54 protein-coding genes (2 of these 54 running past the window's edge) are annotated in these 57,671 nt (G+C 36.7%); 28 read left to right on the top strand and 26 right to left on the bottom strand.

Annotation, left to right across the window (positions count from 1 at the left end; all coding sequences use genetic code 11):
* Nucleotides 1-1,350: the 3' portion of an anti-sigma factor antagonist gene (locus tag EHQ31_RS13705; protein WP_167481664.1), read on the top strand. Its footprint begins 303 nt before the window's first position; only the last 1,350 of its 1,653 coding nucleotides appear in the window; its start codon lies beyond the left edge, outside the window; the stop codon is at nt 1,348-1,350.
* Nucleotides 1,351-1,354: 4 nt separating this feature from the next.
* Here the strand turns inward: EHQ31_RS13705 and EHQ31_RS13700 are convergent, their stop codons facing one another.
* Together EHQ31_RS13700 and EHQ31_RS13695 are read right to left on the bottom strand one after the other, a co-directional pair.
* The gene (locus EHQ31_RS13700; RefSeq protein ID WP_135572794.1) at nt 1,355-1,576 is read right to left on the bottom strand and encodes a transcriptional coactivator p15/PC4 family protein; all 222 of its coding nucleotides are present in this window, start codon (nt 1,574-1,576) and stop codon (nt 1,355-1,357) included.
* A gap of 1 nt (nt 1,577) precedes the next feature.
* Entirely contained in the window at nt 1,578-2,501 is a 924-nt protein-coding gene (locus EHQ31_RS13695) for an FAD-binding oxidoreductase (protein ID WP_135572796.1), read from the bottom strand.
* Nucleotides 2,502-2,689: 188 nt separating this feature from the next.
* On the opposite strand from EHQ31_RS13695, the gene EHQ31_RS13685 reads away from it, so the two are divergent.
* Together EHQ31_RS13685 and EHQ31_RS13680 are read left to right on the top strand one after the other, a co-directional pair.
* Nucleotides 2,690-2,911 carry a hypothetical protein gene (locus tag EHQ31_RS13685; protein ID WP_135572798.1) on the top strand — a complete coding sequence of 74 codons (222 nt, stop codon included), beginning with the start codon at nt 2,690-2,692 and terminating at the stop codon, nt 2,909-2,911.
* Between the two features lie 13 nt (nt 2,912-2,924).
* Nucleotides 2,925-3,452 carry a DUF3015 domain-containing protein gene (locus EHQ31_RS13680; protein ID WP_135572800.1) on the top strand — a complete coding sequence of 176 codons (528 nt, stop codon included), beginning with the start codon at nt 2,925-2,927 and terminating at the stop codon, nt 3,450-3,452.
* Here EHQ31_RS13680 and EHQ31_RS13675 read toward each other — a convergent pair.
* From EHQ31_RS13675 to EHQ31_RS13660, 4 genes are all read right to left on the bottom strand, one after another.
* The gene (locus EHQ31_RS13675; RefSeq protein WP_135572802.1) at nt 3,449-4,093 is read right to left on the bottom strand and encodes a hypothetical protein; all 645 of its coding nucleotides are present in this window, start codon (nt 4,091-4,093) and stop codon (nt 3,449-3,451) included. The two genes, EHQ31_RS13680 and EHQ31_RS13675, sit on opposite strands and share 4 nt — an antisense overlap.
* Complete coding sequence (locus EHQ31_RS13670; RefSeq protein WP_135574057.1) at nt 4,068-6,254, bottom strand: TonB-dependent receptor plug domain-containing protein; 2,187 nt, start codon at nt 6,252-6,254, stop codon at nt 4,068-4,070. Before EHQ31_RS13670 ends, EHQ31_RS13675 begins: the two co-directional genes overlap by 26 nt.
* On the bottom strand, nt 6,254-6,817 hold the full coding sequence (locus EHQ31_RS13665) for an HmuY family protein (protein ID WP_244247389.1): 564 nt from the start codon (nt 6,815-6,817) through the stop codon (nt 6,254-6,256). The genes EHQ31_RS13670 and EHQ31_RS13665 overlap by 1 nt, the downstream gene beginning before the upstream one ends.
* A gap of 108 nt (nt 6,818-6,925) precedes the next feature.
* A complete protein-coding gene (locus tag EHQ31_RS13660) occupies nt 6,926-7,480 on the bottom strand; it encodes a hypothetical protein (protein ID WP_135572804.1) in 555 nt (184 codons plus the stop codon).
* Nucleotides 7,481-7,717: 237 nt separating this feature from the next.
* Here EHQ31_RS13660 and EHQ31_RS13655 point away from each other — a divergent pair, with 237 nt between their 5' ends.
* The gene (locus EHQ31_RS13655; RefSeq protein ID WP_135572806.1) at nt 7,718-10,174 is read left to right on the top strand and encodes a sensor domain-containing protein; all 2,457 of its coding nucleotides are present in this window, start codon (nt 7,718-7,720) and stop codon (nt 10,172-10,174) included.
* 15 nt (nt 10,175-10,189) lie between these two features.
* A complete protein-coding gene (locus EHQ31_RS13650; protein ID WP_135572808.1) occupies nt 10,190-11,158 on the top strand; it encodes a M23 family metallopeptidase in 969 nt (322 codons plus the stop codon).
* Here the strand turns inward: EHQ31_RS13650 and EHQ31_RS13645 are convergent.
* Entirely contained in the window at nt 11,123-12,178 is a 1,056-nt protein-coding gene (locus EHQ31_RS13645) for a hypothetical protein (RefSeq protein WP_135572810.1), read from the bottom strand. The genes EHQ31_RS13650 and EHQ31_RS13645 overlap by 36 nt on opposite strands.
* On the opposite strand from EHQ31_RS13645, the gene EHQ31_RS13640 reads away from it, so the two are divergent.
* Nucleotides 12,177-12,791: a hypothetical protein gene (locus EHQ31_RS13640; RefSeq protein WP_135572812.1), complete on the top strand. Its 615-nt coding sequence runs from the start codon at nt 12,177-12,179 to the stop codon at nt 12,789-12,791. The two genes, EHQ31_RS13645 and EHQ31_RS13640, sit on opposite strands and share 2 nt — an antisense overlap.
* 20 nt (nt 12,792-12,811) lie before the next feature.
* Here the strand turns inward: EHQ31_RS13640 and EHQ31_RS13635 are convergent, their stop codons facing one another.
* Complete coding sequence (locus tag EHQ31_RS13635; protein ID WP_135572814.1) at nt 12,812-13,780, bottom strand: MBL fold metallo-hydrolase; 969 nt, start codon at nt 13,778-13,780, stop codon at nt 12,812-12,814.
* Nucleotides 13,781-13,802: 22 nt separating this feature from the next.
* The gene (locus EHQ31_RS13630) at nt 13,803-14,417 is read right to left on the bottom strand and encodes a TetR/AcrR family transcriptional regulator (protein WP_244247387.1); all 615 of its coding nucleotides are present in this window, start codon (nt 14,415-14,417) and stop codon (nt 13,803-13,805) included.
* 213 nt (nt 14,418-14,630) lie between these two features.
* On the opposite strand from EHQ31_RS13630, the gene fliG reads away from it, so the two are divergent.
* Complete coding sequence (fliG, locus tag EHQ31_RS13625) at nt 14,631-15,644, top strand: flagellar motor switch protein FliG (RefSeq protein ID WP_004785217.1); 1,014 nt, start codon at nt 14,631-14,633, stop codon at nt 15,642-15,644.
* 50 nt (nt 15,645-15,694) lie between these two features.
* Here the strand turns inward: fliG and EHQ31_RS13620 are convergent, their stop codons facing one another.
* Nucleotides 15,695-16,189 carry a helix-turn-helix domain-containing protein gene (locus tag EHQ31_RS13620; protein ID WP_135572816.1) on the bottom strand — a complete coding sequence of 165 codons (495 nt, stop codon included), beginning with the start codon at nt 16,187-16,189 and terminating at the stop codon, nt 15,695-15,697.
* A gap of 391 nt (nt 16,190-16,580) precedes the next feature.
* Here EHQ31_RS13620 and EHQ31_RS13615 point away from each other — a divergent pair, with 391 nt between their 5' ends.
* On the top strand, nt 16,581-17,534 hold the full coding sequence (locus EHQ31_RS13615) for a glycerophosphodiester phosphodiesterase (RefSeq protein ID WP_135572818.1): 954 nt from the start codon (nt 16,581-16,583) through the stop codon (nt 17,532-17,534).
* Here EHQ31_RS13615 and EHQ31_RS13610 read toward each other — a convergent pair.
* Genes EHQ31_RS13610 through EHQ31_RS13595 form a run of 4 tightly spaced genes read right to left on the bottom strand, consistent with a single transcriptional unit; the run spans nt 17,531 to nt 22,304 of the window.
* On the bottom strand, nt 17,531-17,884 hold the full coding sequence (locus EHQ31_RS13610) for a TRL domain-containing protein (protein WP_135572820.1): 354 nt from the start codon (nt 17,882-17,884) through the stop codon (nt 17,531-17,533). The genes EHQ31_RS13615 and EHQ31_RS13610 overlap by 4 nt on opposite strands.
* A complete protein-coding gene (locus tag EHQ31_RS13605) occupies nt 17,881-18,204 on the bottom strand; it encodes a TRL-like family protein (protein WP_135572822.1) in 324 nt (107 codons plus the stop codon). Before EHQ31_RS13605 ends, EHQ31_RS13610 begins: the two co-directional genes overlap by 4 nt.
* 9 nt (nt 18,205-18,213) lie before the next feature.
* Nucleotides 18,214-20,856 carry an aminopeptidase N gene (gene pepN, locus EHQ31_RS13600; protein ID WP_135572824.1) on the bottom strand — a complete coding sequence of 881 codons (2,643 nt, stop codon included), beginning with the start codon at nt 20,854-20,856 and terminating at the stop codon, nt 18,214-18,216.
* Nucleotides 20,857-20,879: 23 nt separating this feature from the next.
* The gene (locus tag EHQ31_RS13595; protein ID WP_135572826.1) at nt 20,880-22,304 is read right to left on the bottom strand and encodes a peptidoglycan recognition protein family protein; all 1,425 of its coding nucleotides are present in this window, start codon (nt 22,302-22,304) and stop codon (nt 20,880-20,882) included.
* On the opposite strand from EHQ31_RS13595, the gene EHQ31_RS13590 reads away from it, so the two are divergent.
* Genes EHQ31_RS13590 through EHQ31_RS13580 form a run of 3 tightly spaced genes read left to right on the top strand, consistent with a single transcriptional unit; the run spans nt 22,246 to nt 25,992 of the window.
* Nucleotides 22,246-22,752, top strand: coding sequence for a hypothetical protein (locus EHQ31_RS13590; protein ID WP_208652774.1), 507 nt, complete (start codon nt 22,246-22,248; stop codon nt 22,750-22,752). The genes EHQ31_RS13595 and EHQ31_RS13590 overlap by 59 nt on opposite strands.
* 10 nt (nt 22,753-22,762) lie before the next feature.
* A complete protein-coding gene (locus EHQ31_RS13585; RefSeq protein WP_135572830.1) occupies nt 22,763-24,370 on the top strand; it encodes an FAD-dependent oxidoreductase in 1,608 nt (535 codons plus the stop codon).
* Between the two features lie 44 nt (nt 24,371-24,414).
* Nucleotides 24,415-25,992, top strand: coding sequence for a tetratricopeptide repeat protein (locus EHQ31_RS13580; protein WP_135572832.1), 1,578 nt, complete (start codon nt 24,415-24,417; stop codon nt 25,990-25,992).
* Nucleotides 25,993-25,994: 2 nt separating this feature from the next.
* Here EHQ31_RS13580 and EHQ31_RS13575 read toward each other — a convergent pair whose 3' ends face one another.
* From EHQ31_RS13575 to EHQ31_RS13560, 4 genes are read right to left on the bottom strand one after another with little or no spacing between them, the layout of a single operon-like run.
* Nucleotides 25,995-26,711, bottom strand: a complete 717-nt coding sequence (locus EHQ31_RS13575) for a type I 3-dehydroquinate dehydratase (protein WP_135572834.1) — start codon at nt 26,709-26,711, stop codon at nt 25,995-25,997.
* 6 nt (nt 26,712-26,717) lie between these two features.
* Nucleotides 26,718-27,692 carry a KpsF/GutQ family sugar-phosphate isomerase gene (locus EHQ31_RS13570; RefSeq protein WP_135572836.1) on the bottom strand — a complete coding sequence of 325 codons (975 nt, stop codon included), beginning with the start codon at nt 27,690-27,692 and terminating at the stop codon, nt 26,718-26,720.
* Entirely contained in the window at nt 27,689-28,228 is a 540-nt protein-coding gene (locus EHQ31_RS13565) for a UpxY family transcription antiterminator (RefSeq protein WP_135572838.1), read from the bottom strand. Before EHQ31_RS13565 ends, EHQ31_RS13570 begins: the two co-directional genes overlap by 4 nt.
* On the bottom strand, nt 28,215-28,781 hold the full coding sequence (locus tag EHQ31_RS13560) for an LIC_10042 family TonB-like protein (RefSeq protein WP_135572840.1): 567 nt from the start codon (nt 28,779-28,781) through the stop codon (nt 28,215-28,217). The genes EHQ31_RS13565 and EHQ31_RS13560 overlap by 14 nt, the downstream gene beginning before the upstream one ends.
* Here EHQ31_RS13560 and aroC point away from each other — a divergent pair.
* From aroC to EHQ31_RS13520, 8 genes are all read left to right on the top strand, one after another.
* Complete coding sequence (aroC, locus tag EHQ31_RS13555; protein ID WP_135572842.1) at nt 28,772-29,908, top strand: chorismate synthase; 1,137 nt, start codon at nt 28,772-28,774, stop codon at nt 29,906-29,908. The two genes, EHQ31_RS13560 and aroC, sit on opposite strands and share 10 nt — an antisense overlap.
* Nucleotides 29,909-29,924: 16 nt before the next feature.
* Entirely contained in the window at nt 29,925-30,665 is a 741-nt protein-coding gene (locus tag EHQ31_RS13550; protein WP_135572844.1) for a response regulator, read from the top strand.
* A 53-nt stretch (nt 30,666-30,718) separates the two neighbouring features.
* Nucleotides 30,719-32,167 carry an NADH-quinone oxidoreductase subunit G gene (locus EHQ31_RS13545; protein WP_135572846.1) on the top strand — a complete coding sequence of 483 codons (1,449 nt, stop codon included), beginning with the start codon at nt 30,719-30,721 and terminating at the stop codon, nt 32,165-32,167.
* A complete protein-coding gene (locus EHQ31_RS13540) occupies nt 32,154-32,681 on the top strand; it encodes a NuoI/complex I 23 kDa subunit family protein (protein ID WP_135572848.1) in 528 nt (175 codons plus the stop codon). Before EHQ31_RS13545 ends, EHQ31_RS13540 begins: the two co-directional genes overlap by 14 nt.
* A gap of 208 nt (nt 32,682-32,889) precedes the next feature.
* Complete coding sequence (locus EHQ31_RS13535) at nt 32,890-33,861, top strand: hypothetical protein (RefSeq protein ID WP_135572850.1); 972 nt, start codon at nt 32,890-32,892, stop codon at nt 33,859-33,861.
* A gap of 71 nt (nt 33,862-33,932) precedes the next feature.
* Entirely contained in the window at nt 33,933-35,147 is a 1,215-nt protein-coding gene (locus tag EHQ31_RS13530; RefSeq protein ID WP_135572852.1) for an acetyl-CoA C-acetyltransferase, read from the top strand.
* 267 nt (nt 35,148-35,414) lie between these two features.
* Nucleotides 35,415-36,179 (top strand): Lp29 family lipoprotein, encoded by a 765-nt coding sequence (locus tag EHQ31_RS13525; protein ID WP_135572853.1) that lies wholly within the window; start codon nt 35,415-35,417, stop codon nt 36,177-36,179.
* 38 nt (nt 36,180-36,217) lie between these two features.
* Nucleotides 36,218-36,724: a hypothetical protein gene (locus EHQ31_RS13520; RefSeq protein WP_244247384.1), complete on the top strand. Its 507-nt coding sequence runs from the start codon at nt 36,218-36,220 to the stop codon at nt 36,722-36,724.
* 243 nt (nt 36,725-36,967) lie between these two features.
* On the opposite strand, the gene EHQ31_RS13515 is transcribed toward EHQ31_RS13520, so the two are convergent.
* Nucleotides 36,968-37,396: a winged helix-turn-helix transcriptional regulator gene (locus EHQ31_RS13515; RefSeq protein ID WP_135572855.1), complete on the bottom strand. Its 429-nt coding sequence runs from the start codon at nt 37,394-37,396 to the stop codon at nt 36,968-36,970.
* Between the two features lie 119 nt (nt 37,397-37,515).
* On the opposite strand from EHQ31_RS13515, the gene EHQ31_RS13510 reads away from it, so the two are divergent.
* From EHQ31_RS13510 to EHQ31_RS13495, 4 genes are all read left to right on the top strand, one after another.
* Nucleotides 37,516-38,316 carry an SDR family NAD(P)-dependent oxidoreductase gene (locus EHQ31_RS13510; protein ID WP_135572857.1) on the top strand — a complete coding sequence of 267 codons (801 nt, stop codon included), beginning with the start codon at nt 37,516-37,518 and terminating at the stop codon, nt 38,314-38,316.
* Nucleotides 38,317-38,320: 4 nt separating this feature from the next.
* Entirely contained in the window at nt 38,321-39,328 is a 1,008-nt protein-coding gene (locus EHQ31_RS13505; protein ID WP_135572859.1) for an NADP-dependent oxidoreductase, read from the top strand.
* Between the two features lie 100 nt (nt 39,329-39,428).
* A complete protein-coding gene (locus EHQ31_RS13500) occupies nt 39,429-39,764 on the top strand; it encodes a Zn-ribbon domain-containing OB-fold protein (protein WP_135572861.1) in 336 nt (111 codons plus the stop codon).
* Nucleotides 39,765-39,853: 89 nt separating this feature from the next.
* Entirely contained in the window at nt 39,854-40,285 is a 432-nt protein-coding gene (locus EHQ31_RS13495; protein ID WP_135572863.1) for a hypothetical protein, read from the top strand.
* 42 nt (nt 40,286-40,327) lie between these two features.
* Here the strand turns inward: EHQ31_RS13495 and EHQ31_RS13490 are convergent, their stop codons facing one another.
* The 7 genes from EHQ31_RS13490 to EHQ31_RS13460 form a co-directional block, all read right to left on the bottom strand.
* Nucleotides 40,328-42,670 carry an ATP-binding protein gene (locus EHQ31_RS13490; protein ID WP_135582932.1) on the bottom strand — a complete coding sequence of 781 codons (2,343 nt, stop codon included), beginning with the start codon at nt 42,668-42,670 and terminating at the stop codon, nt 40,328-40,330.
* Between the two features lie 231 nt (nt 42,671-42,901).
* The gene (locus EHQ31_RS13485) at nt 42,902-44,329 is read right to left on the bottom strand and encodes a TolC family protein (protein ID WP_135572867.1); all 1,428 of its coding nucleotides are present in this window, start codon (nt 44,327-44,329) and stop codon (nt 42,902-42,904) included.
* A gap of 1 nt (nt 44,330) precedes the next feature.
* Nucleotides 44,331-47,531, bottom strand: coding sequence for an efflux RND transporter permease subunit (locus tag EHQ31_RS13480; protein ID WP_135572869.1), 3,201 nt, complete (start codon nt 47,529-47,531; stop codon nt 44,331-44,333).
* A gap of 11 nt (nt 47,532-47,542) precedes the next feature.
* Complete coding sequence (locus EHQ31_RS13475; protein ID WP_244247383.1) at nt 47,543-48,718, bottom strand: efflux RND transporter periplasmic adaptor subunit; 1,176 nt, start codon at nt 48,716-48,718, stop codon at nt 47,543-47,545.
* A 46-nt stretch (nt 48,719-48,764) separates the two neighbouring features.
* A complete protein-coding gene (locus tag EHQ31_RS13470) occupies nt 48,765-49,109 on the bottom strand; it encodes a hypothetical protein (protein ID WP_135572871.1) in 345 nt (114 codons plus the stop codon).
* Nucleotides 49,110-49,234: 125 nt separating this feature from the next.
* Entirely contained in the window at nt 49,235-50,863 is a 1,629-nt protein-coding gene (locus EHQ31_RS13465; protein ID WP_135572873.1) for a glycoside hydrolase family 13 protein, read from the bottom strand.
* A gap of 1 nt (nt 50,864) precedes the next feature.
* A complete protein-coding gene (locus tag EHQ31_RS13460; protein WP_135572875.1) occupies nt 50,865-53,417 on the bottom strand; it encodes a [protein-PII] uridylyltransferase family protein in 2,553 nt (850 codons plus the stop codon).
* 38 nt (nt 53,418-53,455) lie between these two features.
* Here EHQ31_RS13460 and EHQ31_RS13455 point away from each other — a divergent pair, with 38 nt between their 5' ends.
* From EHQ31_RS13455 to grpE, 5 genes are all read left to right on the top strand, one after another.
* On the top strand, nt 53,456-53,947 hold the full coding sequence (locus EHQ31_RS13455) for a hypothetical protein (RefSeq protein ID WP_135572877.1): 492 nt from the start codon (nt 53,456-53,458) through the stop codon (nt 53,945-53,947).
* 69 nt (nt 53,948-54,016) lie between these two features.
* Nucleotides 54,017-55,252, top strand: a complete 1,236-nt coding sequence (locus EHQ31_RS13450; RefSeq protein ID WP_244247382.1) for a glycoside hydrolase family 172 protein — start codon at nt 54,017-54,019, stop codon at nt 55,250-55,252.
* Nucleotides 55,245-56,162, top strand: a complete 918-nt coding sequence (locus EHQ31_RS13445) for a sensor domain-containing diguanylate cyclase (protein ID WP_135572879.1) — start codon at nt 55,245-55,247, stop codon at nt 56,160-56,162. Before EHQ31_RS13450 ends, EHQ31_RS13445 begins: the two co-directional genes overlap by 8 nt.
* Nucleotides 56,163-56,309: 147 nt before the next feature.
* Complete coding sequence (hrcA, locus tag EHQ31_RS13440) at nt 56,310-57,341, top strand: heat-inducible transcriptional repressor HrcA (RefSeq protein WP_135572881.1); 1,032 nt, start codon at nt 56,310-56,312, stop codon at nt 57,339-57,341.
* Nucleotides 57,342-57,352: 11 nt separating this feature from the next.
* Nucleotides 57,353-57,671: the 5' portion of a nucleotide exchange factor GrpE gene (gene grpE / locus EHQ31_RS13435; protein WP_135572884.1), read on the top strand. The gene runs 254 nt beyond the window's last position; 319 of the gene's 573 nt are visible here — the first part of the coding sequence; the start codon lies at nt 57,353-57,355; its stop codon lies beyond the right edge, outside the window.

Genomic DNA, 57,671 nt, shown 5'->3' with positions numbered 1-57,671 from the left:
TCTGTAACAGATAAAATTCGAAATATCCAAGTAGCCACGTCTACAAATTTAAGTGGCGGATGGTTGTCCGCTTTAAAAAGTCTCAGTTTGTCCAAAATCCCGAACTCCTATAAACGAGTTTTATTACTCACCGATGGAAATCCAACTTCAGGAATCAAAGAAAGAGATGCATTGGTAAAAATTGCAGCGGATCATTTGGCGATGGGTATCTCCACAACAACCATTGGTGTGGGAAATGATTTTAATGAAGAGATGTTGGTGGAAATAGCAAAGGCCGGAGGTGGAAATTTTCATTACATCGATAATCCAGAAAAAGCCTCGGATATATTTTTCGATGAATTTGGTGACATTGGGGCCCTATATGCACAAGCCATTGATGTAGAGTTACAACTAGCTCCTGGTGTTCGATTGAAACAGGTGTTGTCAGAAACATCTCACCAGATATTGGAAGAATTCGATGAATTTCTTGGTGATTCCAAAACCATTTCCAGACAAAAAATCAATCTCCAATTAGGTGATCTCAGAGCCGATGATATCCGCAACTTAGTGTTACGATTGGAAATAGATGATCGATTAAACCAAACAGATTCCCCTTTATGTGAAGTAAACGTATCTTATTATAATTTGTTACAACAAAATGCCTTAGAATCTGTAAAAGAAAACTTTGAGTTTCCCAAAGGAAACAACAAAGGAAAACAAGACCCTGATGTATTAGTTGAGATTTTGATTGCCAATGCAACTACAGGGATCAAAGAAATTACCGATTTTATCAAACGTGGTCATGTAGAAGACGCCAAAGCATTGTTATTTGGTCTTATTCAGGACATTAAAAATAATTTACACTTTGCTCCGAATGCACTGGGTTCAGTCCTTGGTCGTCTCCAGGTTTTAGAAACAAAAATTACAACAAAATCAGATGATTTGAACAAACATTTATTTATGAATTCACAGATCATGATGAAAGGTCCAGAAAAGTTGGATTTAAAAGATGTGTTAGTTCATGATGAAATTTTGGAATACAGAGTCACTGGTGATATTGATTTGTACAAATGCCCCGAGATAAAACTTTTTATGGAACAAAAGATTTCTGAAGGTTTTCGGTATGTAATATTTGATTTTTCCAATACATCTCATATTGATTCTTCTGCGATTGGAATGGTGATTCAGATTGTGGGTTGGCTCAGGAGACGGGGTGGAGAACTTGTGGTTGCCAACATCCATGATTCAGTAAAAAAAATTTTTGAAATCACTAGGTTGTACAACCACATTCGCGTGGCTGAAAATGTTTCCTCTGCCAATGAAATTTTACAGAGGATTATTTATGCAAACGAAGGAGATAAAAACAGTTAGTTGGTTATGCCAACCAACGTTCTGCTTCTTCGATCGCTTCTTTTAAATCACCAACTAAACCTGGCGCGATTGCGATTCCTTTTTGAGTGGGTTTTAGTTCTCCGTTGGGATCGGTATACCAAACTCGAATGTTAAAAAAAGTTTGGCCTTTGTATTCGGAGATTTCCACGCGGATGACTTCTCCTCGCCCTTTGTCAATGTCTCGAATGATTCCTGTTTTTGCCATTTTAGTACGTCTCTACAAAAAGTTGTTCTTTTTCCTCTAGGTGTTTTTTGAAATCATCATACGAAAGATCAGTTCCGCAAGCAGATATGATTTCTTGTATGACTCCTTTTTCCATTCCCTTAGGACCGCCACAAATATAAAACTTACCGTTTCCATTGACAGCATTTTTAATGGATTCGGCATTTTCTTTTGCGCGGTGAGTGATGTACATCTTTCCGCCATCAAAGGAATTTTTATCTTCTCGGCTAATCGCTGTTACGAAATGGAAGTTGGAATGGTTTTTGGACATATCTTCAAAATAATCGCGAAGTACGATTTCATCTGAATATGGTGCTCCGTAGATTAACCATACATTTCCCTGAAAGTTAATTAGTTTTTGAACCAGAAGTTCTTCCACCATTCCAAAAAAAGGACTAATTCCAGTTCCTGTAGCAAAAAAGAAAATATCACCAGAAAAGTCAGTTTGTGGAAGTAGGAATTTTTTTCCAGCGGGACCAGTCATCGTGACTGTGTCACCTGGTTTTAAGTCACAAAGATAATTGGAACAAACTCCTTTATGGAGAAGATTTCCATTTTCATCGTACACATTGTCTCTTTTGACCACAAATTCAATATTGTCCTTGGTTTGCCCAAAACTAAAAGATGGGGAAGCAATAGAATACAGCCGGATGGTATACGATGGGTCGGCCGAACCCTTAGCTTCTTTTTCCGGATCTACACCTGGAGGAATGATTCCGGCACTTTGCCCGATCATATAAGGATAAGTATTATGGTCGATAGCAATCGTGATCCGATGTACCGCAGAATCGCCTTCTTTTGATGGGCGCTTTCCTTTTCCTGGTTCGGGAGTCAAACGGGTATTTGCCAAAACTTGGGCTTGAAGGGGATTTGATTTTTTGAACAGATTGATCTGAGGGGTAAGCAAAGTCGTCCTCGTAACAGGTGGTTTTTGGTCAAGTTTGGCATTCCGATCGTTCGGGAAAAGGAGAACTTAGAGTTTTCATTTTTCCTCTTCAGAATTATGTCTCTTCTTGACTCCTTTTTTGGAGTTTTTAAACTTTAGTCATTCCGGCCCTCCCGCCGATCTTAAAGACAACCGGGAAAACAATTTGCATGAGATCAACTGAAGCACAAGAAAAGAAACCGTCACCAGTTCCCAATACCGTTCTTCATCAAAAATTGGAGTCTTTCACCAATACAATGCTCCAATCAATGCAAACCAAAACCAAAGAGGAAAAAACCTGGGCAGTTCTCTCCATGAAGGGAGAAATTTTGGCTTATGGAAATCGCCTTCCTCAAATCGAACGTAATTCCGATTCTTTATTTTCTATTTAATTTTTGAGGTTTTATGTTTAGTCTTAACAAAACTTACTTTTTAAATTATCAACTAGCAATTGTTAGCTTATCATTATTTATATTTCCTAATTTTGTCTCAGCAGAACCGTATGGAATGGCAGGTTGTGGTCTTGGGTCTATGGTTCCCGCATGGAAAAATGATATCGGGCAAGTGTTAGCTGCGACAACGAATGTAAGTTTATCCTCTCAAACATTTGGAATCACTTCTGGAACTTCTAATTGCACCACTGATGGAATTGTCCGTGCCGACCGAGCCCAAGAAGTATTTGTGGCCTATAATGAAGAACCTTTGGAATTAGAAACTGCTAAAGGCTCAGGCGAAAGAATTCGAGCCATAGCTTCTTTGTTAGGTTGTCCTACTCATAGCAATGAGTTAGGAAAACTAATGAAGGAAAAACATTCTTTTATTTTTGAACCTACAAAAGGGGAAGAATCTAAAATTAGATCGAAAATTATCTTATCTCGGCTAAAAACGAAAATTGCGGAAAATCCAGAACTGAAACAAGCCTGTGTATATTAGTCTCGAATGACACGAGAGATTTCAGAATTAAAGCGATGTGCGGCTTCTGTTTGGTTGAGGTACCCGTAAGCACCTAATTCAAATAAAAAGGCTGCAGTGATTCCATAACTTCCATCCGGCACGGAGTCACACCCTTTTTTCCCCGCAGGATGGATCTTCCAATCGCGTGGATTAAGGAATTGAAAGTTTTCGGGACACACCACGTGGCCATAATTTTTTCCGTCTGCATGTCTTGCTTCGTGTAAAAGCACTAAAACCCGATCCAAACGATTTAAACTAAAAAAGGCTCGCCCAAGTAATACATCGCCGTCTTGGTACATGGCTATGAATTCTCCTGTGGAACCGTATGAATATTTGTTAATCCGAGACTGGATCCAACGAGAAAGTTTTTTCCCAGAAAAAGCAAATTTAAAAATAGATTCGAATTGAGTGAGGCGATTGTAAGTAGGTTTGTCGATTTTGATTCGTTTCGGTTCTAAAGTTTCCAAATAGGAAAAAGATTCTTTTAAAACTTTGGTTTGTTTTGCGTTTAACTTAGATTCATCGGAGTACAGTTCTAGTCCTGAAAAACAATAAAGAACAAAAACAACAAAACTTGTCTTAAGCGAATTATGTTCAAAAAGTGGCTTGGAGTCCACCATAGTAAAACCTGGGACGAATAGGATTGTAAGTAAGCTCGTATTGGTCTAGGACGTTGTCCACTCCTAAAAACAGAGACATCCTTCCTTCGAAGAATTTTTTCTCCATTCTAACGTTGAGTAAGGTGAAGGGTTTCCCATAGACAACTTTGTTATTCTCTTCTACACTTTTCGTTTGTTGGTCGATCAGAGCTGTACTGGATCCAGATGTGAAGTCGTTGGTTGTACTATAAAACGGCCGTTTGTCTAAACGTTTGGCACGGAGAGCAAATTCCCAACCGCCAGGAGCATTTACAAAAAAGTTCATCGTTCCTTGGTGAAGTGCCCTTCCTTCTAAGGGTCTATCTGTCGTTAGGTCCCTTGTGTCGGTTTGGTTGTAACCTAATTCCAAAGCAAAGTATTTGAGAAAACGAACGCGGGAGCCTGCTTCCACACCTCTTGTATAAGCACGTTGTATGTTCTTTAATTGGAAATTAGCAAACTCACTAGTTCTTGTTCCAAAACTATATTGAATGAGATCGGTTATGTCATTTCGAAAGATACTGAGAGAAAGTGTCCAAAATTTAAAAGGCGTATATTCGATATCTGCGTTGACAGTGGTTGATTTTTCAGGACGCAGTTTATCATTTCCATCAACAACGTATCCAACACCAGGATTTTCAAATCGTAAGTACAACTCTCTAAAGGAAGGCGGGCGAAAACCTTTTCCGTAACTCGCACGAAAGACTAAATCACTAGTGATATCAACTTTGGTTGCGATTTTGGGAGTGGTTTGACCGCCAAACTGTGAATCCACGTCGTGACGAACTCCGGGAACTAGTCGCCAAACAAAACCTTGACGCCAAATAATCCATTCATCTTGAATAAATGCAGCCCTTCTTGTTCGATAGGCATTTCTTCTTTGTAATCGGTCAGATTGTAATTCTTCAGAGTATGATTCTACTCCGGCAGTAACCATGTGGTCTTTATTGATTTCGTGATCAATTTGAGCGACACCTTGCGAGGAAAATTCGTTGGTAAATTCTTTAACGTCCAACTCATTCGAATTTCTTTGGTCCAACTTATAATGATTTTCCCAACGAGAAAAATTTCCACGTAAGGAAACCATATTACGTTTTCCGTATGTGTATTCTAATGCACCTAATCCAAGAAAATCGTTTGTTAAGTTAGTTCTATCAAAAACTCCACCATTGGATCTAGAATCAATCCCAGCCTGGTTACGATTGAGATAATTAATTCCAGTTTTAACTTTAAATTGACCATCAGGATTGAAAGTCATGTTTCCACCTACGTTGGCATCTTGGAAGGCGTTTCCTGTAGTTGCAGGAGTTTTGGGATCTAAATCATAAGCAGCAGATTGGTTGAAGCCACCAAAAAAATTAGAAGCAACAAAATCATTTTTGAAACCTACATCGGCGATCATATTCTTTTCGCCTTGGCTTCCGAAATTGGTTTGTCTTCCATTTCCATAGGAAGTTCGGAACTGGTAATGTTCTGGTTTTTCAGCTTGTTTGGTGATGATATTGATCACACCACCAATAGCATCGGCTCCATATAATGAAGACGAACTTCCTTTTACAATTTCGATTCGCTCTATGTTTTGAACTTTAAATCGTGTTAGGTCGATAGTATTGTTGAGTCGACCAGCAACACGTTGTCCATCTACTAGGAATAATACATATTTTGAATCCAAACCCAACATTTGGACTTGAGAACCGCCAAAAAAAGGAGTAACATTGATTCCCAGTTGTGTATCAAGCACCTCACCTAAGTTACGTGCGCCGGTTTGTTCAATTCGTTTACGAGAAATTACTTCTGTAGCCACAGCAGAGTCTTTGAGTCGTCGTTCTCCGCGAGAACCTGTGACTACAATACCATTTTTATTATCCAAATCTTTAAATCGGTCAACTTCTTCTGGTGGATTCTCTTCTTTATTTCCCTCTTGGGAAGCGTTTGTATTAGGAGTTGGAATGTCTCCGTTTTGAGGATTTGGATTGTTTGTATTCGTGTCTGTAGTTACAGGAGTTGTTGGAACTGTTGGTGTTTTCTCAACGGTTTTTGTATTCTTTCCGTTTTCACGGGGTTTGGATTGAGAATGAACTTCTCCTATAAACAATAAAAAAAGACAAAGGATTGGTAATAGGAACGGATTAAATAAATACATTAGGGAAGTTTTTTCCATCGGATGGTCGGATAACCGGAAGTTCCCGCATCACTATAATAGTTTTCAATATGAACTGCATAAATAGAAGAACCGGTTCCAGAACGAATTAGATAGATATCGGATTTCGGTGTTAAATTTCCAATCGTGTAGTTGTACCATTCTGTCATTAAAGAGTTTCCTACGTATACGGCACCAGCACCACCGATACCTTGCGTAGTGGATGAAGTATCAATGGTAAAAGTACTACAACCTTGGCTAGCCGCAGAAGTAGAACTTGCAACAGAAAAATCTGTTGTATTACTTTTGCAGGCTCCACCCAAACCAGAACGATTGGTTTCCCCTGAATTTGTTGCCACCTTATATCGGTTAAAAGCAATGTCCCAGGTTAACTTATCTTTATCAGAAAAAGGGATTTGTTTATTTCCTTCAAAATAGAAATAAATATAAAAATCTAAATTACTAGCGTTGAAGCGAGTGAGGTAACTCCCGTCCGCTTGTAAACGGGAGAAAACAATTTTATCCAGAGCATTAGGATTCCCCGCATTGATTGCATTGATAATCAATTGATTGACTATAATTTCTTGGTCCGTCAGGGCTTTCTCCTGACGGGCGCAAAAAAAGAATCCGATGGCAACCAGGCAAATGTAAATCCTTCGCATACTATAGAAATATTAAAGTGCTATGGAATAACTAATTTCTGCTGCTTGTCCATTCTTAGGTATTGCATAAATCAAAATATAAACACCTGAAGTATTTGCACCTGCAGTCAGCGTGATAGTCCCTGTTCCATCTAATTTGTAAGCATTCTCGAAAGAATTATCCACAGATAGACTTCCTCCAGTGGTGATTCCCGTTTTGATTACTTTTGTGGCATCTAGAGGACAAGATCCAGAACCGTAGACAATGATTTCTGACTTTCCATTTAACGTAAATGTGACAGCGCCAGTACTTGCATATTTTAAGACAGCAGTAGGATGACCTACAACAGGAACACTGCTTGTTTTTGAAATGGTTCCAGAACCAACTCCAGAAGTTGTGGTCCAAGTATTGAGTGATTTGCCAGCCGCAGCTACAGAGCAGTCCCCAGCCATGTTAAACAAAGAACCAACAGCCACTAACGTAAGAAGGTCTTTGTCGTTATTTTCTTTTTTTTCACACTGAAAAGAAAGTCCGGCGATCAAACTCAAAAGAATTAATAATTTTGTCTTATTTTGAAGGGATTTCATAGAACCTCGGTCATTTTTATCCAGGCTTAAAGACTGGTAATGAGAATCAAATTCATTTTATTGATTGAGCATTTTTTTTAAGATACTGACAAAATCATGACAGATCCAATCTCACCAGGGAAAGTTTGGGAGATATTCGTATCTTTCCTTTCAATATTGTCTCTATATTACTTACTAACATAACATAGAAAAAATCAATTGTAAGGAAAAGGTTTTTTCGTCTACTATGCCAAGGTCATGTCACTCAAACAAATCACCATCTATATAGAAGAGTTTGATCATGATTTTTATAATCGCATACTACGCGACATAACGAATATAGAAACTTGCAATGTTCACAGTTTTCATTCCATTTTGGACATCAAACCTGGATCCATCAAAGAATCGGCAGTCTTTCTATTTTGGAATGATCCTAAAGTTTTAGAAAAACAGAAGTTTATCTTTGAACAATTTCCCGAATCACCTTACATATTACTTTCGATTGATCCTTTAACTCCTACCGAATTGGCAAGGGCAGCCCATCCTACTTACTTGCACTTAGCAGAAAAAACCTATTCGGTTGGAATCCTAGATTTAGTACTCAATTTTGCTGAACGATTGATTGAAGATATGAATCGTTCTATCGCCTATGATGAAATTAGAGAAAAGGTAATCGTCCTTCAGAATGTTTTTGAAGAATCTTTAGATGTTCTTATGCAGATTGATCCGAATACAAAACAGATCATCAATGCAAATAAACAAGCTGTGGTTGTTTTGGAATATCCATTAGAGGAAATTGTGGGCAAAGAATTTTCATTTTTTATGCCACCTGTAGAGGTCGATGAAGATGAAGAATTCCAAGGCAATCTAATTGAAAGTACAGCTTTGCGAACAAAATCAGGACATTTGATTCCTACTGAATCCTCTTTTCGATTGTTTCCAGTAAATGGAAAAATGGCTATTTGGGCAACTTTTCGCGATATTACGGAAAGGAAACGTTCGCAAGAACAGGTAAAAAACCAAAAAGCATTCTATGAATTTATCTTAGATAACCTAGACTCTGACATCGCAGTGTTAAATTCGAATTTTCAATACGAATATACAAACCCAGTCTTTTTATCGAATAAGGATATTCGAAAATGGTTATATAAAAAGACCGATTTAGAATTGGCTGAAAAATTGGACCTTCCATCAGATTTCCATGAAAAACGCAAAAAATACTTAGAAATTGCAGCCAAAGAAAATCAAATAGTCGAGTTTGAAGAACTCATCCAAGACAGTAACGATAAAGTAACTTATTTATTAAGAAAGTACATTCCTATTGATGATACAGAAACTGATCAAAAAAGGTTCATTAGTTTTGGTGTGGACATTACTGAACGAAAACTATCAGAAGAGAGAATTACTTACTTAGCTTATTATGACGCACTCACTGGTCTTTCGAATCGAACATTGTTTATCGACCATGCAAACCAAGCCTTAAAGAATCATAAATCAACCGAGACCTTACTTGCATTTTACTTCTTTGATATTGATAACTTTAAATTTATCAATGATAGTTTGGGCCATACAAAAGGAGACATTCTTTTGCAAATGGTTGGGGCAAGACTCAAACGTGTGATGACTGAGGTTGATACGGTAGCACGATTTGGTGGTGATGAGTTTGCTATTTTAAAAGTGGATGTAGCAAACAAAAGTGCGGCCGCAGAGTTTGCTCAAAAAATTCTCGATATCCTAAGCCAACCATTTCATATCATGGGTCGTGATCTTTTTACTACAATTAGTATGGGAATCGCACTATCGCCTAACGATGGCGTTTCCTCTTCTGAACTTTTAAAAAATGCTGATATGGCCATGTACAAGGCAAAAGAGTTAGGTAGAAATAATTATAAATTTTATACTAATGAACTTATCCTTCGTTCTGAAAAAAGATTATACATTGAAAACTCTCTTAGGAAAGCCATTCAGAATGAAGAGTTATTATTATTTTTCCAACCAAAAATTTCAACGCTCACTAATAAAGTCTGTGGTGCTGAGGCACTCATACGTTGGAAACATCCTGAAAGAGGATGGGTTCCGCCTATTGAATTTATTCCAGTAGCAGAAGACTCAGGAATCATTGAAAGAATTGGTGATTGGGTTTTAGAAGAGGCTTGCCGTCTCAAAAAACAATGGAAGGAGCAAAATCTTCCTACTTTCCCTGTAAGTATTAATGTAAGCGGAAAGCAATTAGCGCGAGCTAATTGGTCGCATCGTGTTCAGTCAACTATTCTCCAATACAATATAGTACCTGAAGAAATTGAACTGGAATTAACTGAAAGTTCCATTATGGAAAATCCAGAGAAAAGTATCGAGGCTTTTGAATACTTATCTGGGCTTGGAATCAAAGTTTCCATCGATGATTTTGGAACAGGTTATAGTTCTTTAAGTTACCTTAAAAAAATCAATGCGGATGTTCTTAAAATCGACAGATCCTTTGTGATTGATTTGGAACTGAACGAAGATGATCGCGCTATTTGTAAGGCCATTATCAATATGGCACATTCCTTAGGTATGGAAGTGATTGCAGAAGGGGTGGAAAATCCTGCGCAAAGAGATTTACTTCACGATTTAGGCTGTCACATGATCCAAGGATATCTTTATAGCAAACCGCTACCCGCTGACGAATTTGTTGTTTTTGTTAGAAATTTTAACGAATCAACTAAAACAAAATAGCCGAATTTATTATTGATGATACGGTTTTTGTCTTTATTGATTCTGATTTTATCTTTTGTACGTGCTGTTCCTGCGGAATCCCGTGAGGTCAAAAAAAAACCTCCAGCTAAAGTTTCCTCTTCGAATTACTTTGTGAAAAAAGAGGAAAAAAACTTTTCCCTACTTATGGAAGCAAGGCGGTTCGGAAGAGGCGAAGTCATTTTCCTTCGATTGACCCCCAAAGATAAAAAATGGATCAATGAGTCTTATAAAGTAAGTTGGCTCGGTAAAGATGTGATCCTTACAAAATGGGAAAAGAGTATGGTTGCTTTTTTACCTATCTCTCCCGATACACCTGCCGGTGCTATGACTCTTGAGATTGTATCTAAAATCTTTTTTGTCAAACGCGGGCAAAAACAATACCAAATCATTTTAGAACCAACAAAATTCCAAGTAATCAAAAAAAACCAACAGATCAAGGTTGATGAAAAATTCGTAAGCAAAGAACTTCCCAAAGAAACTTTGGATTTTATCCAAGAATGTAAAACTGCAAAAGAAGCCGCATTTTCCAAACAAAGCCGTTTACAATTTACAGGTAATTTTAAAAATCCTTTGGATAAAATTTTTATAACCAGTAAATTTTATGTTAGGCGAGACTACAATAACAAACAAGGCCGGCCACATGGTGGTGTTGATTTTCGAGGAAAAACAGGAACCCCTATATATGCGATTCAAGACGGAGTTGTGGTTCTAGCCCGCAAAGCATACTATGAAGGAAATTTTACGATCGTTGACCACGGAAATAAGATATTTTCATTTTATATGCACCAAGATCAAATCAATGTCAAAGTCGGTGACGTTGTAAAACAAGGACAAGAAATTGGAACCGTTGGTACAACAGGTATGTCAACAGGTCCTCACCTCCATTTAGGAGCTAAGGTAAATGACACTTTGGTAGATCCACTTTCTTTAATTGCTTTGCAGTCGATTTCCAAATCGAATTGAAGATAAAAATTCACGAATCCCTTGTTCGTGAATTTCTCCTTTTTCCAAATTTTCGGTTATATGCAAAAGAAGTTTATCGTGATTTGGCGTATCAACCAGGATAAATCCTGTTTTCGCATAACGGGGACGTAGTAGGTCGTAAAAAGTCCAAAACTTAGAAGTGAGAATAAAAGGTTCCAATTCTTTTTGTTGGATTTCTTGGATATCCTCAATATCACCTTTGCTTACTTGAATTTTTAAAAATTCTGAAAATTCTGTCACTGCTTGGTTTTCTTGGAAACCAAGGTAATCAGGAAAATAGAAAATCCTAACAAAAGGATAACGTTCGGCATCGTGATCACTGAATGCGAGAAGACCCGCAATTTGTCCCGCCCCAGTTTTGTTTTCCATTGTTAAGTTTTCAGGTTTGAAAAAATAAAATCCTTCCGGAAGAGTAAATCCAAACTGCAATTCTTCATTCCAATATTGGTTGTTGTCTGTAACAGCCCAACCATTCAGATCCTTTTCTTCAATTTGGTATTTGTTTTTAAAAAGGAGATATGCTGATAGAACTTCAGCTCCTTGTAATGCCTTAAAGGCAATCAGAGCATTACTTGCGATGAGACAGGCTGCCAAGAGTAGGCGCGCATATTCTGCTAAGTGTAAAACTCGAATGAGAAAAGCGATGGCCACAAGTATAAACAAAAATACTGTTCCGGCCTCAAAAACCAAAACTTCAGCAAGCCAAAGCGCAAAGATAAAAAGAATTACAACACCTAACTCAATGATTGGATGGAAGGTTTCTCTCCAATACAGTTGGATAATATACAAACTAACATAAGTAAGGAATAATCCAACAACCAGTGATACGATGCAGAGGGCAAAAATATAATGCCAAGGTAAATGGGATTCGTGGTAAATGAAAAACGGAATGGCGATGATGGAATAGATAATCAGTAAATTTCTTGGGGTTTTAGGAGCCAAGAATTTAGCAAAGAAACCACTTGCATGATTTTTGATTTTAGTTAGTATTTGCAACATGTCGGCGATTACAGACTTCTTTCAAAAAATCCAAAACCAAATTTTAGAAATCCAAACTACCATCAACCAGATCAAAACCAGTTGGGAGAATTTACAAAAGTTTTGGGATTTATTTTTTACTTTAGTCCCTTGGGAAGTTCTCCTTTTACTTATCTTTTCTGTCATCCTCCTTTCCATTTTCAATTCAGTTTCTCCCAAAACTCCGAAGGCAAATCTTACAGTTTCTGTTTTGTTACTTTCTGCACTTTGGATCTATTTCTGGGGTTTGTTTTCCAAAGAAATATCCTATGGAAAGGTAATCTTTTCTTCACTCTACATTCTTCTTCCCTTACATGCCATTGGCCTTGGGCAATGGATCTATGGATGGGGAAAACAAATCTATTGGAAAAAAAGAAGAATTGCACCCGTACTGTGGGATTCCGCCCTGCACCAACTTTCGTTGGACTACCACCAATGGGTAGGCAAAGCCCATTTGTATCATGACAAAATCCAAGAGAATCGTGGCAGTTTGTTAGAAGAATTGGACCGATTGGACCAGTCCTTGAAAGGAATCAGATCTTTGCTATTACAAGAGAAACCAATGCAAATCAAAAATCCAGATGACACAAACTAACCGACCGAATGATAGGAAGGTTACCTACCTATCACTTTCGGAAAAAAACCAAAAGTACTTTGCACATCAAAATCATGAGCAGGAATGATTTGCAGAGTTGGATTGTTTTGGAATAGATCGTGTACTCTTGCGATTTCTTCGCCAAGACTTTCTGTATCAAAATCCACAATCCATCTAGCCCCTCTTGGTTTGTGTTTTTTTTCTAAAAAACCTTCCCGTCGCCACACTATATCTCCGGTAAGAAAGAATACCTGTCCATTGTCGGTATGTAAGAATAAACCTACCGACCCTTCGCTATGTCCTTTCATGGGAACAAAAACAACCGTCCCATCTCCATACAAATCTAAACTTTTCGCATAAGATGCGTAAGGTTTGTTAGAAAACTTTAAGTGACTCCAATGAACTGAATCTCCATCAAATTGAGAAGGAATGTAACCTAATTCAATTTTAGGATCATTTAATTCTTCAGGCAAACTATGTATGTTTGACCAAGGAAAATCCTTTAAACCACTGGCATGGTCCCAATGAAGGTGAGAAAAATATACATCCTGAATCGACTTGGGACTGATTCCATTAGATTCCAATTGTTCGTAGGCTGTTTGGAAAGGTTTGTAATCCATTAATAGTTTTAAATACAAAGGAAAAACCTGGAACTGTTCTTTGACTTTGGTTCCGAGTCCGGTATCAAACAAAAAATTCCCTTTGGGATGTTGGATATAAAAAGCGGAATGTGCAACTTTCACTGTTCTAAATACAGACCCACCTTCAATCACAAATCCTTCCAAGGTTTTTGCTTCTCCTGTTCTTAAAATTGAAAAAACCAAATTTGATTTTCCCTGCGGTTTAGGGATGGAAGAAGAATTTGTTTTTTTGTCCGCGATGTAGGTAGGAATCTTTTCTTTGGGATAACCAAGGAAGTATAGAAAAAAAATAATTACAGATATTAGGCTAACGATTAAAAGAATTTTTGATTTGGATGGGAGTTTCATTTTTAAAATTTCCTATATAAATTTAGTTTTGTTTGAAAAGTAATTCTGCAGTTTTTGCAGCCACACGAAGCGGTTCCGGTGATTTTTGTAGTTTTGCAAGTAACAAGGCCCCTTCCCATAAAGAGAGTAGGGAAAGTGAAAGATTTTTTGCGTTACGTGCTGTGTATCCCTTTCCTACGAGATAAGTTTCAAAAGTTTTTAACCAAAGAGAATATACTTCTTTGCATGTGTCTGAAACAGTGGGAACCGACCCAGAAGTTTCCATTGCAGTTGTGGCTATGGGGCATCCTTTTTTGTAATCACTCGAAACAATTCGTTCTTCCAAAGCATGAAACACTTGTTTGATGGACTGAATGGGTGATTCTGTTTCTGCTAATATGGATTGAAAAAACAAATTCAGTTGGTTACCCGAATGGAGGAGGGCAAGGCGCGTCAGTTCGTCTTTTCCCCCCGGAAAGTGGAAGTAGAGAGAACCTTTGGGTGTGCCTGTTTCTTTCCCGAGTTCTGTTAATCCAGTGGCTTCATACCCTGTTTCTTCCAAAAGTCCTGACATGACCTCGATCATTTTCTGTTTAGTTTCGATTCCTTTTTTGCCCACAGATCCATTGGTTGAATAAGATAATAGACCGGTCAACATAAAAATAAATCTTTTGATCCCGGATTGGTTAAAGGGAAGTTTTGGAGACTCGAGTAGTATGGTTTAAAAAAAGGAAAACCAGGGTAAGTTTGTGAGGTAAACCAATGGAAAGGTATGGTCTAGGTACCCAATCCATTTTTCCTTCAGAATAAAACTCATTGTTTTTTTAAGACTCCGCCGATAAACTAAGTAGTACGGATTTCGGGACGAAGTATGATCAATAAGAAGCCATCGCTCACAGGAAGACAAAAGGCCGCCATCTTTTTGGTTGCGGTTGGAAACGAAGTGGCCTCCGAAATCTTCAAACACCTTCGTGAAGACGAGATCGAACAAATCACATTCGAAATTGCTCGTTTAGATAAGATCACTCCAGAAGATAAAGAAAAGGTGCTCGTTGAGTTCAATGAACTCATGATGGCCCAAGAATTTATCACCAATGGTGGTATTGACTTTGCTCGGGGCTTACTTGAAAAAGCTCTCGGAAACCAGAAAGCTATCGATATCATCAACCGCCTCACTTCGTCCTTACAAGTAAGGCCCTTCGACTTCATTCGTAGAACAGACCCGGCCCACCTCCTCAACTTCATCCAGGGGGAACATCCGCAGACCATCGCCCTTATCCTTTCTTATTTGGATCCGCAAAAAGCATCCAATATCTTATCGAATCTTCCGCACCAAATCCAAGCGGAAGTCGCCAAACGGATTGCAACGATGGACCGGGTATCACCAGACGTACTTCGCGAGGTAGAACGCGTGTTAGAGCGTAAACTCTCTACACTTGCTTCCGAAGATTATACTTCCGCTGGGGGTATTGATTCTGTGGTAGAAATTCTAAACCTTGTAGACCGGGGAACTGAAAAAACCATCATCGAAGCTTTGGAAGAGGAAGACCCGGAACTTGCTGAAGAAATCAAAAAACGGATGTTCGTATTCGAAGATATCGTTTTACTTGATGACCGAGCAATCCAAAAGGTAATGCGAGAAGTCGATAACACGGATTTGGCGAAAGCACTCAAGTCGGTGGATTCCGAAGTACAAGATAAAATCTTTAAAAACATGTCGAAACGTGCCGCAAACTTACTCAGGGAAGATATGGATTTTATGGGTCCTGTTCGTTTGAAAGACGTGGAAGATGCGCAGCAAAAGATTGTAAACATCATCCGTAAGTTGGAAGAAGCGGGCGAGATCGTCGTGGCTCGTGCAGGAGAAGACGAACTTGTGGTATAACATCCACAAGTTACGTTTCTTTTAACCGTAGTTAAAATTCAAAACTGATTTTAAGTGGCTTGATTACGTTTACTGAATTTCCCCCATTTTGGCGGAAATTCAATGAGGGCATCTTTCGGGGATATTTCACCACGTTCTAATTTTTGGTTTAGAGTAATGAGTTTATGAAGGTTTCCCATTGAAAAGGAAAACTCGGTAATATCAAAATCATCCAATCTAACTTTTGCATTACTGCAAAATAGTTTTAATTCGGAAAGAATCAACGTGACCCTGGCGTTAGCATAACGGGCTACAATCTCTTCAAATTCTTCCTCATTAAAAAATTCTTTTTCTAAGTCGTAATCGAATTCTTGTCGGATGAGATCGATGAGAGACAATCCAAGTTCTTTAGATACCAAAACCACATTATCAAATTTGGAGCGGATCCAATCTTCGGATTCCAGAAGTTCCACAGCAGAGCGAGGAATGTTTAGTTTTTCGGATAATTCGATTCTCGTGAGTTTTCGTCGTTCGCGGTAGTTTCTAAAGTGATTTACTTTTTCCATGTTTTAAAAAAAAATTCAAAAATTCCGTTATTTACGGTCTAAAACGGCCTTAAAAACGTTTTGAACGTTCTGAAGGAATAAGATTCGCATGGATAAGGTTGACTTGCAGAGGGAAAGAACCGTTAGGCTCAAATTACGCTAAATTTCCTTTCTGGAGTCCACCACCGGGGTTAGCCTAGGTGGTGTGCTCGTTTTTTCCAGCCTTTTCTTATTTCTAGAGTTTGATTTCTTTTTTTTTCCGCGCATTGTGATAAGAAGTACTACGACTTACGGGTATTTCCCTTATTTCTGATTCGTTTTGAGTCAGTTTTCTTTTTAAATGGAAGCATAAAAATTTCTTTCTAATCACAACGAATGTTTACGATGGAATCCGTAAGAAAGGAAACCATTGATGAAGAAAACCCAAACTTTTAGAATTAGTTTATTCTTAATTTGTTTTACACTTTATTTTACCAACTGTGCCACAGTGGATCCACCGAACCGTCTGCGTAAGGTGATTGATTTACAAGGCCATCGTGGGGCACGAGGACTAAAACCAGAAAACACTTGGCCTGCCTTTGAAGAAGCGATCAAATATAAAATGGTAACTTTAGAACTGGATACGGTTCTTACCAAAGACAAACGAGTGGTCATCCATCATGATTCGGATACCAATCCTGTGATCTGTCAAAACGCAGATGGGACTGAGATTAAAAAAACTTCGCTTTACGAACTTACGTTAGCTGAATTACAAACTTATGATTGTGGATCAAAAAAAAATCCTAACTTTCCAAAACAGTCTCCTGTACCTGGTACCAAACTTCTTTCTTTAGAAGAGTTTTTTGAAAAGGTAATACAAACGGAAAAAAAATCAAAAGAAGTTTATGAGTTTAATATTGAGACAAAATTTCCTGATGATGGTTCTGCACCCGATAGTTTAGTGAAAGAACACACCGAAAAACTAATTCAAATCATTGAGAAGTATAAAGTAGTGGAAAGGTCTACCATCCAATCATTCGACCTTAGGACTTTAGCTGTTTCCAAGGTGAAGAATCCAAAAATTAAAACCAGTGCTTTGTTTGTTCCCACTTACTTCCAAGGATTTTTGATGACAATTGGTTTTGGAAATGGATACCGAGAAAACATTTTGTCAGCAGCAAAAGAAAAACAAGCGGATATCATTTCTCCATACTTTCTATATGTTACACCCAAATTTGTGAAAGATTCGCATAACAAATCTATGTTGGTGGTTCCGTGGACTGTAAATACAGAAAAAGAAGTGAAAAGACTTGTTTCTTGTGGAGTGGATGGAATTATTTCTGATTATCCAGATTTATTGGACTCCGTAGTTCGCCCGAAACCTTAAATTCCCCAAACTACTGTACAAAGAGAAGAATAGAGAGAGAGGTAATTCGTTGCCTCTTTTTCGATTCTATAAATATCCACAATTCCTGAAGCGTTTGCTGCTTCGCTGATGCTCGCATTACCAGTTGTAAAAAAAATACCATATCGTTTTACACAAGCCTTCCCTTTTTTCAAAGGAAGTTTTGGTAAGTTACGTTCTGAAAGTCCTAAAGAATAAGACGCATACAAAATGCCGGTGGGCCCAAGTCCCTGTGGTTGCCCTAAATTAACACATTGAGTGAGGAAGAAACCAAGGATAAAAGAAACCAAAACTACAAATGATTTTGAAATGAATCGAGAGTCTTTTTTCATTCGTTTCCTGAGATTTCGACACAAAGATTCGCATACATTCCCAAAATGGCAAAGGTGGTCCAATTGGTTTCGGTGACATTTTGGATTTTAGATCTAGACTTTAAGAATTCCAGGGAGGCATTTCCAAAAGAAAAAAGTCCGAGTACAGAGTGTACGCAAGAGGTAGCTCTTCTTTTAGAGGATTCCCCTGTTCCAAAAATTCCAATTTTTGTTTTTGTATAAATAAACCCTTTTGGTCCAAAACCTGGTGAGGCACAATTTCCAAAAAACAAAATAGAAAACAAAAAAACTAATATGTGTGAAATCAAAAACTGATTCAAAAAAAATCCTTATTTGTTTATGAGATCTTTATGTTTGTTCTTCATTTGGATGCACTTTTTTTCTGAATCAATTTGTTTCAATAGAGTTTTTTTAACTAGAGCTGGAAGCCGGGGATGGTTGCCAGTAAACTTCTTTAGAATCAGTAATGTTTCATCAGTGCAAAAGTCTGGTGCTAAACTTTTAGCAAAGGCATCTAAATAGTTTTCATCTTCACCATTGTTAAATTTATCCAATGCGTCCAAATAAGTATCTAAAAAGCTGAGTTGGATGTCTTTTTGGTGTTCTGGAAATAAGGAATAAGACACCACTCGCAGTGTAGAGGAGGAGTACTGACTTGATTTTGGGTTAAGTAGAACTTGAATCCATTTTTCTTTTACAGAACGATTGGGCTCTGCTCCTTCGGCCGCCAAACTGGAATTAACTCCCCGACTAGAAGGATCGACTTTTTTTTCACGTTCAATCAGGTTTTGAATTTGGGTTCTATCCGATTCTAAGGAACTGAGTTTAATGAGTAGATTCCAACGTAAATCTTGGTCAATTTTTAAGCCGTTTATGGAAAGTCTGTTTTCTAAAAAGTCATAAAGTCTTTTTTTAGAAGCTGTTGTATAAGTGGATTCAATGAGTGAAACAAATAAATACCTTTGTTCATCACTTCCCGGTTTTGCTTGGTTCAGTGTTTCCCATAAAAAACTTTGTAAGGCATTCAAATCTTGGATTCGTTTTTCTTCTGGAAACCAGAACCTACTAGTTACGTAGGTGGAACCATTGTCACCGGCCAATCGAGATAAAATCCATCGTTTGATTTTGATATCAGTTTCGGTTGAATATATACGAACTGCTGTTTCTTTGAATTCATCAAAAGTGACATTAGCAAGTTGCACTTGTCTAAAATAATCAGTCCACAAGATGAGTTTTCTCATTGGGTCGGTATCGAATTCTAAAACATATTCTAAATTTTCTTTGTTAGGTTCCGTCCACTTCCAAATAGCAAAATCATGGTCTTCGGCATTGATAAAACTAAAATGGGGACAAGTCTTTAATGGGAAAATGGCATTAGTGGAGCGACCGGAATAAACCACAGGAAATTCTTCAAAGGATAATCGTTTGTTAGGTTTATCGAAGAAATAGAGGCCTAAAATTGTTTTGTGGTCTCTCAGTTTGTTTTCTGATCCAGGAGCCGATTGTACAATTTTCCAATAGAATTGATTATCAGCACAAACGGTTGTTAACTCAACTTGGTTGGTACCTTTGGTTTCTAACCAATCTTTCGACCATTTTTTCATGGGAAATCCACTTGCAAATTCCAACTCTTTTAAAAAGTCAGAGAGTGTAGAGTTTGAATAAGAATATTTGCGAAGGTAATTTTGAACACCTCGTTGAAAGGCTTCCTCACCAATAAAATAAACTAATTGTTTGAGGACAGAGGCACCTTTCCCATAAGTGATTCCATCAAATTGAGTGAAGGCTTCTTCTGTGTCAGAAACTTTTGCTTCTACAGGGTGGTTTGTACTGTAACTATCTTCTTCATAAGCCCATTGTTTCATTTTTTCAAAAAAACTAATCCAAGTTTCTTTGAATTCAGAATTTTTTGCTTGGGCTAAACTTGCCATATAGGTCGCAAAACTTTCGTTAAGCCACAATCCGTTCCACCAACGCATGGTAACAAGATTTCCAAACCACATATGTGCCATTTCATGCAAAACCACATCGGAAAGATTTTCTCTTTGAGATCTTGTCATTGGTGAACGAGAAACAAATCGTTCGGAAAAAGTGACGGCACCAACATTTTCCATAGCTCCGAAGTTAAACTCCGGAACAATGATTTGGTCATATTTCAAAAATGGATAAGGAATTCCGAAATAGGAATTAAAAAAGGCAAAACCTTCTTTGGTAAAGGTAAACCAATCTTTGGGATCTACATATTTAGCGAGTGACTTCCTAACAAATAATCTTAAAGGGATGGACTCAAATTTATCTTCCCAAACTTGATAAGGGCCTGCGTGGAGAGAAAAAACATAAGTGGAAATTTTTGCTGATTCTGGAAAAGAAAAAGAAATTTCCTCGGGATTTAGACCTTTTGATTGGGAATGAGGAAGTGTTGCGGAAATGACTTTCCAATTTTTTGGCACAGTCGCATTGACTTGGAATGTTGCCTTTAAATCAGGTTGATCGAAACAAGGGAACATTTTGTTCGCGTGGAAGGCTTCAAATTGTGAATATAGATAAACTTCTTTATCATCTGGATCTGTAAATTTATGTAGACCGTTTCCTGTTTTGGCATAAGGAGTCTCAAACAAAATTGTGAGAGTGTTATTTCCAATCATTAGATTGTATGCTGGCAATTGAATATGGCCATTTTCATAAGGAAGATTGGTAAGATCTTCTTCGTTTAATATGATACTTTTGATTTTTCCTTCATAATAATCCAAACGCAAGTCTCCGAGTTTTTTTCCAAAAAAACGAATTTTAACTTTTCCTTCAAAAGTTTCTTTAGGACTGAGATGGACATCTAACTCATAATGGATGTCTTCTATAATTTCGAATCGAGTTTCTGCTTCGGATTGGGTTAGGTGGTAAACTGGTTTTTTGAGACGGCAATCTAAAACTAAAAGTACGAAAAGTAAGTAAAAAAAATGTAAAAGTTGTTTCATAGAAGTTCTGTCTCTCCGTCTCGTTAAGGTTGAAAGTTGCGATATAAAATGGCCCAGTCGATTGCCTTTCGGTTTTTCCATTCTGGTTCACTATAGTATTTGCCACCAATGGAATTTAAAATCATTTCCATATACTCTTCGCCTGGATCAAAGTCTTTTGCGTTTAGGAAAATGGAACCACCCCATTTTTTTTTGGCTTGGGTGTGGCTAAATACGCCAGTTAAATCCTCAAGTTTTTCATTCGAAAGTGGAATTTTGTATTTGGTGGTAAGCTCTGTCACAAGATCTTTCACGGTTTGGATTTGTTCTGGTTTTTTTAAGAGTTCCTCCGTATCCTTGGCCACAATTTCGATTTGGATACAATTATCGTTAGTTCCCGTGGCTGCGGCGGCTCTGTCTTCCAAAACATCCAGGAGTTGATAAGCCTTTCCGTTATTGTCAATCATGATAGAGGCAGTTAGGTTCCTTGCTTCTAGTGTACGAAGAGATTTAAAATAATCGGAAATGGCAGTGTAATGTAAAACTACACAACTCGGTTTGATTTTTCCACGGAAGGTGTACTTAACTCTATATTCTTCCGGTGGAAAACCTTTTTCATCTTTTTCAATTCGAGTTATGGTGATTTTTTCTGGTTTTGTGATCCCTCTTCCATTCGTAGGTTTGAAGGTATCTTTTAAAATTTCTTTGTTTTCCTTTTTTAATACCCAACCGGTGACAAACCTGTCTTTCCAATCATCTTCTTCATAAAATTTACCATCGATTTCGGAAAGAATTTGTTTAAGAGCTAACTCACTGCCGCAAGGAGAAAAATCTACGAATCCGCCAAACCGACGTTTGGTTTGGTTATGTGTAAAGATGCCTCGTTTTGAAATGACATCATAATTGGATTTTGGAATGTTTAGTTCCTCGGCCAAATAGGAAATCACTTGGTTGAGAACTCCTCGTTGTTTGCGATTGTTATAGAGAGTTTCCTGGGTGCCTTCATATACAATGTGAATGGATTCTAAATCAATTCCTGGTGCGGCCGACCATTCCTGATTTAGAAAATTAGGATCACCGAAAATATTTCCATCAGAGTCTACGTAGATGTGAAAGAGAAATTGATTAGCGAAAGAAAGTTTAAAAAACTCTGGTAACTTTCGTTTTCCAGAGTTGTGAAGGATGATGGCGGAAACTAATTTTGGATCCCGTACTTTGGAAAGAGAACTCCATTTTATATTCTTAATCGACTCTAGTTCGTTATAAGAAACTAAACCTTCGATGCGGATGGATGGGTAATCGGGAGCTTTTCGAAAAATACCAATACATCCAGAGGAAATAAGGAAAATGAGTGATATTTTTAAAAGAATCTGACACAATGGGTTCAAAATCATAACAAGGAAAAGAGACTTGGAGCCGTACACACCCTTTCTATTATCGCGAAATCGTTTCTTAAAGTTTTCTCTCAAATGTTTTGCCCTTACTGCAGTTTCGATTCATGGAGTGAACTGTGGTTCTGGTCTTACGACTCCCCCTCTTAGGGGAATTTCTCCAGAACAATACCATAGTTTTCGTAGCTTACAAGAAGTCTTTCTCCAAGACAACCCCATTCCGAACTTTGATCTTGGACTTGCTTTAGATAATTACGTGTATGGACATCCTTATCCCATTGAAACAGAAAGCGTCATACAGTTGTTAGCAAGTGTTCCATCTTCAATTTTAGCAGCAATGGCATTGGATTTTTCTTTTACACCCATTGTAAAATTACCGATGGAGAAACGTATCAAACGATTGCAGGAATGGAAACACTCTTCCCTTGGACTGAAAAGGGGAGTATATGTTATCCTCAGGCAAATTTCATTTTTCCTTTTAAGTTCTGACAAAGAATACCAAAAATTTGTCGGTTATATCCAATAAGGCAGGCTATATGGGAATTCCTCATTCAAACCAAAAAATCATTACTCCAAAAAAACATGTAGAGATAATTAAAGAACAAAATATCCAAAATGGAAAATGGGAACTCAGTGCAGATGTCGTCATCATTGGTTCTGGAGCTGGTGGTGCCGTTGCAGCATGTGAACTGGCGCGAAACGGTTGGAAAGTTGTACTCATTGAAGAAGGAAGTTATTTTACACCTGCGCAGTTCAATTCAGATGAATTCATTTCTCAGGCGAGATTGTATCGGGATGCGGGTTTTATTGTAACCGAAGAACAGACATTATCTATTTTACAAGGGAAGTCAATTGGTGGTTCTACAACTGTCAATTGGCAAACTTCTTTATATCCCCCTGACTACGTAACCAATGAATGGAGTGAACGTTTTGGATGGCAAGGATACTCCAGAGAAGAAATGGATTCTTATGTTTCCGAGGTGCATGAAAGGTTAGGTGTGCATGAAGTACCAGATAACTTAGTAAATGCTAACAATAATGTGTTACGTGTGGGTGGAAAAAAAATGGGACTCACTCCACAGGTACTTCGTAACAATAATCGCGGATGTATTGGGCTTGGTCGTTGTGGGCTCGGTTGTCCTATCAATGCAAAACAATCTGCATTTTTAACATGGATTCCGGATGCCTTGGAAGCGGGAGCCATTGTGATATCCAATATGAGAGCGGCAAAAATCAAAGAAGGCAAAATTAAAACTGTCATCGCAGAATTCACACCTGATGCTTATGAATCCGCTCCCACTGAAGTCATTGAAATGATGGAAATCAAAGCACCTGTTGTGATAGTCAGTGCTGGTGCGATTGAAGGACCTGCTCTATTACAAAGGAGTGGCATTGGGAATGGTTGGGTTGGTAGAAATTTAAAGGTCCATCCAACTTCTACTATCTTTGGAAAGTTTGATTCGGATATCAAAATGTTTCATGGTCCTCCACAGTCCATTGTGATCAAAGATGGTCATAATCAAAATGGAACTGGTTATGGTTATTGGTTAGAGGCGGCACCATACAGACCTACACTTGCTTCTTCTCTTGTTCCTTTTTACGGCAAACAACAGTTTGATGTGATGAAGGATTTTACCAAATACAATGCGGGAATTGTTCTGGTTCGCGATGGTGCCGATGGGGAAGCCAATGCGAGTGTAAAATATAGTTTGGGTCGACGAAAGGTCTATTTTGAACTAACACCCACAGACGGACTTAATATGTTACGTGGACTTAAAGCCTTGGCAGAAGTGACTGTGGCTGCCGGTGCCAAAGAGTTAGTTTTTCCTTTTACTAGGTTTACAGAACCCTATAAAGTTACAGGAAATGACAATTTTGATTGGATATTGAAAGAAAGTGTAAAACCAGGGGATTTAACGGTTGGTTCTGCACACCCACACGGTTCTATCCAATCGGCAAATGATCCAGAAAAAGGTGCGGTTGATTTAAATTTGGAAATTTATGGCCATAAAAACATATTTGTCATGGATGCCTCAGTTTACCCGACAGGTCTTTCGGTGAATCCGCAAATTACGACAATGAGTATCGTTCTCAGAGCTTCGCGAAATTTGGCCTTACAAAAAGAAGAAAGAACGAAGATCTAACTTTTTTCCAAAAATCCCTTTCAATCCCACGGGTTCTAACTAGTTTGGAATTCGTGCGGAAATATCTTTCCTTTGTATTTATCTTTGTCATCCTTCACACTACAGCCTTCGCTATTGACAGCGATGCAATGAAGGAAGGCAAAAAAGCTTTTTCGAAAAAAGCATATGGCGAAGCGATTAAAAAATTCACAAAACACGCCGACTCACACCCGCAAGACGGGGAAGCTTATATGTATTTGGGATATATCTACGAATACAAAAAAGATTATCCTAAATCCATTCAAAACTTTAGAAGAGCCGTCGATTTGGATTTGGATAAAGACCAAAGAAAAACTGTCTTATTAAAACTCGCACTTTTTTTCAATTACCACCAAGATTGGAACTTATCTGCCACATACTCTTCTCGTTATTTGAAATATGATCCAAAAAACGAAGAAGTACAAAAAATATACAATCGCGCCGTGGGAAACAAAGGAAATCCTTCTTCCTCGCAATCGTATTCACAACCACAAAGACAAGAACCAAAACATACCGAACCGAAACAGTCTGATCTAAAAAAAGATACGTCTAAAAAACAGGAAGAGGTTTCTGAAGACCAGGAATCTACAAAACCAAGTTCTTATTATGAGCAAGTTTTGGCCAGCCAACCAAATTTGGAAGATGTACGTTGGGATTATGTGTTGGCTTTATTCGAAGAAAAAAAATATGATTTAGCAGAAACCAATCTTAGAACTCTGATTGAAAAAAACCCAAATCGATCTAGGTACCATTATAAACTGGGGATTGTTAAACTTAGACAAGATGATCCTAAATCAGCTATAGAATTCTTTGAAAGGGCCAAAAAAAATCCGTTTTCAAAAGATACAAATGTGTTTTTATATTATGTTTATTTAAACGAAGGATTCGCTTATCAAAAGTTAGCAGAACTGGATAAAGCAGAAACTTCTTTCCAACAAGCATACAAACAATTACAGAAAGACCCACCACTCTTAGCCTTGGCAAGGTTATACGAACAAAAATCAGATTGGGAAAACTGTATTTCATCAGCGGATAAAGCGCTTTCACTCAATCCCAACCAAGTGGAATCACATATGTTTCGTTTTGTTTGTATGTTTGAAGCGGGACAACGCACTAAAAAATTTGAAACCAGTTTTTCAAAGTATTCAGAATTCATTGATTCTAAATTTCCTGATTTAACCCAAACTCCAGAAAAATACCAAGTTGGGTTTCTTAAACTAGCAAGGCGTTATACGGAAACTAATGCTTTTGACAAAGCAGAAACTTATTTTTCAGTTTTAGAAAAAGATGCAGTCAAAGCAGAAACGCGGGAATTTTTATTCTACCGAGGTCGTAATTATTTTTATTCAGGCAAAGTGGATTTAGCGATTACCATTTTACAAAAAGTAACAGGTTCTTCCTCAGGACATTACCTTCTTGCTAGATGTTACTCTAAAAAAGGTGACATCTCCAAAACAAAGGAACAGTTTAAGTTAGCAGCCGATCTAAAACCAGAATACTGGGTTTCCGAGTCCTTAGAAAAGGATTTTAAAGATGTCTGGAAAGATGTAAATTTTCGTGAGTTTATTAAAACAAAAGCGGGAACAGTAAGTTCCCAAAACTAATATTAATCTTCCTTTGCTTCTTTTGCTAAACTTGGACTTTTAAATAAATCAGCCCTGAGTTTTTTAAATGTTTCTACCGACATTTGGCCTGGGGCTTTAGGTTCGCCTAACGTCATATAAGTGAATGATGAATTGAACTTGTCCCCAAAAACGCGAGATATAATTCCTAGTTCTCCCATACAAATACCAATCATCGTGTTTGATTTAGACAAAAGTTTGATATCATTCAAAAAATCGGCAGTTTCTTCGATGTCTTCAGGTGTAATTGCAAATTTGAAAATAGGATTTTTCTTTTTTACTGGTTTTGCTTTGTTTATGAAATTTGTCATTTCATTGGCAAGGATCGACTTTTTAAACGAATGATAAGAATAAATGATGCGATAGTTTAGATTTTCGTAATTTTTAAAAATGGTGTCTTCCCGATTTAGTTCGATATCCAGATAATTTGCGTTATCATTAAAATCTTTTAAAATTCCTTCAACATCTTCATGGAATAGTTTTACATAAGAACGAACGCTGCTATCTTCCGCACGTCTGTAAGTAAAAAGCACTGGAAGACCTAAAGCTTTGAGCTTTTTTTTCATTTCCTTTTGGATGTAGTTTCTGGAAAAAAGATCCAATCGCACTTCGATCACATCGATTTCTTTTACATCTTTTTTTTGCAAATGTCGGAGGTCGTCTTCTCCAACAGAGGCTATGATTTTGTAAGATTCTGGCATAATAATTTAAAGTCCTTTTTGTAATAAGTCGTGAAGGGAGATCATTCCCACAAATAAACCTTTATCATCTACAACGGGAGCCACGGATATTGGTCTTTCCCGACCTTCCATTTTGATTAAAACGTCATAGGCTTTTTCCTCTGGTCGGAAACTGCTTGGATTTGCGTTCATCATATCTTTGGCTGTAACTGTTGGTAATAGAGTGTTTTTAGTTAGATACTTTCGAATGTCATAGTCGGTGATTAGGCCGATTAGTTTTGCATTAGAGTCTATAACCCCTGTGGCTCCAATACCTTTTTCGGTAATTTCTTTGAGAATGGTTTCGAGGTTTGCATCCTCTGGAATTGACGCATTTCTTTCCCCTTTTCGCATAACATCGGAAAGGTATAGTGAAAGTCGTTTTCCAAGCCTACCTGCCGGGTGGTATAAAGCAAAATCATTGGCTTGGAAATTTTTTAATTCCATAAGAGCCACAGCAATGGCATCTCCTAAAACGAGAGCAATGGTTGTGCTTGATGTAGGAGCCAAATCTAATGGGCAGGCTTCTTTTAATACAGGAGTAATGATAACAATATCAGAAAGAGAGGCTAACTTTGATTTGGCGTTTGCCGTGATTCCAACAATTTTTGCACCAATTTTACGAAGTGTCGGGAGTATGTAGTTCAGTTCTTCCGATTCGCCACTTTTTCCTATCGCAAGGACTACATCGTCTGGACCGACAATCCCTGAATCCCCATGTGAGGCATCTGTCGGATGTAAAAAATATGCTGAAGTGCCGGTGGAGGAAAGTGTATGGGATATTTTTTTGGCAATGTCACCAGATTTTCCAACTCCTGTGACTATCACTTTCCCTTTTGATTTTAAGATTAGATCGATACAATCTTTTACCGTTGGATCTAGTTCGTCTCTAAAATGAATTAAAGATGAAATTTCGTCATCGAGCGCTTGTTTTACGATTGATAGTGTATCTTTTTCTTTCATACGAGTAGTTCCTCCCAGGCTAAATCATCTACTTTGATTTCATAAGAAAAAGCAGTATCAACACCTGGTAACCTTAGGACCACTAAGGTTTTATTTTTAACTTTTAAAATTTCCATTATTTTGTCTTTTAGTGCTCCGCTAATGATGCGAACCATTTTCCCTTTTTCCAATACGGATTCAGGACTAACCTTCAAACTATCAGCATACTTTTGTAGACCTTCTTCTAATAGATCAATATCGTTTTGGGTCACAGTTGCTGGTTGGCCTTTATGAAATACAAAATGGTGAGAACCTGGTAATTGCAGAACTTTATTCTTATCTCTCCAGAAAACGATTTTTACAAAAATATAAGAAGGAAGGATGGGAACATGGATCCATTTAAATCGATCAGTCCATTTTTTCCTTTCTTTGCGGATGGGGAGATAATTTTCTAAATGGTATTTGGTTAAAAGTTCACTGAGTTTTTTTTCCGCTCGGGGTTTTGTATACACAATGTACCAAGCACTTTCTTCTATGGGGGGATTAGTCTCGGACATCTAAACGGAACCTAATGGGTAGAACAAATTCTTTACCTTTGGAATATTGAAAATGCCAATCGGCAAGTTGCCGACGCACCTGTAAATCAAAGACGGCATACCTACATGCGGTGACCACTGCAATTTTTTCTAGAGTACCATCTTCTTTTACTGAAAGTTTATAAACGCATGTATCTTCGAGTTTTTGTTCCAAGGCAAGAGGCGGATAACTCAAACAATTTTGGAATTCAGAAATTTCATCTTCCACCGTTTTGGTTCCATTATCTTGTGCGAGATTTGTCGGGGAAGAAGATTGGGATTTTCCCATTCCAGATAAAAATTGTAAGCGCAGGTTCGAAGTGGCTCCCCCTTCTTTGAGATTCAAATATGTCGAATCTATGTCCCTAAGCAGGTTATATCCAAATAGAGCCAATAGTAACAAAAGGTGAAATCCAAAACTGATCAGCATCGCCTTGTATTTCTGGCCTTCAAAGAGAATGTGCATTCCAAGAACATGAAAAACTTTATTGGAGAGAATGCAATCTCCATTTTCATTGTCCGTATATGCCTTCAAGTTGGGGAAAAATTTTTCGAGTATCTACGTATGGTGAGTCCCACGGAACTTCCGTTGGTGTGGTTGTGGATGGAGTTCCTGCTGGCCTTCCATTTCCAGAAGAAGAAATCCAAAAAGATTTAACACGGCGAAGGCCAGGTCAAAATGATCTTACCACTCCCAGGGATGAAAAAGATCGGATGGTTGTTGAGTCTGGAGTTTTCCAGGGAAAAACAACGGGTAGTCCCATTTTAATGAAGGTAAATAACCAAAATACAATAGGTAGTGACTATGATGAAATGGCACATGTCTTTCGGCCTTCTCATGCAGATTATACCTATTCAGAAAAATACGGACATCGTGCCCATGTGGGTGGCGGACGCTCCTCCGTTCGTGAAACCATAGGCAGAGTTGCTGCTGCTGGTTTAGCTCGAGTTATTTTAGAGCGAGAGTTAGGTATCTCAACAGTCGGTTGGGTGGACTCTGTTGGTACCATTGACTCCAATATTAGTGAATCTGAATATCCTACTTCAAGAGATTTTGTGGACAATTTTCCAACAAGATGTCCAAAACAATCGTCAAATGATGCAATGGAAACTCTGATTCGCAAACTTCGAGACGAAGGAGATTCGGTAGGCGGGGTTGTAAAAATTGCCGTTCGAAATCTTCCTCCAGGTTTAGGGGATCCTGTTTATGATAAACTGGAGGCAGACCTAGCCAAAGCGATTTTGTCGATTTCTGCTTGTAAAGGTTTTGAAGTGGGTTCAGGATTCTCAGGCACTCGCCAAACAGGAAGAGTTCATAATGATGAGTTTTATATAGAAGCGGGAACAGGAAAAGTAAAAACAAAAACCAATAATTCTGGTGGAATCCAAGGTGGAATCTCAAACGGAATGGATTTGATTCTTCGCGCTGCTTTCAAACCTACTTCTACTATTAAAATTGAACAAAAAACCATTAATGATAAAAAAGAAGAAACAGTTTTAAAAGCTAAAGGTCGCCATGATGCTTGTGTTTTACCAAGAGCTGTTCCCATCGTGGAAGCTGTTGTAAATCTTGTGCTTGTGGACGCTTATCTTTATCAAAGAGCCTTACAACCAAAATGGTTTATGAAATATGCTAACTTAGATTCGATACCGGAACAATAAAGGAATCCTAATACAAATGAATCGACCCAAAGTTTATAAAATCCTGCTTCTTGAAGATGATGAAAGTAGTGCCAAATTACTACTACATACTTTAGAAAGGTATAACTTTGATGTAACGCATGTTGTGGATGGAATGTCCGGCCTTGCTAAAATCAGAAACAATAGTTTTGATTTAATCATTAGCGATGTGAATATGCCTTATTTAGATGGGCTAAGTTTTTTAGAGAAAGGGAAAGAGATGTTAAAGATGACACCTGTCATCATGTTAACTGCTGTTGGTGAAAAAGAACAAGTGAGACGCGCTGCTTTAAGTCATGTCACAGCCTATCTTTTAAAACCGATCGCAAACCAAGCTTTACTCGAAAAAATTGCGCAGGTTTTACAGCTCAAACCGGAAAACATTTTTGATAAAAAACAACATCCGTTAAAGATTTCAGTCTCTGAATTGTCCATTTCCCAGATGCTTCTCGAAATTCAAGGTTGTCCTGGTAAAAAAGCACAGGATGAAATTTTTGATCGTTTTATGTTGACTCTGGGCGGAAGGGGATCTTTTACCAATTTGAGAATCAATCTCGATAAGATCTTTTTTTATGAAGTACGTGCCCTACAAATTTTGGATGATTTGATCGCCAAAATTCTCAAACAGACCAATATCCGTGCCAGTTCACTGTTTTTAGATTCGGAATTCTTCAATGACAACGTTGTGGATTTGCAACCTTACTCATATCTTTCCGAGGTAAATATAATTTCAAAATGAAGGTTTGACAAAAACCAATGATAAGGTCTAATCAAACGTAGGGGGCCTGTTCTTTGGTTAAGATAAAGATAGACGGAGTCGAATACGAAGTCGACGAAAAGAAAAACCTCATCGACGCCACAAAAGAAGTTGGAGTCGAAATCCCTTACTTCTGTTACCACCCAGCATTAAGCATTGTCGGTATGTGCCGCATGTGTCTCATTGAAATTGAAGGTGTACCTCGTTTACAAGCAGCTTGTAACACACCTGTAAAAGAAGGAATGGGGATTATTACAAAGTCAGACCGAGTGAAAGAAGCTCGTGCCGGCACAATGGAATTTTTACTCGCCAATCACCCGTTAGATTGTCCTGTTTGTGATAAAGCTGGGGAATGCCGTTTACAAGACAACGCATTTGGTTCCGGTACTGGACATTCTAGGTTTGAATTCGAAAAACGAAATATTCCTCAAGAGGAGATTGGAACCAATCTCATCATCAATCATAATCGTTGTATTGTTTGTTATCGTTGTGTTCGTTTTGAAGAGGAAAAGGTCGGGCAGTCCAATCTTGGACTTTTTGAAAGAGGAAATCATTCCATCATTGGTCTTGCAAAATCAGAACCAATCGATCATAACTACCAAGGGGCTTTGGCAGATATTTGCCCAGTGGGTGCACTCCTTAATAATAAAACATTATTTAAGTCGCGCGTATGGTGGTACAAATCACATAAATCCGTATGTCATGGTTGTTCCACAGGTTGTAATGTAACAACGAATGTGCGAGACAATAAAATGTATCGTTATATGGTTCGTGAAAACTATGACCAAGGTATGTTCTTCCTTTGTGATAAAGGAAGATTTGATTTGGATTGGATGAATGAAAATCGTCTCCATAGTTATTTGGAAGCTGGTAATCCTTCTACCTCCAAAGAAGTTCTTTCTAAAATGGCAGATCGCATGAAATCAGCGAAATCAATTGCTGTTTTGGGTGGTGCACACGAATCCAATGAAACATTGGCATCATTGAAAAAAAGTTTTGAATCGATCTCACGTGAATTAGGCGGTAAGTCCATCCAATGGGAATCCCGTGTGACTGAGGCCCAAAACAAAGAAACCGAACAAGTGGATTTTTTACTCACCAAAGATTACCACCCCAACACAAAGGGAGCAGTAGATTTAGGAATCACTACCACTTCAGGAATTTCTGGAATCATCAGTGCTGTTAAATCCGGTGCTATTGATTTGGTGGTTGTTTTAAAGGAATCCATTCCTGAAGGAATTGATCCTTCTAAAGTGATTGTTTTTGATACCAATTTGACTGATGCAGCAAAGAACGCAAGTTTGGCGGCGCCAATTCAGATTTTTGCTGAATCTTCAGGAAGTTTTACAAATAAAAACGGCCTGAAACAAAACTTTGAGCAATCTATGAATGCAATCAAAGGATTGGAATCGTCTGCTGGTGTTGTGGATTTGGTTTTTCATAAACTGACTGAAAAAGCGGAGGCATCTGTTGGGAACCGTTAATGTAGTCAACGTCGCCAAAAAACACCAGTTTTCTTGGTATGAGAAGTTCTATTTTTGGTCCATAGGCAAAGGCCTTTGGATCACACTTAAACATTTTGTTAAAGTAGCTTTCTTTAACAAACAAGTGACCATCGAATACCCTGATAAAAAACGCCAATATTCCACTCGGTTTCGCGGAATGCATTCCATGAAACGAGATGAACAAGGTAGGGAACGATGTACAGCTTGTTTTTGTTGTATGTGGATTTGTCCAGCCAACGCGATTCATATCGAAGCGGCAGAAGTGCCAACTGACCGCCAACACCTTCATCCAGAAGATAAGTTTGCTAAGAAGTTTGAAATCAACTTACTCAGATGTATTTTTTGTGGTCTTTGCGAGGAAGCCTGTCCTAAGGGTGCCATTTATCTAGATGGAACAGGCGAGATGGCAGCAGACAATCGTGAAGATTTGTTTTTAACGAAAGAAAGAATGATGGAAAAAACTGGCGGACCCATTCTCGGCCAAAGGGTTTAAGTTTATTTTTTCAATTCGGTTGGAATACCCGGTTTTTGTTGTTTAATGACGGAACCGGGTTTTTTAATTTTGAATCAAATTTATTAATACAATTGTGAATTTACCTCCTTTGATTCAAAAATTCAACTTCAGATTATTTGTTTTTAATTTTCCAAAACTATATATAGTAACCAAAAGCTTTAGATTCATTTTTTGTGTTTTATTTTGGATGATAACGGTAACATTCAGTGATTCATCTTCAGTTTTTGCAGACACTACGATTATCGAAAATGAAGAAGATGAAAAACGTGTTTTAGAAAATCATGCATTTGAAAAGTTACGGTTCGGCCTTGCCAATCATATTCATTATTATAAAGTTAAAAAAACTAAAAACACAGTTGTAGAACAAAGATCGGGCCGTAAAAGGCTGTATGATCACAATTTGATTTTAAGATCGATCTTTCGGAATCGAATTTTACATCATGAATATGGATCCATTGGACGACTGTTAGATGGTGCGAGTTTTATTGATTTTGGGAGTGCCATTCTCTATGAAGAGGGTGCTGTGACCGTTCGTGATTTGTACGAAGACCAATTCCTTTCCCGTTATATCAAAAAGATTGTGGCTACCGATATCAATGACCCAGAATACGATCACACTCGGTATATTGAAATTCATTTCACAGAAAGAGATCCTTTCCCATTTGCGTTTAATGAAATTCCTTACCGACTGGATGACCCATCTTATATCCGAATTTTAACAAAATTGTATACACCGAATGAATTTTCTCCAGTTATCTTTCGTAGCACCAATTCTGGACCCGATTTGTTTTATACTGTAGAGGAAATGCGGGAACATTTCCGCTCGGTTTTAGAGGCAAACCCTCACCGAACGATACTCTATTTTTTTAATCGTTACATATTCTTTAGAACTCCTTGTGAATCCAAATTTCAACTCCTGGGAACCATCGATGAAAAGGTAGGAGTGAACCATAGTTTCAGCGCTTGGCGGTATGTAGACTGGAACAAACGAGAATTTTCAGAAGCGATAGAGCCCAACTTTCGGTACATCCGCATCGCAGAAGAACGAAACGAAAGTAAAGCCGACAGGTTTGATTCTATGATTTCGGGCTACAGATGCCAAATCCGAGCAAAATTACTCTACTACCGTCACAATTTCATGAAAACTATGACGAAATGATGATTTTTTTACTTTTCTTATGAGGCGAACTCTGTACGTTTTTCCTAGAACACCCAGAGAGAGGTAAACCCATGGGGAATTCCTATATTATTGATGCTGTCCGAACTCCGAGAGGAAAGGGCAAAAAACGCGGGACACTTGCATCCGTCCATCCACAAGAATTAGCTGCTGCCACATTAAAAGCCATCCAATCACGTACCGGAATCGATCCTAAAACGGTTGAAGAAGTTGTAATGGGTTGTGTATCTCAAGTTGCTGACCAAGCTGCATGTATCGCACGTTATGCGGTTATGGCGGCTCATTGGCCAAAAGATGTACCAGGTTATACAGTAAACCGTTTTTGCGGATCTGGATTACAAGCTCTTAACAACGTAGCAAATCACGTTGCTTCAGGAGCTATGGAAATTGGAGTTGGTGGTGGAGTTGAGTCCATGAGCCGTGTGAAAATGGGTGATGATATGATGGGACGTGATTTTAACGTTGGTAACGATAAAATTGCTGCTCACTACAACCTAGTTCCACAAGGTATTTCTGCTGACCTTATCGCAACAAAGTATGATATTTCTCGCGAAGAAGCAGATCGTTTTGCAGAATCTTCACAACAAAAAGCACATGCTGCCGTTCAAAATGGATATTTCAAAAAATCTGTGATCCCAATTACTTTGGATGATGGAACTGTTGTGACTGAAGAAGAAAACCCACGTTTGGAATCAGACTATGCATTCCTTTCAAGTCTCGGTCCAGTATTCAAGACGATTGGTGAAAAAGAATTAGATGCGATTGCACTTCGTTCTTATCCAGAAGTAACAAAAATTAACCATATCCATACACTCGGAAACTCTTCTGGTATTGTAGATGGTGCTGCAGCGATTTTAGTAACTAACGATGAAGGATTGAAAAAATACGGTTTGAAACCACGTGCAAAAATTCTTGCAACAGTGGCAACTGGTGAAGATCCAACGATTATGTTAACTGGTCCTGTTTCTGCTTCTCAAAAAGCATTGAAACAAGCTGGCCTTAGCGTAAAAGACATTGACCTTTGGGAAATCAACGAAGCATTCGCTTCTGTAGTGTTATACGTAAAGAAAACACTCGGTATTGATGAATCAAAAATCAATGTGAACGGGGGAGCAATTGCTCTTGGACACCCACTCGGAGCAACAGGTGCGATCCTTACAGGAACTGTACTTGACGAGTTGGAAAGAAGAGACCTTCGTTACGGACTCATCACTCTTTGTATTGGTGGTGGTATGGGTATCGCAACAATCATCGAAAGATTGAAGTAAAACCTACCATTTGATCAACACGTTTGAATCTCGTTAAATCGGGGTTTAAACGTGTTTTTTTATAAATTATCCCGCTACAAATCGGCACTGATCCTTCGGTCGGGTATCTCCAAATTCTTTTCCCGTCACTCACTCGCATACTAACAGTAGATCTGTCCTTAATGTCTCTTTCCGACACCAGAGTCAACATACTTATGTTAGTTGTTTTATATATTCAACTTTGTAAAAAGTAGTTTGCAATTTTCTTAATGTTAATATCATTTGCAAATGAAAATTTTAATACCTATTATTATTACAATATTAGGATGTAACTCATACAAAAGTTACATAGCACCTGATTCTAAAAAAAACCATTTAATATCAAACAAAAGAATCGCTTTAATAGGTTTCATGAATTATGAATTTCAAATGACTAAAGATAGACAAGGTGACTTATATAAATCATCTGCTTCTTTAAACTATAATCAGTCCATGAAACAATTATTTCCAGCAGGTAAGGATGTATCTTTTTTTAATTCTAAAGAAATTAACGGTCAAATAGGAAGAGATAATTGTTTAGATCTTGTTTATGAATACATAAATATTGTAAAAGATTCGGGCAAAATGGAATTGAGTAATTTTATCGATTTCGATTTAACACCTGATACATCTAAATCTAAATGCCAAGTTAAAACTAATAATGTAGACTACTATATTCTCGGAATTCCTGGAAAACCTTTTAATTCATGGGTTGAATACGATGCTAGTTTTTTTGGTTATATCCAAAGTGCAGCTTCCGTATTATCTTTTTTTATAATTCCTTCGAAAAAGGCAGAACCAGTAAATGCCTATTTCTATGTCTATGATTCTAAACTCAATCTTATAGATAAGTTTGAATATAAAAAGCAAGTAGTCATTACAACTTCCTGGTGGTTTAACTTAAATATAAACGAGAAGGAATTTGTTTTCAAAGATATTGACCAAAGTATTATTAAATCACAAGAAAATATTACAAAAGAATTCTCATATGACTTTAATGCGAAATATAAATAATAAAAATTACTCTAAATTACAATACAAAAGGAACAAAAATGAAAACTAAACTTTTAACATTTTTAATCGGATTAATATTCAGCAATTGTGTATTAATGCCAGATTATTCAAAAAATTTTAAAAAATACCCGGTTAGATCAGATCTAAAATCGATTTCTTTGACTAAACCTGAGGGTAGATTTGAAATGTTTGCTACTGGATTTTATTATCTTCTAGCAGCTAACTTAATTGAAGAAAATTTAAAATATTCAGAATTATTTTCTGAAGTTAAGGAAAAAGAAGGCGATTACATCTTAACAGCAGAAAAACTTGAAGATCAATATAGTGGAGAATTTATTGATGTTGCGTATTCAATCAAAGTTGAATACTCACTTTATTTAAAAAATAGATTAGTTTTTAAGAATACATATAGTGGAGCTGCTATTTCAGAACCTACAGAGCATTTCATGTACGCTTTTAGACAAAGGCTGGCTAGAGAAAGAGCTCTTCAAATTACTGTGAACAATTTTTTAGATGATTTAGTGAATATGAAAATTTTGAAATAAGTTCTTACTCACTAACTTTATGCAGCAACGCATAAGAGACTAACCACTAAGTGCCGACAATTAGGGCTAACTTATGTTGGTTAGTCTTGGTTTGTAAATTCCAGATTATAATATATTTGTAATAGTAAAGGTATGAAGTTAAAAAATCAAATATTACTAAACCAATTCTTTTCCTGAACAAACCAATACAACTATGGAAGAAATGATAAAACTAAAAAAATAATATCATCATATGTCCACTCACTAGCCCGCTTGGTTTGTAGTTTGTCTCTTTAAATTTCGTGTCATAACCTTTATAAATTCCTCTTTTCCCTTTTTTACTTCTTTGAGCTGAGATTTGATTTCTGCGGGAATATCAAAATATTTATCTGCCCACAATTGTATTTCTACAAGAATCGGTAATAGTTCAATAGCTTTATTTGTAAGTTTATAGAGAACCTTTGCCTTACTTTCTGGATGTTCCGTTTTTTTGATGAGTTCGTTTTCTTCTAAACTTTGTAGTCTGGCTGCTAGGATGTTTGTTGCAATACCTTCCTCAGATTTCAAAAAATCTCCATAGGTTGACTTATTAAAGAACATCATATCTCTAATGATAAGTAACGACCATTTGTCACCAAATATGTCTAATGAGCAGCTGAGAGGGCATTCTGACCTTTTATTAGCTTTTTCCATTCATTTTCCTCCAATTAAAAATTTTAAAAAATATAACAAAATAATCACTTGCAAAATAAAAGTGATATTTTTACTTGCAAATTGCAAGTAAAAATTAAAACACGGAGTCTAATCGAAGTATGAAACAAACAATTTTAATCACGGGCGCATCATCAGGTTTTGGTCTGATTGCTGCAACGAGACTTCATGAAAGTGGTTACAACGTCATTGGCACTAGTCGTAACCCTAACCAAATCAAAGTACCATTCAAAATGTTATCACTTGATATTGCCGATGATAATTCAATCAAGGTATTCCGTAATGAATTGTTCAAGCATATTTCCCAACTCGATGTTTTGATCAATAATGCCGGTTTTTATTTATCGGGATTAGCAGAGGAAACTACGATCGAAGAAGGTAAAAGACAATTCGAAACTAATTTTTGGGGAACTGTCAAACTTACAAAAGAATTGTTACCAGATTTTAGAAAACAAAGATCTGGAAAAATTATAACCGTTGGATCGATTATGGGACTATTGAATTTTCCTAGTGGTTCATATTATGGAGCTTCCAAACATGCATTGGAAGGATTTTTTAAATCATTACGATTTGAGTTAAATGAATTCAACATCAAAGTTGCAATGGTTGAACCAATGGGATTTAAGACAAAAGTATTTACTAATTCTGTGAAAGCTAAACTTAAAATTGATGACTACAATCAATATAGAAGTAAAATCGAAATGTTTGCAAAAGATCTATTTGACAATGCTCCAGAACCAACTCCTGTGATTGATACTTTGGTAAAATTGATTGAAACAAAAGATCCAAAATTCAGCCATCCAGTCGGAAAAGGTGCCTCTGTGATTTTGGCGATCCAACACTTTGCTTACAAAGTATTTGAGAAATCTTTGATTAAAAGTTTCAATCGATTTAAGGGTTAAGACAATGAAAGCATTTCAGGTAAGACGTTACGGTAAAAAAGAAAAACTGGTACTTGCAGAAGTACCAGAACCAACAGTAAAAGATAATGAAGTTTTAGTTCAAATACACTCAACGGCTATCAACCTACTTGATTCGTTAATTAGAAATGGAGATTTTAAAATTTTTCTTCCATACAAACCACCTTTTACAAATGGACATGATATGGCAGGTGTTATCACAAAAGTGGGAGCTAATGTTTCAAAATTTAAAGTTGGCGATGAAGTTTATGCTAGGCCTTCCGATTTTCATATAGGCACCTTTGCTGAGTTTATCGCTATTTCTGAAAATGATTTAGCTATGAAACCTAAAAACATTTCAATGGAAGAGGCAGCATCAATTCCATTAGTTGGCCTTACATCTTGGCAGGCCTTGGTGGAGATAACAAATGTTAAAAAAGGTCAAAAGGTTTTTATACAAGCTGGTTCAGGTGGTGTTGGCACATTTGCAATTCAACTAGCAAAATATTTAGGTGCTTTTGTTGCAACTACAACAAGTTCAGCTAATACAAATTTGGTGAAAAGTCTTGGTGCTGATTTAATCATTGATTATAAAACGGAAGATTTTTCTAAAATTTTAAAAGATTATGATGTGGTATTACATAGCAATAGGGACAATAAAATACTTAACAAATCGTTACAAATTTTAAAACCAGGCGGAACTCTAGTGTCACTTACGGGACCACCAACTAAAGATTTTGCAAAAAAAATTGGTTTAGGTCGGCATTTCCAATTCATTATGAATTTACTAAGTATGTCAGTAATCCGAAAGGCAAAAAAGTTGAATGTCAATTTTGAGTTTTTGTTTATGAAGGCTGATGGCAATCAGTTAAGTGAAATAACCACATTGATTGAAGCTGGAACAATACGACCAGTGATCGATAAAATAATACCGTTTGAACAAACCAACGAAGCTTTATCTTATGTGGAAACTGGACGTACAAAAGGTAAAGTGGTTTTAAAAGTCAAATATTAAGCATTGTGCTTAGAAATGTTCAAAATTATTTTTAGTCAAATTCACCTAACAATAATTTAAACGTATTGCAAATTAATCAAGACCAAATAAGAAATGTAATATGAGCGTAACACAAACATTTACTGGCACAATTTGCAACCAATGTAACTTCAAAGTAGCTGAAGTTCTGAGTGGTTGTCCTTCTTGTGGCAGTGAATCCACAGAAAAAGTGGAATTAAAAGAGAATGGAACGATACATTCGTTTACTGTAGTTTACGTAGGATTTGGCCATATGGCAGCTCGTGCTCCTTATGTCCTAGCAATTGTGCAAACGGAGGAAAATGTAAAACTGACAACGGTGATTGATGGTGTTACCGATTTTAATGCAGTAAAAATCGGTGATAAAGTCCGATACAAAGGCACAGATGAAAAAATTGGACCCATATTTCAATATTAGAGTTTTAATTTTACTTTTCTGTAATGAGAAGTACTAACTACTTATAGATAAAAATAAATAAGTAAATCTAAAATATCAGTTAGCAGAAAATGAAAATTAGTTCTTCTAATCAAAAAAATACATCTAAATTGAAATTTCCCTCGGAGGAAGTTTCCTCTTACTACTTTAACCTAACACCAGTAATGTTTGATAAATTTATGGAAATTCGGAATTGGATTTATGAGTTGTCAGAAAAAGATCCAAGGATAGGCGAAATTGATGAATGTTTGAAATGGGGGGAACCTAGTTTTTTAACTCCAAAAACAAAATCAGGTTCTACCGTAAGGATTGCGAAAGTAAATGAAGTGGAATTTGCACTCTATTTCAATTGTAAAACTACGATTGCTAAAGAAATTGCAGTTGAATTTCCAGATTGGAACTGTGATGGAAGAAGAGCAGTATATTTTTCTGTCAGTAAAAAACTTTCTAAAGCAAAACTAACTACATGTCTAAAGAAAGCATTGTTGTATCACAAAAGGTGATAACTAATTATAAACTGATCTTGCTTACGAACTGATAATATATTAACTTAATAATTCGTTAAATTTATCAAATATAACTTTTTTTGAAACAGGTTTAGAAAGAAAACCATTAAATCCAGCATCATTTATTTCACGTTGTTCCTCTAAAGTTACATTTGCCGTAAAAGCTATTATCGGAGTAAATCTAAATCGATCCGAGTCTATTTTGCGGAAAATTTTTAGTAATTCAAATCCATTTAAAGTCGGCATTTGAATATCCATTAAAACAATATCAAACAAATTCTCATCAAATATAGTGACAGCTTCATAGCCACCAGAGGAGAGATGTATACTAAACACTTCTTTTTCTAAGAATTTTTTTACAATAAGTAAATTTTCTTGGACATCATCTACGATTAAAACTTTTAAATTATGAAATTGTTCGTTTGTTTGTTTGAGTTGAGAATTTACTAAATTAGCAGTGGTAGAAATCATCAATGGAATTTTAAAAACAAATTCTGATCCTATACCTAAGGTACTTTTAACAGCGATATTTCCATTCATAAGTTCAACTAGTTTTTTCGAAATGGCTAAACCTAAGCCTGTTCCTCTTTGAAAAATTTGATTCGAATCATGTGCTTGGTAAAATCTTATAAATAAGTTACTAATTTTTTCCTCGGTCATTCCGATACCGGTATCTTTGACTGTAAAAACAAAATACTGATTATTTTCTAAGCTAAGTGATAAACTAACTTGCCCATTATTCGTAAACTTAAATGCATTACTCAGCAAATTAAACAATATTTGAGAAATTCTATTTGAATCCCCCTTAACAAGCAAGGGAACATCTTTTTCAATTTGTATATCAAATGTTAATGAAGTTCCTTTAGTTTTGAATTGGAAAATTTTATTTAAATCATTTAATAAATGATCGATTCTAAATTCATGCGTATCAATAGATAGAAATCCTTGTTCTAATTTTGATAAGTCTAGTACGTCATTAAGAACGTTTAATAATGTTTTATTGGCTATATTGAAAATAGATACATATTCTTTTTGTTCAGGTTTTAATTCTGATTCATCAAGTAACTCAGCCATACCTGAGATTATATTCATTGGAGTCCGAATTTCATGGCTCATGTTTGCTAAAAAATCATTTCTAGCTTTAACGGATTTTTCCATTCGTTCGATTGCCGAATTTAATTCAATTGTTCTTTCATTTACCTTAATTTCTAGATTTTCATTGAATAAAGTTAATTCATTGGTAAGTTGCTCATTCGTACTAAATGCTTCGGAGTGTCTGACTGCTAATATGATTCCCTGAGTAAAAATCATAAAAATTAAGCCATAAGAAGCCGTAAATGGTAATTGTATTTTCTCCTGAATGATTAACATATCAATTATGATTGTAACCAGAGCGACGAACATACTGCCTAATGATAACCAAGAATGTTTTATCTTTTTAGTTATCGCAAGGACATTTAGTTCGATAGAAAAGATGCTCAAAATTAATACAATATACTGAAAATGTAATACTGTATTTGAAATTGATATAGTATCGACTATTATTGCGTAAACAAAGTAGCCAATAGAAATTGTATAACAAGAAATTATGATTTTATTTTTAAATTTAAATTCGATCGGCAAAGAGAAAAAATGAACTGCTAAACTTGGTGCAAAATACATAGCACTATACTCAATTAGTAAAAAGATTTTATAATTTCCATTCGGAAAATATTCGCGTAAAATTTGTTCATTTTGTACTAATGCTCTTATTAATAAGAAAAAACATAAAATTGAAAAGATCAAACTAGACTTATCTGAATTTCTAATTAAAAAATAGAAAAAATAATATAAACTGATAATAAATAGAACACTAATTGAAAATAGGTCCGAAATTCTTCGTTCGTTTGAAATTGAATTGATGGCTTTGGGAAAGCCAAGATATATTTCTCGTCCAATTCCTCCTACCCTATGTTCAAAATTGGATTCGTGGATAACAATGTTTAGAATTTCCGAATTCGAATAAATATATCCAATCGAAGGTGCATGAACATTTTTCGAAATTTCCTTTTTTGCTCCAAACATACCCACTGATTGTGAAAGTATTCCGTTAACAAATAATTCATAAGCACCTGCATGGTAATCTACTCTCAGTAATAAAACTCTATTTTTCCATTTTTCTGGTATTTTAACTTGGAGGTAGTAAGTCGCAAATCCGGTGCTGCCTAGTTTTTTCCCATCAATTATTTTTTGGTTCCATGAGCTGGGAACTATAATGGTTTCTGATTCGGATTCAAAATCATGTAGTTGGTTTGGATTTTTAGATTCGTTCCAAAAAAATTTCCATTCACCTTTTAAATTTGCGAATTCATTTTTAACAATTGCGTCATTATGAATCGACAAATCAAGAAAACCATTCTTAGCTACCGGTGAATTTGTGTGGGATTTGAATAGGTTGCACTGCAAAAAAGTAAGTTGGCTTGATAAAAAAAGAAATAATAAGATTATCTTTCGATTTTTTAAAACCACTACTTTTCGAAAATTTGATATTAATCATTGTTTGTCTACTAGAATTACCGGATTATTCTTGAAGTACTAATTTCTCCTTAAAATGATAAAAGAATTCCGAGTAACTTAAAAGTTACTCGTTTTCCTTTCATTTTCTAGTTCTTTTTGACCACGCCAACCACCGCCAAGTGCCTTATACAAACCTACATTAGATTCTAATAGGCTATATTTTAATTCATACACTTCAATTTGGGCTTCCAAAAAGTCACGTTGAGTGAATAAAACATCTATGTAATCAATTCGGCCAGCTTTAAAGAGAATGTTGGAAATTTCAACAGATTCTCTTAGGTTTAAAACTTGTTTGGTTTTTGCTTCAAATTTCTGGTTTAAGTTTTTTATTTTTACAATTTGGTTGGTTACTTCAGTAAAAGCTTTTAAAAGTGAAACTTCATAATTGTATAAAGCTTGAATTTGAAGATTGTTTGCTGTTGCATAGTTTGCTTCAATTGCTTTTCTGTTGATGAGAGGTGCGATGATTCCACCACCTAATCCGTATGCTAAAGATACTGGAGTACCTTTGAAATGTTTTGAATTAAATGCTTCATAACCAATATTTCCATCAATCATAAGTGAAGGATAAAACCAGGCTCTTGCTACATCCACATCCAATTTTCTTGATTCTAAAATAAGCGTAGCTTGTTTGATATCAGGACGATTTTCTAAAAGATCAATTGGAACAGATTTTTGAATCTCAGGTAATGATATATCTAAAAACTCTTCTGATTTTCTTGTAATTCTTTCAGGAAATCTTCCCAATAAAAAGTTTAAGCGGTTTTCGGTGATTGCGATACGTTGGACAATGTCATATTTTCGCGCTAAATTTTTTGAAACTTCTGCCTCAAAACGTTTAACTGCTAATGAAGTAGTTCGACCTGCTTCTCTTTGAAGCACTACAATTTCTTTTACCTTGGATAATACTTCTATATAGTTTTCTACTAGAGTAAGTTGATTGTCTAAAGCGATCAATTCAAAATAAGTATCGGTAATTTCAGCAACCAAGTTTGTGACTACATATCGTTTGCCTTCAATGCCAGCCAAATAACGTAGATAAGCTGACTTAGTTGCATTTCTAAGTTTTTTCCAGATATCAATTTCCCAACTCATCACAAGTCCACCGTGGACAAAAAGTGTTGGTGAATTTGCATTTGGTGTACTAAATCTTTCTTTTTGCTCTACGCCTCCATCGGCTTGAAGGGATAGTTTAGGGAGATATTCCCCTTGTCTTGCAAAAACTTCGTTATTAGCAATATTGATTTCTTGTTCTAATATAGCAAGTTCCTGGTTATTTTCGATAGCAACGTCGATGAGTTCAATTAATTGTTGCTCTTTGAAAAAATCCTTCCAAATTTGATTGGCTAACTTTTCTGATTTTTCTGATGTTTCCCAATTTAAAAATTCTTCAGGAAGTTTTAAATCTTCTTTATCTCTTTGAAAGAGTGCAGGGATACATGAAAAATTAAGTAAAAATATAATTGGTAAAATAATTTGTTTCATTCTATTTTTTTCCTCCTTTCAACTTTTTCTTTTCTTTCTCCGACATTATGTAACTGGAATCTGATTCAGAGAGTGGCATATTATCTTCGCGATAGATTAAAGTTTTTCCTTTAGCAATGTTTGCAAAGATGATGTATAATCCCGGAACGATTACGACACCGAAAATAGTTCCGAATACCATTCCACCTAACGCACAAGCACCGATTGTATGATTTGCAATGGCACCAGGGCCAGTAGCGAATACAAGAGGCAATAAACCGGCAACAAAGGCAAACGATGTCATTAGGATGGGTCGAAACCTGGCCTTTGCCCCTTCAATCGCTGCGTCAAAAACACTTAAACCTGCTTCTTGTCTTTGCCTTGCGAATTCCACAATCAATACTGCGTTTTTACCAAGTAGACCGATTAACATAATCATTCCGATTTGTGCATAGATATCATTGGCAAGACCTAATAATTTTAATAAAAAGAAAGTTCCAAAAATTCCTGGTGGAAGAGAGAGAATCACAGAAAAAGGAATGATAAAACTTTCGTATTGGGCTGAAAGCACAAGATATACAAAGACTATTACCGCTAAAAAAATAAATATAGCTTCGTTTCCTCTCGCCGCTTCATCATAAGAGAGACCTTCCCAGCCGACTTCAAAACCTGATGGAAGATTTTTAGATGCTTCTCGGATTGCTTGGATGGCATCACCAGTTGTGTAACCTTCGTTAGGTAATACATTGATTACTGATGATGTATAAGCATTGTATCTTGTGATTTCGTTAGCACCTTGTCTCTGCTCTAGAGTTAAAAATGCTGAATAGGGAACCATTTCTCCTTTATCATTTGGTGTAAAAAGTTTTAAAATATCAGATGGTAATCTTCTGAATTCTGGCAGGGATTGAACATATACTTTAAAAAACTGGTTAAAGCGAATGAATCCTTGTTCATAAGTACTTCCAACAAGAATATCAAGATTGTCCATTGCTTCCCCAATGTTGACACCTTTTTGCATTGCAAGTTTTCGATCTAATTTTACTTCGAGTTGTGGAAACTTAGCAGAATAAAAGGAGAACAAACCTGTTAATTCTTCTCTTTTTCTAAGTTCAACCATAAACTCTTCATGAACTTTATCAAATGCAGTATAATCACCGCTATTTGTTTTATCTAACAAACGAAACATGACACCGCCAGCAGCACCAAACCCCGGTACGGCGGGCGGTTCAAAAAATTCAATGATAGCACCAAAGTTCTTTGTGTTATGTTCGAGTTCTTCCATAACATCATGAACTGAGTTTTTTCTGTCTGACCAATCTTTTAAACTGATCAGACAAGTTCCAGCATTCGAACCTTCTCCTTCAGTTAGAATTTCATAACCAGCAAGGGATGCTACCGAGTCGACACCTTCAATTTTTAATGCGACCTCTTGCAATCTGCGTGCGACATCATTTGTTTTTTCTATCGTAGATCCTGGTGGCGTTTGTATGACTGCGTAGATCATACCTTGGTCTTCGCCAGGTACAAAACCTGCTGGAACGATTTGTGTTAATAACAAAAATCCAACGGTAAAACTAAGAAGAATGGAAACGATAAAAACTTTCGATCCAGAAAAACGATGCATTAAGTTCACATATTTTTCTGTGATTTGATCAAAGTAATCATTGAATTTATTTAAGAATATATCAATCGGATTGTGTGTTTTTTTATTATGAACATGAGGCTTTAAAATCATTGCGGTTAACACAGGTGTGAGTGTTAAAGCAACAAATCCTGATAAAACAATCGAAGTTGCCATTGTAATAGCAAATTGTCGGTAAAATACTCCTACAGGTCCTGGCAAAAAAGTGACAGGAACAAATACGGCAGTCATAAGAAGTGTGATGGCTATCACCGCTCCACTGATTTCACCCAAAACATTTTTTACGGCTAGATAGACACTTTGATGATTTTCGGTCATTTTCGCATGAACTGCTTCCACAACAACAATGGCGTCATCCACAACGATACCAATTGCTAATACCATTGCAAACAGTGTGATTAAGTTGATGGTAAGACCTAAGGCCAACATAAACGAAAATGCTCCAATTAAGGAGACAGGTACTGCTATGATGGGAATGAGTGTAGAACGCCAATCGCCTAAGAAGATAAAAACTACGATGGCAACAAGTACGAATGCTTCGACAAGTGTGTGAATTACTTTTTCAATAGCTGCGTCAATAAAACTTGAGACATCGTAACTGAGTTTGTAATCCATTTGTGGAGGAAATGTTTTTTTAAGTTCTTCTAACTTTGATTTGATATCCTCGATAACTTCTTTAGCATTACTTCCTTCCGTTTGTTTGAACATAATAGCCGCAGCTGGATGACCATCCACATCGGAATAAATATTATAAAACTCACTATCAAGTTCTACTTTTGCTATATCTTTTAAGTACAAAACCTCTCCACCATTTTTTGCTCGTATGATGATGTTTTCATACTGCCCGGGTTCGTTGTACCAACCTTCATAGGTGAGAGTATATTCTAGTGATTGCGCCTGTTTTCCAGAACTTTGTCCAAGTCTTCCCGGCCTTGCTATGATACTTTGGTTATGGATGGATTTCATCACTTCATCAGTGGTTACATTATAAGCTCGCATTCGATCAGGATTTAACCAAACGCGCATCGCATATTGTCTAGTTCCCAGTATCTTTGCTTGACCTATTCCATGAATTCGTTTTAGTTCAGGTAGTAAAAAAACCGTAGCATAGTTATAGAGAAACTTTTCACTCGCATTTGGATCTTTACTATATAGGTTTACGTACAACAACATGCTAGGTTGAACAGGTTGTACAAAAATTCCTTCTAGTCGAACTAACTCAGGAACTCGATACATCATTTGATCTACTCTTGTTTTAACTTGTACTAAGGCATCGTTTGGATTGGTACCAGGATCAAATAATACTTGAATGATGGCATCACCAGAACTTGTAGATGATGAAATCATGTATCGCATACCTGCAACACCATTGATAGCTTGTTCAAGAGTAGTGATGGTTGATTGCACTAATACTTGTGCACTCGCACCGGGGAAGGATAAAGTAATGGTAACCCTTGGTGGCGCAATTTCTGGAAATTGTGATACAGGAATGTTTTTTATAGAAATTAATCCTACAAAAACAATTAACACAGATAAGACGATGGCAAGAACTGGTCTTTGGAGAAATTTAGTAAACATAAATGGTTCTCCTAATGAGCAGCTAAATCAAAACTTTTCAGAATATTTTCACGAGATTCTACTTTGTATTTAATTACATCATCATCATGAACTTTTCCAAGTCCTTCTAAAAGGATGATATCGTTCTCTGAAATTCCTGATTCAACTACAAATAAATGTGGTATTTCATTTGCAATTTTGATCTCAGTGGCTTTGATTTTACCTTTAAGATTTACTATATAAACATAGTGTTTGTCCAAAACTTCAAAGGTTGCTTTTTGAGGAATGATTAATGCATCATTTAGTTTTTCATGAACAACAACATTGCCAGTTTCTCCATGACGTAAAAGTCGCTCTGGGTTTGGAAATGTGGCTCGAAAGGGAATCGTACCAGTTTCGCTATCGAATTCTCCTTCGATTGTATCAGCGACACCTTCGTATTTGAAAAGTTGGTTATTTGCCATTAAGAATTTTACTTTTAATGGTTTATCACCTGATTTCCTATTGTTTGTAAAATTTAGGTAATCCTTTTCAGATACATTAAAGTACACCCAAAGTTTTGATATATCGGAAATAGTTGTGAGTAAAGTTCCTTCTTCGACCAAACTTCCTAAACGAACTTGGAAACGGTCAGTGATTCCAGTAAATGGTGCAGTAACAGTCGCTAAGTTTAGGTGGATTTGAGCCAAATCCATTGTTGCTTTATTTTTTTTTAACCTAGCTTTGATTAAGGATAACTCTGTTTGAGAAACTACATTTTCCTTAAAAAGTTTTTCAGTGTTTTCATATTCGATGGATGTGGATTCATACTCAGCCTTTGCTTTTTCATATTGGGCATTTACAAGCATGGGCATCACTTGAAAAAGTTTTTGCCCTTTGGTCACAACTTTTCCTTCATCCATATAAATGTTAGTTAAGTATCCTTTTTCGAAGGCTCTAATTTCGATGCGTTGGATTGCTTTTACTTGTGCTACATAATTTTTTTCAATCGTCACATCTTGTTTCCAAGGATAAGCAGCAGTTAAGGAATTTTTTTCTTCGTGATTCCGTGAGTGACAATTTGCTAAGAATGAATTTATTAAGATGATACAAGTAATAAATATAGAAAGTTTATAAGAAGATGAGTTTTTAAACTCTAAAGGAAATTTCATGGTATCCTCACTTTGTTCAATCGAATGTTGAAACAAATGATTTAGATCTAAGATCATTCGGTACCATTGACGGTACCTTTAATGGAATAAGATTTTAGAGGAATTAGAGTGGAGGAGCGCGGTTTTTGGGTTTTTCTAAACTTTCATTAGAAATTATTTTTTGCTGTTGGAACGTTAAAAATTCGGAAAAAAATTCAGCAAGTAAAGAAGTATAAGAAGTTAAAGTAGCTGGGACTTGGTTTTGATGAAAAGAATCTAATTCTGCTTCTTCTTCGCTAGTTTCGGAAATGTTGTTAATGAAAAAGCTTAAATCATAAATGCTAGATATATTATATGAATTAGTCTTTATGTCAGAGGTATGGGAGGCCGGATATCCATCCGTGTTAGTACTGAGGAAGATAAACGAGAACAGTAGAACCGAAAGTTTGCTGATCACAGTCTGTTTCATACCTCGAACCATCTACTGCCAGCCAAATCCCCGAAGAAGAATTGTCAACAGTTTAAAATAATTCTAAATTCTATTCCCATTTTATAATATGGGAAAGAGTCACTTTGGTTTTTGCAAAAAAAAAACTATTTTCCAAAAATTACAGCTTCATTTGGCAACAAAAGTAATCCGCCGGTGTCCAACTCCTTTTCAAGTTCATGGGAAGAGGTTCGGTTGCTTGAGCTAAATAGAATTTCATTTAGTACCCATTTTCTTGGATAGGAAACGCTGACAGGTTTAGATGAAAAATTTAAAAATATATAAGTTTCTTCTTTGCCATCTCTCCTTCTGTAATATAACGCTTGCTTGTCTGAACTTAATAGGATTTTTAATTTTCCTTTTCTTAAAGATTTTCTATCCTTTCTGATTTGGATTAATTTTTTGTACGTGAAAAAAAGAGAATTCGGATCTTCCTTTTGTTTTTCCACGTTTACAATATTTTTTTCTTCGTACAAAGGAAGCCAAGCTTTTCCCGTTGTGAATCCTGTGTTATCCGAACCATCCCAAGGCATTGGAATTCGTTCTGGGTCACGGCCAGGATGGAAAGGCCAGTATCTTTTTCCAACTGGGTCTTGAATTTTGTTATATGGAACTTTTTGGCGTTTCATTCCAATCTCTTCCCCATAATATAAAAAAGGTGTTCCTCTTAAAGTTAACATCATACAGGCGGCAAGTCTTGCTCTTGCAATGGTGTCTGTACCTTTTTCATACCTTGTAATATGACGTGGGAAATCATGATTAGAAAGAGTATAGTTTGGCCAATTATCTTCACCAAGTGCCGATTCAAAATCTTTTACAATTTGGTAGAATCGTTCTGCCTTCCAAGGCGAGAATAAAAACATAAAATTAAATGCAAGATGTAACTCGTCATTTCGACCACAATAAGTTGCTGGTAGTAAAACGTTTCCAGGGAAATCTTGCATGATTTCACCAACAAACATACGTTTTTCGTCATAAGAATCTAAAAGTTTACGCATACGACGAAGAATTCCATGCATTTCCGGGCGATCACGATCATAGGCGTGAACTTGTTTATCGTACGGCCTTGGTCCTTTCATAAAATAAGAAGCATTGTTTCGTAAAAATTCATCTTTTACGTATAAGTTGACTACATCTAGTCTAAAACCATCAACACCCATATCCAACCAATACTTCATCATTCTAAATATAGCATCTTCAACGTCGGGATTACGCCAATTGAGGTCTGGTTGTTCCTTGAGAAAAGAATGGAAATAGTATTCACCTGTTCTTTTGTCATATTCCCAACCGGAACCTCCAAATGCACCTAGCCAATTGTTAGGTGGACCATTATGATTTGGTTCTTTCCAAATATACCAATCTCTTTTGGGGCTATTCACAGAGGATCTGGATTCGATAAACCAAGGATGGAGGTGGGATGTATGATTGACCACTAGGTCCATGATGATTCGGATACCACGTTTGTGGGCTTCCTTTAACAACCGTTTGAATGTTTGGGTGTCACCATAAACAGGATCAATTTCTTCATAATTAGAAATATCATACCCAAAATCAAACATGGGTGATGGATATACAGGCGATAACCAAATGGCATCAATGCCAAGAGAATCTTTGGACCCTGCTAGATAATCCAATCGTTGAATGATTCCTTCTAAGTCACCAATTCCATCACCATTGGAATCTTGAAAACTACGAGGATATATTTGATAAATAACAGCTTCTTTCCACCATACCATATTAAAAATTTATCTCCATGATTCCTTGGTTTTCTTTAACTCGCGCAACAGAGAGGATTTTCTCTTTGATAGCCAGTAGTAGTCCTGTATCTTCGATTTTTTTTCCACTTTTAGTTTGAATATGAAAAGAGTCATAAGCAAAATCTGCGCTGGTTGAGATCCTAACAAAAATTACATCAAGTTCAAAGTCGAGTAATGTTTTTAGAATACGATACACAAGCCCAATAGAATCGGGAACTCTTACCTCTAACACAGAATAAGTCTCTGAAAGGTCATTGGCAAATTTCACTAATTCCTCTACCATTCCGTCGGGAATTTGTGGCAAAGTTTTCCAAATATTTGTAGTGGATGCTAAATCTTCTATATTGGTTTTCCCTTCAATACAGTCTGCCAAGGTAGTTTCAATATCAGTAATTTGTTGTTCTGCAATTTCACCACTGCCAAATTCGTCAGTAATTTGTGCTTGTAGAATGAGTTGATTTTCTTCCGTTCGAAATAATCGTAATCCAACTAAACTAAGTCCTAAAGAGGAAATGGTTCCTGACAAATAGAGTAACATTTGTTTGTCAGCATTTGCAAAAATGGATAAAGTAACGAAGGCAGGTTCTCTTTCTGCAATCATGCGGAAAGGTAACATTGAATTTTTCCATTCATATAGTAAACTAAAATGTTGGAATACTCTTCTCGGAGTATTATAATTCAAATAGGAAGAAGGTTTGATCTTCATGCCGAAGTTGACAATGTGTTCGGTCTGTTCGACGGTTAGTCCTTCTTTTTCGATCAAATATGTTTCTAAAGTGGATTCGATTCTTTCTTGGGTATCGGCTGTGATTTCTTTTTTTTGAAGATAGGTAATAGTTGATATAAATAAAAAGTGTAATATCTCTTTTTTCCAGTTGGTTAGAACTCCTTGACCAACTGACTTTGTATCAATAATAGTTAGAATATATAACAAACGCAAGGTGTTTTCATTTGAAAATTGTTTTGCAAAAGAAGAGATTAGTTTGGGATCATAAATATCTCTTTTGGAAGAGAGTTCTGACATCACTATATGTTCGGCAACTAAAAAGCGCAATAATTCAGTATCTTCTTCAGAAAGTCGAAATCGTTCTGCAATGATTAGTGCAAGTTCTGCACCGTACTGACTATGGTCTCCTTCTTTTACCTTTCCTGCATCATGGATGAGGATGGCGAGTGCAAGTATTTCAATATGTTTACATTCATTGAATACATCTTGGACTTGTCTATCTTCCCATAAATCAGCAATTAGAACATCTAACTCTCTTAAAATTAATAAAGTATGTTCATCGACAGTATATTGATGATGATAACTGAAGAGAGGAAAGTTTGTACAGGCTCCAAATTCAGGAATTAATTTTCCTAATATGTTACACTCATGCATAAGAGTGAGTGTATGCCCGATTCTTTTTTTTTGGCGTAACATACCAAGAAAAGTATCTAATACAGATTTTTGATTTTTAAAATCATCATCTATAAAATGAGAGGCAAATCGGATTTCGTTCAAATCAATGCGAGAAGGTTCTTCTTCGTTTAACTGTGATTCTGCGAAAAATTGTATAATGTCGTCATATAAACTTTCAGGATTGGACAATTCTCTTTGGATTCTTTTTTTGTTTCGATTGGTTTTTTCATCCAAATAAGTTCCAATATAGAAATACACATCTTTTTGCGCTTTGTAAAATTGGCTCATAAAAGATTCGAGAGTTTTGATTTCGTTTTTTGGTCCAAAACCTAAATATTCTGCCACTTCACCTTGTAATCCCAAATCCAAACGATCGTTCTTTCGCCCGCTAATGATGTGTAAGGCGGATCTTGTTAAAAGTAAAAAATCATAAGCTGATAATAGTGTTAAACTATCCCCTATCAAATAAAAATTAAAAATACCACCATCTGCGGAATCAGCCAGTGGATTTGTTTTTTCAATCCAATACATATGTTGGATATCACGTAGTCCCAAGGGATCGGATTTGATATTTGGTTCAGATAGTAAAATGGGATTGTAAGAATTAATGATTCGTTCTCGAAGGTAAGAGAGTTTCCAGTCATTATAAGTATTTATGGTTTTCTCTGGAATTTTTGATAAAAATTCTGATTTGTATTTTTGAAATAATATCTCGGAACCAACAAGAAATCTAGAATCAAGCACGGAATGAAACGTTTCGATTTGATCTAAATACAAAAATGATTCTTTGATTGTGCGACAAGAATGTCCTACTTCCTTTTCATTGTTGTATAAGAATGTGTTAACTTTTGAAATAATTTCGCTTAATATTTTGTCCGAAAGTTTTCCATCATGAAGATAAAGTAAATCAATGTCTGAGTAGGGAGCAAGTTCTCTTCGACCGTACCCACCAACAGCAATCAAACAAAGATGGTCTTTTAAGGAAATCCCTTCTGAAACCTCATTAAAAAGGGTGCGGATTGACTCATCGACGAGATTACTCAACTGGCGTGTAAAAAGCCTTCCTGAGGAAACAGTTTTGGCTTTTGGAAATGTCCGTTGCAGTTTTGCCTTGAGTTCTGATTTCATCATGTTAAGATGGGATTCCTACCTTATTGGACAACTTTAACATGAATCCGAAGATTAAAATCACAATTCAGTTTATTTTCAGCCATCTTTCCGCTTATCTGCTGGTTTCGATTCCCTATTTCCAATTAGTAATGAAAGATTATTATGAAGGAGAAAATGCGGTATTCCCATTGTTCCTGATTACAGCAAACGATGGAGCTGCTTGGACGAGAGCCATGACTTGGTTAATTCCAGCGCTGATCTTTCAAGCCATCTTAATGGTAAGTTTTTTGATTGTGATTTGGGATTGGTTTCGCAATCAAACTTTCGGCAAACAGATGTTTGTATTGGTCTGGATGAGGACGGTATTGGGTGGAATTGCGGCCATTTCCCCGGCTGTAGGAAGTTTGGAGGGTATGGTATTTCTGATTCCAGAAGTTTCTATTTCCATTCACTTCTATGTAGTCATCGAAATCTTTTTGCAATCACTTGTGCAGGCAGGGATTTTTCTTACCTTAGTGAATCGTGGGAAACCATACACAAAGATCGGCTAATGTCATCACCAAATAAGTTAAATAATAAATAGCAATAGAAATTCATTTACAATACAGAGAACTTAATTTATGCAAACTGATTATCTAAAATTTTTGATTAGAGTGAGAACGAAATTCAATGGTTTTCGAACTAAAGCAGTTTTCTTTTTTTTACTCTTGGTTTCTTGTGTATCCACCAATCTTTTGTTTGCTGATGGTTGGGAGTCTTCCCTTTGGAAAGATAAAACCTATCGTAACCAAAGAATTTCGAGTGCAGATCCCACCAATGGAAATGATGACTTTATTAAAATTCCAAAGAAAAAAACAGTTACAATTGCGGAAATCAAATCCAGAGGTGTGATCAAACATATTTGGATGACCCTTGCCAGTAAAGATGTAATGGCCAGAAAAAATGCTGTGATTCGCATGTATTGGGACAATCATTCTCATCCTTCCGTAGAAGTTCCATTAGGTGAATTTTTTGGACAAGGATGGGGAGAAGAATATATAATGAATTCCGCTCCACTTGTGGCGGCACCTAAAAAAGGTAAATCTATGAATTCATACTTTCCAATGCCTTTTGAATCGGGGGCAAGGATTGAAATTGAAAATGAATCTGAGGAAGATATCAGTAATTTTTATTTTTATATTGATTACGAAGAGTGGAAAGAACCTTTAAATTCCAATTTGCGTTTTCATGCACAATGGAATCGAAATACAACAAAACCTAACACGACGAATGGGAAAGAAAACGAGTGGGGTCTTCTCGGCGAAACAGAAAAAACTGTTTTTAAAAAGGAAGATTACTTCTCTGTCCTCGAAACGGAAGGCAAAGGACAATTTATTGGTCTCAATTTGTATGTGGATTCTCCCACACCACTTTGGTATGGAGAAGGGGATGATCTGATTTTCATTGATGGCAACCAAACAGAAGCCAATCTAAAGGGCACGGGAACCGAAGATGTTTTTAATACAGCTTGGTCACCAAAAGAAATCTTTATGCATCCTTATTTCGGATATCCGCGAGTATCTGATTCTGTTGGTTGGTTGGGAAGAACCCATTTATACCGATTTTGGGTGGAATCCCCTATTCGTTTTGAAAAAAATTTCCTATTCTTATTGGAACATGGACATGCAAATTCCTTGACCTTAGATTTAATCTCTGTTGCTTATTGGTATCAAGGTCTGAACCCAAAACCAATGCAGGTTTTGCCGAAAAAAGAATTCCGTACCAACAAACCGGAAATTAATTTTCGTCATATTCACAAGTGGCGGGATTCATTCCGAAGCGAAAAAGGTTATGGGGAAATTTGGGGTCATGAGTGAGATTAATACAGATGTGTTTGTAAGAGAAATTGTCTCACAATCCATCGATGCTATCGTTGTTTTAGATACGAGTGGTAAAATACTTTTTAGTAATTTAGCATTACAATCGTTAACTGGTTTTTCCGAAGACGAATTATACCATAAAACGTTTTCTTTTCTTTTTCCTCCAAATGAAAAAGGAGAACAAAACTCAATAGAAACCTTTGTTAGTTCTAAAGATTCACACTATATAGCTGGATTTTTAAAAGAACTGGAGCTTGTCACCAAACCCAAAGGAACCATTCCTGTAGAGATCCGCGCTTTTACCATTCACAATGATAATGAAATGTACTATGCGGCCATCATTCGTGATGTTCGTGAACGAAGAAGATTGGAAGAACAAAAAAATGTTCTGATCAATAGTTTGAAACGTTTGGCTTATATGGATGAACTCACCATGTTGCCGAACCGACGTTCCTTTTCCGAAAGTTTACAGAAAACAGTGGCCACTGTCAAAAGACGCAATCGGGAATCGGTCCTAGCAGTCCTTGATATCGATCATTTCAAGGTCATTAACGATACCTACGGTCATGACATTGGAGATTTGGTTCTCAAAAAAATGGCCAATATCTTTGTGGATTGTCTCAGAGAAGAGGACACTGTGGGTAGGATTGGGGGAGAAGAGTTTGGTTGTATCCTTCCTGATACAACCACAGAAGGAGCGACCATTGTCCTGGACCGCCTTCGCGAATCCGTAGAAAGCCATCGTTTTTTTATTTTTGATAACTATTACCTCAACATCACCCTTAGCATTGGTTACACCAAGGTGCATCCTCTCCAAAAACCAGAGGAAATTTTAAAGTTAGCGGATATTGCGCTCTACCAAGCCAAGAACCACGGTCGTAACCAGATCCAAGTCTACCCAGTGTGACATAATTTTAGCAGAATCTAGCAAACTCTGCTAAAATTCCAAGCTCTATTCTTCTTCCTGCTTGACGAAAAAAACCCAAATCCGTAAACTTTAAGCATAGATTAGCACTCTAATCATCAGAGTGCTAAAGGAAGTGCTAAGAAGGAAATGGATCTATCCCCTAGACATCGATCTATTTTGAAAGCTTTGGTTGAGGAATTTGTATCGGACAACAAACCGGTAGGATCCAAAACCCTTTCTGAAAAATATGATATCGGAGTCTCACCCGCTACCATTCGGTCCTGCCTCGCAGAACTAGAGGAGATGGGTTTTATTGTGGCAAGACATACTTCGGGTGGGCGTGTTCCCACAGAACGTGGTTACCGGTTGTATGTAGATAGTTTGGTGACTCTATTTGAGTTAACCATGCGAGAGAAACAAAGGATCCAGGAAGAGTATCTGAGGATGCAATTTCGATTGGACCAAGTTCTTATCGCCACATCCAAAGTTTTGGCTTCCCTTTCGCAATCAGCGAGTGTGGTTCTCGGACCTGAAGGGTCACTGGATACACTCAAACATATTGAACTCATCCATGTAAATGGTGGAGAGGTTCTGATGATCCTTGTTATGCGGTCAGGTACTGTGCTTAATCGGAATATATTTTTCGATTACCACATCTCTCAAGAGACTTTGTACCAAATTTCAAGGTATTTGAATGATAACGTCAAAGGTTTTGATGTTCATGAAATTCAAAGTAATCTGATCCCTCAGATGATGATACAAAAGGAAGGTCCGGAAGGATTTTCTTTATTTGCACCATCAATTGCGAGAGCAATGGGAGCAGATAACCAGTCAGTTGATAATTTATATATCGATGGATTGAAAAACCTTTATGAAAACTTTAAGGATGAAGAGGAACAATTAGAAAACATCCTGCATCTATTTGATGAAAAACAGTTCCTCAAAGACTTTTTTAGCGATTATGTTCCTATGGATGGTGTTTATACCATTATAGGAAAAGATGGTAATGAAAAGTTAGGTGGTGTTACCATCATCGCAACTAATTACCGCATGGGTGAAAAGAGGATCGGTTCTATGGGAATCATTGGTCCTCAGAGGATGAATTACAACAAGGCATTACCTTTGATTGAATTCACTTCAAAGTTAGTTTCAGAAATGATTACGAAATTGAGTAGATAGTAGGAGGAAAAATGGCAGAAGAAACAAACGGGTCCGTTGATGAACAAAATGTGTCGGTCGAAGAAGGACAGACCATCTCGGATGAAGCCATTGAACAAGCGGTAGAAGGTGCTGAGAAAGAACTCGATAACGCTAAAAAGGAAATCGAAACTTTAAAAGATTCTTGGTTAAGAGAACGTGCGGAGTTTCAAAACTACAAACGTAGAACCGCAAACGACTTGTTAAATGCAAGAAAAGAATCTATCAAAAAGTTTGCGGAAGGACTGACAGGTGCTTTGGACAATTTGGAACGAGTATCCAATGTTCCGAACCAAACACCCGAAGTAATGG

The organism is Leptospira montravelensis, assembly GCF_004770045.1.
Classification (GTDB): Bacteria; Spirochaetota; Leptospiria; order Leptospirales; family Leptospiraceae; genus Leptospira_A; species Leptospira_A montravelensis.
The sequence above is the reverse complement of the archived record's forward strand: the minus strand, read 5'-3'. Positions and strand labels throughout refer to the sequence as shown.

Excerpts from the sequence above, each read along its gene's own strand:
- EHQ31_RS13520 (WP_244247384.1), top strand. The coding sequence starts at position 36,218 with ATGAAAACTAAACTTTTAACATTTTTAATCGGATTAATATTCAGCAAT.
- aroC (WP_135572842.1), top strand. The coding sequence starts at position 28,772 with ATGCCTTCAAGTTGGGGAAAAATTTTTCGAGTATCTACGTATGGTGAG.
- EHQ31_RS13575 (WP_135572834.1), bottom strand. The coding sequence starts at position 26,711 with ATGCCAGAATCTTACAAAATCATAGCCTCTGTTGGAGAAGACGACCTC.
- EHQ31_RS13550 (WP_135572844.1), top strand. The coding sequence starts at position 29,925 with ATGAATCGACCCAAAGTTTATAAAATCCTGCTTCTTGAAGATGATGAA.
- EHQ31_RS13515 (WP_135572855.1), bottom strand. The coding sequence starts at position 37,396 with ATGGAAAAAGCTAATAAAAGGTCAGAATGCCCTCTCAGCTGCTCATTA.
- EHQ31_RS13700 (WP_135572794.1), bottom strand. The coding sequence starts at position 1,576 with ATGGCAAAAACAGGAATCATTCGAGACATTGACAAAGGGCGAGGAGAA.
- EHQ31_RS13620 (WP_135572816.1), bottom strand. The coding sequence starts at position 16,189 with ATGGAAAAAGTAAATCACTTTAGAAACTACCGCGAACGACGAAAACTC.
- EHQ31_RS13465 (WP_135572873.1), bottom strand. The coding sequence starts at position 50,863 with ATGGTATGGTGGAAAGAAGCTGTTATTTATCAAATATATCCTCGTAGT.
- EHQ31_RS13475 (WP_244247383.1), bottom strand. The coding sequence starts at position 48,718 with ATGATCTTAGATCTAAATCATTTGTTTCAACATTCGATTGAACAAAGT.
- EHQ31_RS13525 (WP_135572853.1), top strand. The coding sequence starts at position 35,415 with ATGAAAATTTTAATACCTATTATTATTACAATATTAGGATGTAACTCA.
- EHQ31_RS13610 (WP_135572820.1), bottom strand. The coding sequence starts at position 17,884 with ATGAAAAAAGACTCTCGATTCATTTCAAAATCATTTGTAGTTTTGGTT.
- EHQ31_RS13630 (WP_244247387.1), bottom strand. The coding sequence starts at position 14,417 with ATGTTGACCGGTCTATTATCTTATTCAACCAATGGATCTGTGGGCAAA.
- EHQ31_RS13640 (WP_135572812.1), top strand. The coding sequence starts at position 12,177 with ATGTCGGCGATTACAGACTTCTTTCAAAAAATCCAAAACCAAATTTTA.
- EHQ31_RS13510 (WP_135572857.1), top strand. The coding sequence starts at position 37,516 with ATGAAACAAACAATTTTAATCACGGGCGCATCATCAGGTTTTGGTCTG.
- EHQ31_RS13485 (WP_135572867.1), bottom strand. The coding sequence starts at position 44,329 with ATGAAACAAATTATTTTACCAATTATATTTTTACTTAATTTTTCATGT.
- EHQ31_RS13650 (WP_135572808.1), top strand. The coding sequence starts at position 10,190 with ATGATACGGTTTTTGTCTTTATTGATTCTGATTTTATCTTTTGTACGT.
- EHQ31_RS13645 (WP_135572810.1), bottom strand. The coding sequence starts at position 12,178 with ATGTTGCAAATACTAACTAAAATCAAAAATCATGCAAGTGGTTTCTTT.
- EHQ31_RS13480 (WP_135572869.1), bottom strand. The coding sequence starts at position 47,531 with ATGTTTACTAAATTTCTCCAAAGACCAGTTCTTGCCATCGTCTTATCT.
- EHQ31_RS13460 (WP_135572875.1), bottom strand. The coding sequence starts at position 53,417 with ATGATGAAATCAGAACTCAAGGCAAAACTGCAACGGACATTTCCAAAA.
- EHQ31_RS13670 (WP_135574057.1), bottom strand. The coding sequence starts at position 6,254 with ATGTATTTATTTAATCCGTTCCTATTACCAATCCTTTGTCTTTTTTTA.
- EHQ31_RS13655 (WP_135572806.1), top strand. The coding sequence starts at position 7,718 with ATGTCACTCAAACAAATCACCATCTATATAGAAGAGTTTGATCATGAT.
- pepN (WP_135572824.1), bottom strand. The coding sequence starts at position 20,856 with ATGAAACAACTTTTACATTTTTTTTACTTACTTTTCGTACTTTTAGTT.
- EHQ31_RS13570 (WP_135572836.1), bottom strand. The coding sequence starts at position 27,692 with ATGAAAGAAAAAGATACACTATCAATCGTAAAACAAGCGCTCGATGAC.
- EHQ31_RS13445 (WP_135572879.1), top strand. The coding sequence starts at position 55,245 with ATGAGTGAGATTAATACAGATGTGTTTGTAAGAGAAATTGTCTCACAA.
- EHQ31_RS13530 (WP_135572852.1), top strand. The coding sequence starts at position 33,933 with ATGGGGAATTCCTATATTATTGATGCTGTCCGAACTCCGAGAGGAAAG.
- hrcA (WP_135572881.1), top strand. The coding sequence starts at position 56,310 with ATGGATCTATCCCCTAGACATCGATCTATTTTGAAAGCTTTGGTTGAG.
- EHQ31_RS13500 (WP_135572861.1), top strand. The coding sequence starts at position 39,429 with ATGAGCGTAACACAAACATTTACTGGCACAATTTGCAACCAATGTAAC.
- fliG (WP_004785217.1), top strand. The coding sequence starts at position 14,631 with ATGATCAATAAGAAGCCATCGCTCACAGGAAGACAAAAGGCCGCCATC.
- EHQ31_RS13675 (WP_135572802.1), bottom strand. The coding sequence starts at position 4,093 with ATGGTGGACTCCAAGCCACTTTTTGAACATAATTCGCTTAAGACAAGT.
- EHQ31_RS13535 (WP_135572850.1), top strand. The coding sequence starts at position 32,890 with ATGATAACGGTAACATTCAGTGATTCATCTTCAGTTTTTGCAGACACT.
- EHQ31_RS13450 (WP_244247382.1), top strand. The coding sequence starts at position 54,017 with ATGCAAACTGATTATCTAAAATTTTTGATTAGAGTGAGAACGAAATTC.
- EHQ31_RS13455 (WP_135572877.1), top strand. The coding sequence starts at position 53,456 with ATGAATCCGAAGATTAAAATCACAATTCAGTTTATTTTCAGCCATCTT.
- EHQ31_RS13635 (WP_135572814.1), bottom strand. The coding sequence starts at position 13,780 with ATGAAACTCCCATCCAAATCAAAAATTCTTTTAATCGTTAGCCTAATA.
- EHQ31_RS13685 (WP_135572798.1), top strand. The coding sequence starts at position 2,690 with ATGAGATCAACTGAAGCACAAGAAAAGAAACCGTCACCAGTTCCCAAT.
- EHQ31_RS13585 (WP_135572830.1), top strand. The coding sequence starts at position 22,763 with ATGGGAATTCCTCATTCAAACCAAAAAATCATTACTCCAAAAAAACAT.
- EHQ31_RS13680 (WP_135572800.1), top strand. The coding sequence starts at position 2,925 with ATGTTTAGTCTTAACAAAACTTACTTTTTAAATTATCAACTAGCAATT.
- EHQ31_RS13505 (WP_135572859.1), top strand. The coding sequence starts at position 38,321 with ATGAAAGCATTTCAGGTAAGACGTTACGGTAAAAAAGAAAAACTGGTA.
- EHQ31_RS13470 (WP_135572871.1), bottom strand. The coding sequence starts at position 49,109 with ATGAAACAGACTGTGATCAGCAAACTTTCGGTTCTACTGTTCTCGTTT.
- EHQ31_RS13495 (WP_135572863.1), top strand. The coding sequence starts at position 39,854 with ATGAAAATTAGTTCTTCTAATCAAAAAAATACATCTAAATTGAAATTT.
- EHQ31_RS13660 (WP_135572804.1), bottom strand. The coding sequence starts at position 7,480 with ATGAAATCCCTTCAAAATAAGACAAAATTATTAATTCTTTTGAGTTTG.
- EHQ31_RS13565 (WP_135572838.1), bottom strand. The coding sequence starts at position 28,228 with ATGTCCGAGACTAATCCCCCCATAGAAGAAAGTGCTTGGTACATTGTG.
- EHQ31_RS13615 (WP_135572818.1), top strand. The coding sequence starts at position 16,581 with ATGAAGAAAACCCAAACTTTTAGAATTAGTTTATTCTTAATTTGTTTT.